Here is a 51,905-nt window from a genome sequence, read left to right on the forward strand (position 1 = left end):
CGTGCGCATGGCTTTCGCTGACGTGCAGCCATACGCCGATTGCCATGAGGAGACCGGCAATATCGAAGGCGAGATTGGGTGTTTCGCGCAGCAAGGCAAGAGATAGCGCGGCGCCCACAAATGGCGCTGTCGAGAAGTACGCGCCGGTTCTCGCGGTACCCAGATGTCGTAACGCGATCACGAACATCACGAGGCTGACACCATATCCGACGAGACCCAACGCCGCCGCGGCGGCAACGTGCGTCAAATCCGGCACGTGATAACCAAGACTGAGCGCGATGCCGGTGTTGATGGTGCCTGCGCAGGCCCCCTTGATGGCTGCGACCTGGACGGGATCGCCTCCTGAGACGGCGCGAGTCAGGTTGTTGTCGATCGCCCAGCACAGACAGGCGGCAGCAATTGCCAGTGCCGCCCAGGGGAACCGTGTCTGCGCATCCGATTGCACGGCGAGAACGATGCCCCCAGCGACAATCGCGAGCATTCCGAGAAACACGCGTCGGTCGACGTTCTCGCGAAAAACAACCCAGGCGATGAGTGCGGTCAACACGCTTTCGAGATTCAGCAACAACGAGGTTGTCGATGCCGGCGTCGCGGCGAGGCCGAGCATGAGCAGTGCCGGGCCGAGGATCCCGCCAAACGCGATTGCGCCGCCCAGCCACGGCAGGTCACGACGCCTTAGCGGTGCTTCGCTTGTGACATTCCGGACCAATCGCCGTAGCAGGAGCCAGAGCCCAAGGCCGATCCCGGAGCCCGCATAAAGCAGGCCCGCCAGAAGGACGGGATGGATGCTCCCAAGCAGCGTCTTCGCGAGCGGCGTGCTGGCGCCGAACAGTGTGGCGGCCAGCAGGGCTGCGCCAACGCCAGTGGGCAGTGGATTGGAAGCCATCTTCATCGCCATACGTTACGTCGTCCTGGTCCTGCGCGCCGCATGAGCCGCACGTGCGCCATGAAGCGCAGCACGTTACTGCCCGCAACAGGACTTTTGCTCTTGTATCGGCGGACACGGCACGTCGCCGTACGAGCAGAAGACGCAACAATCTCCCGCTTTTGGCTTCAAGAACGCACCGCACTGGGAACAGTCGAAGAAGAACAGGCAGGCGTCGGTGGGCATGGTTTCGACGGTCGCATGCCCACAGTGAGGACAGGTCAACGTGCTCGTCAGGATCAGCGTCATCGACATGTCACTTACCCGTCGGCGCTGATGGCAGGCTGTTCAAAAGTGTGCGTGCCTTTGCTGCAAACGCATCCTTGTCGAGAAACGGGCGGCCGGGTTGCCCGCTTAGGGTCGAAAGCTGGTGCATGAACAGCGCGGGTGTCGATACTGTGCCCGCTGGCCACGTCGCATCCGCAGCATAGACCATCCAGACGTCCCACGCGTACACCGGTTTGCCTTCATGCTCGAGGTGAAATGCGTCTTGCACCTGACGCCCGAAGCTGCCCGATGGATTCCAGTAGTGATGCACATTGGGGTTATGCATGAGTTCCATCGATGGCGGAATGTCCTTGGCCGTTGCACCGAGGACCGGCACATGGACGACAAACGTCTGCAGGCGTGCATCGGTGATGCTGGCCAGGAGCGCGTCATTCACGTCTGCCATACCGCGCAGACAGACCGCGCACAGCGGGTCGACGATTAACACGAGGCGGACCGATCCCCGCGCGCGATTGAAGTCCTCTCGCAACTGGCTTGCATCGTCGTTGAGCACCGTCACGCTTGAGAGGGGTGCCGGCGGCGTTGTCTGATCGGTAGCAGAACACGACATAGCGCCTGCGCAGAGGGCAATCAGGAGCAGCCAGGAAACAGTTCTCTGCACCGTGAGCATCCTTAGTTCGGCGTAAACAACGTCGGCATCAGCGCAGACACGGCGAGGACGGCTACGATCGCAGCGGCGATCCAAACGGTCCAGCGCAGTCGACGTTTGCTGGCGGTGACGCACGTGCCATCGGCACAAGCCCGCGCAGGCCGGTAGGCCCAGACAAAGGCCACAGCGAGCAGGATGCCGGCGGCAATCAGTGCGTACGGCTGCAGTACCGCCAAGCGGGCCAGCGCGACGGCACCGCTGACACCCAGCAGGCTCACCGCCCACGGCGCAATACAGCACGTCCCTAGGGCTGCGGCGAACGCACCTAAACCGAGAGCGCCGCTGGCGGCGCCAATGACGCGTTTGTTGTCGCTCATGCGTGAAATGCTCGATCGGAGGGAACTGAGCGTGTAGCTTAAGGTCCGTACTACGGTACGGAGTCAAGCCATGCCCACGCCCTTTACCATCGGCGGTCTCGCGAAAGCGGCGGCCGTCAACGTCGAAACCGTCCGCTACTACCAGCGCCGCGGACTGTTGCCGGAACCCACCCGCCCATTGGGCGCGATTCGCCGCTATGACGCTGCGGACGTCGACCGCTTGCGCTTCATCCGACGGGCTCAGGCGGTGGGCTTCACGCTGACCGAGATCACCACGCTGTTGAACCTGCGGTCTCGCGTCTGCTGCAGCAAGACCCGCGCGTTGGCAGCTGCTAAAGTGTCTTTGATTGACGAGCGTCTCAACGAATTGCAGCAGTTGCGATCGGAACTCGCGCATTGGATCGCCGATTGCGACGCGAACGCCACCGATGCCAGCTGCCCGGTGATCGAGCATTTGGATGCGCATGCTTGAGATCGCAGACATGATGATGATCGACGCTGATCTCCTCATACTGCGCCAGGTTGAGGCGTAGCTTGAGAAGCCCTGGCCGCCGCCAACCTGCGGCCACGTAGCAAGCGATACACGACCGGTATCACGAGCATCGACAAGAGCGGCGCTGTCACCATGCCGCCGACCATCGGTGCAGCAATGCGCTGCATGATTTCCGAACCGGTGCCGTGGCCGAGCATGATCGGCAACAGGCCGGCAAGGATCACGGCGACGGTCATCGCCTTCGGCCGTACGCGCTGCACTGCACCTTCGCGGATTGCAGCGACCAGCGTCGTTGCGTCTGCGCGTTCGCCGGCCGCGAGACGCCCCTCCCATGCGTGTTTCAAGTACAGCAGCATGATCACGCCGAATTCGGCCGAGACGCCTGCGAGCGCAATGAATCCGACCGCTGTGGCGACCGACATCGCGTGACCGAGCAGCAGCATGACCCAGAACCCGCCGATCAAAGCGAACGGCACGCTGGCAAGGATCAGCAACGCCTCATCAACGCGACCGAACGTCAGGTACAACAGCACGAAGATGATCACGAGCGTCGCCGGAATGACGATCTTCAACTTGGCGACCGCACGCTCCAGGTACTCGAACTGACCCGACCAGGTGACGGAGTAGCCCGCGGGTAGCGTGATCATGTGCGCGACACGCTCTCGCATGTCGTGCACAACGGACGCGAGATCGCGTCCACGTGCATCGACGTAGATCCAACCGGACAGCCGTCCGTTTTCGCTGCGGATCATCGGCGGGCCGTCGGCCAGTTCGATACGCGCCACGCTGCCGAGCGGCAGCTGCGCACCAGCCGGCGTCAGGATCGGCAGGTCACGCAGCTTCTGCACGCTGTCGCGCAGCTCGCGCGGATAGCGTACGCTGATCGGGAAGCGGCGGCGACCTTCGACCGTCTCGCCGATCGTTTCTCCACCGATTGCGGCCGACACGACGCTCTGTACGTCGGCGATGTTGAGTGCGTAACGCGCCGCGGCAGCGCGATCGATGTCGACGTCGATGTAGCGCCCACCGGTCAGTCGCTCGGCTAACGCGGAGGTGACACCGGGCACGTCCTTGACCGCGTGTTCAATCTCGGTAGCCACTCGGTCGATGACCGTCAGGTCGCTGCCGTTGACCTTGATGCCAATCGCGCTCTTGATGCCGGTGGCCAGCATGTCGAGTCGATTGCGGATCGGCGGCACCCACAGGTTGGTGAGGCCCGGCATGCGCACGCTGCGATCCAGGTCCTCGATCAATTTCTCCGGCGTCATGCCGGGTCGCCATTGCTCGCGCGGCTTCAGCCGCACTGTTGTTTCCTGCATCTCGATCGGAGCAGGATCGGTCGCAGTCTCGGCACGACCCGCCTTGCCGAACACGCTGGCGACTTCGGGTACGGTCCGGATCATCTTGTCGGTCTGCTGCAGAATCTGCGCGGCCTTGCCGGACGACAGACCGGGTAGCGCCGTCGGCATATAGAGCACGTCGCCTTCATCCAGCGGTGGCAGGAATTCTCCTCCGAGACGGCTAATTGGCCAGAGCGTAGCGAGCAGCAGAACCGCAGCGATTGTGAGGGTCGTCTTCGGCCAGCGCAGGACTGCGTCGAGGATTGGGCGGTACAACGCGATCAATGCCCGCGACAGCGGGTTCGCCTGTTCGTCGGGAATGCGACCGCGGATCCAGTAGCCCATCAGTACCGGGATGAGCGTGACCGACAGACCAGCCGCGGCAGCCATCGCGTAGGTCTTGGTGAATGCGAGTGGCGCGAACAGGCGCCCCTCCTGCGCTTCCAGCGTGAAGACAGGCACGAAGGACAACGTGATCACGAGCAGGCTGAAGAACAACGCCGGCCCGACCTCTGCTGCTGCGTCGCCAATCAGTCGCCAGCGCTCTTCAGTACCTAACAGCCGATCAGGATGCGCGTGCTGCCAGGCTTCCAGATGCTTGTGTGCGTTCTCGATCATGACGACGGCGGCGTCGACCATCGCACCGATCGCGATCGCGATCCCGCCCAGCGACATGATGTTCGCGTTAATACCCTGTGCGTGCATCACGATCAATGCCACCAACACACCCAGCGGCAACGCGACGATTGCGACGAGCGCGGAACGCAGGTGGAACAGGAATGCGACGCAGACCAGTGCGACGACGAGAAACTCCTCGAGCAGCTTGCCGCGCAGGTTGTCGATCGCGCGTCCGATCAGCTGCGAGCGGTCGTAGGTTCCGACGATCTCGACACCGGGTGGCAGGCTGGCTTTCAGCGTCGCCAGTTTCGCCTTGACTGCATCGATCGTCGCTTGGGCGTTCTTGCCAGAACGCATCACGATAACGCCGCCAACGACTTCGCCTTCGCCATCGAGTTCGGCGATGCCGCGACGCATCTCGGGGCCGAGTTGCAGACGTGCGACGTCGCCGAGCAACACAGGCACCCCGCCAGCACCGGTCTTCAACGGCACGACGCGGAGATCATCGAGTGATTTCAGATAACCGTTCGCACGCACGGCGTATTCGGCCTCGGCCAGTTCCAACACGGAGCCGCCGGCTTCGCCGTTCGCGTGTTGCACGGCCTCGACGACCTGGTTGTGCGTGATGCCGTACGCGCGCAGGCGGTCTGGGTCGAGCACGATCTGGTATTCGCGAACCATGCCGCCGACCGTCGCGACCTCAGCAACGTCGGGCACCGTCTTCAACTCGTATTTCAGGACCCAGTCCTGCAGGGCTCGCAGCTCAGACAGATCGTGCTGTCCGCTGCGATCCACCAGCGCATATTCGTAGATCCAGCCGACGCCGGTGGCATCGGGCCCCAGCGTTGCGCGCGCTCCGGCAGGTAATCGCGCCTGCACCTGATTCAGATACTCGAGTACACGCGAACGCGCCCAATACAGGTCCGTGCCATCGTCGAACAGCACGTACACGTAGGAGTCGCCGAAGAACGAATAGCCTCGCACAGTCTTCGCGCCGGGCACGGACAGCATCGTCGTGGTCAACGGATACGAGACCTGGTCCTCGATGATCCGAGGTGACTGCCCTGGCCAGCTCGTACGGATGATCACCTGCACATCGGAGAGATCGGGCAGCGCATCGACGGGCGTCTGTCGTAGCGCGTAGATGCCCCAGGCCGCGAGAAACAAGGCAGCGATCAGCACCAGGAAGCGCTGTGCGATCGACCAGCGAATCAGGCGCGCGATCATGGCGTGCCCCCATTGCGATTGAGCGCGATCTTCCTGATCTCGAACGCGCCATCGGCTCGGCGCACGAATGAGAAGCTCACCCGTTGACCCGGCTGGATGGAGACGGCCTCCAGCGACGCGGGCTTGATGAACGTCATCGTCATCGCGCCCATATCGAGCGACGCAATCGCGTCGGCCGCAATGGTCCAGTGATCACCCTCGATCCTCTCAACCATTCCGCTTGTCATGTGCAGCGGGCGGGCGTCATCGCTCGGCATGACCGCATCGTTCGCCCCGGTCGATTCATAGCTACCGCCACCGAGTCGCGCGAGCGTGCCGCTGAGGCTGGCTTCGGAGTCGATCAGGAATTGACCCGACAACACGACGGTTTCGCCGTCCTTGATGCCCTCGATCACGTTGGACTTCCCGTCGGCTTCGTCGCCGAGGCGGACTTCCTGCGGCCGAAAATGCCCATCGCCCTCGGCGACGATCACAACCGAACGCGTGCCGGTCGCAATCACCGCTTCGCTCGGCACCAGCACGCCGGCAGTCTTCTCGGCGGCACCCGCGAACGTGAGTCGAGAGAACATTCCCGGTGCGATCCGGTGACCGGGATTCTTGAGCACGATGCGCGCCGTCTGCGTACGCGTCGCCAAATCGATATCCGGCAGTAACGATTCCACCTGACCGCTGAAGCGTTCTCCGGGATAGGCAGGAAACTCGGCTTCGACCGAAGACGCGGGTGTCACGCGATGGATCTGTGCTTCCGGAATCGCCGCATTGACCCACACCGTGTCGAGGCCGTTGATGCGCAGCATCGGCGTACCGGCTGCCACGGTAGCGCCCTCGCGGACCGAGAGCTCCCCGATGACGCCATCGCGCGGCGCGACAATCGTGATCCGTGTTTGCGCCTGACCGCGTTGCTCGACGGCCCGGATCTGTCCTTCGCTCATGCCGAGCAGAAGCAGGCGCTCCCGCGCAGCGGTGCGCAGATCCTCGAGTCCTGGAGACCGGCTGCGCCGCAGCGACAGATACTCAGCCTGCGCTGCGGTCCAGTCCGGCGCGAGCACGGTGAGCAGCGGTTGGCCCTGCTTCACTGGGGTCAGCGGTGCGCGCACGTCGAGCCGTTCGACGATGCCGGCGGTTCGCGCTTGCACGACGGTCACGACGCGTTCGTCGAAAGCGACGGAGCCGCTCGCACGCACGCTCGAGACCAGCTGACCACGTTCCGCACGAGCCGTGCGCAGCCCGAGGGTTTGCACCTGGCGTGGATCGATACTGACGACATCGCCGCTACCGCCCGCATCTCCAGCGAATTTCGGCACGAGCTGCATGTCCATGAAGGGCGACTTGCCCGGATGGTCGAAGTGCTGGTCCGGAACCATCGGGTCGTACCAGTAGAGCGTCTTTTTTTCAGTCTGCGCCGACGCGGCCGACGTTGGGGTTGCGTCGTGTCCCCGGCGCATGCCAAACCAGGTGGACGTGATGCCGACCGCAAGGCCAGCGACGGCAACAACAATCAGCGGGATCGGGCGCATATCAACGCTCCTCCGGAAATGCGAAATGGAGCGTCGCCCAGGCTTGGCCGAGCGTGTTTTGTAGTTCGGTGTATGTGACACGTTGCTCGATGGCATCGTCGAGCGCAGTCAACGACGCCTGCAAATCGCCGCGTCCACCGCGGTAGGCCGCCAGTGCGGCATCGGCACGATCGTCGGCCAAGGGGATCAAATCATGTTCGTAGCGCTGCACGCGCTGGCCAGCATTACGCCAAGCGGTCAACGCCTTGCGCAACTCGGCAGTGTGCATGCGCAGCGCGTCGTCACGTTCCGCAGCGATCTGTTCGGCGGCCGCCACCTTGGATGCGATCAGCGGATCTTGGCGGTGCGTTCCGAAGATCGGTAGGTCAACTCGGAATTCCAGCGAGATCATGTTCGAATACCGCGGGCCGCGTTGCGCGTAGTCGAGCTCGACCGACCAGTCGGGATGCTTGTCCGCACGGGCCAATGCGATGTCAGCCTGCGCCGCCTGTTCGGACGCGGCGTAGGTCAGCAGCTCACGATGGCGCGTGATATGCGTGATCAACGCGTCTGGATCGATGCCGAGGTTCAACCAATCCGGCGCATCGCCCAAGGGACGTTCGGCCACACCGGGCAGCCAGCGAATGAAGTCGGCACGGGTATCGTCGACCTCGCGCTCGAGCTGATTGAGACGGTCGGCCAGCGCCGCCTGCGCCGCCTTGGCGGCGATCGCGTCGGCGGCTGAACTCCGGCCCGCACTCAGGGCAGCAGTGGCCGCAGCGAGTTGCGCATCGGCGCGTGGCTGCAGCGTTCGTACGAGCTCGAGCCGGCGCTGGGTCGTGGCACGTGCGATCCAGGCGCGGGCAACGCTCTCCCGTACGGAAAGGCGCTCGTTTGTCAGCAGCGCGCGTTCTCGGGCGACCATCGCCTGTGCTCGTTCGGTGCGCGAGCGGCGCTTCTCGCCTTGCGGGAAGGTCTGCATGACGCCGACCTTGCGCATCGTCATGAAGTCGCGGGTCAGACTGTAGGCATCGCCGGTCGTGACCGGAAGATTGTCGATGCCGGCGACCAGTTGGGGATCAGGCAACGCCCCCGCGGGTGCGACGGCGTCTTCAGCCGATGTGACGGCCGCTTTGCGTGCCTCGATGGCGGGTGAGTCCGCTTCGGCGAGACGCACGGCTTCGTCGAGCGACAAGGGGTGTGTATCGGTCTCGCCGGCAAACGCGAGCCGAGTGATACCCAGTGAAAGTGCGAGGACAGCAAGGCGCGCCCACGCGGGCGGCGCATGGCCAACGCCACGACGGAGCGTGCGCGCAATCGAATACGACAACATAGAACCTCCAACAGCAAACGCAGACGAGCCGCGCAAAGCGCGGCGCCACGAACTCGCGGTGGGGGCTCAAATCTGGAACGTGCAGTGCTGAATGGTCAGCGGAGGTGCGGTCGCCTTGGCAACAAGACGCGAAGCGCTCATGCCGTGCGTCTGCAGGAGACGATCGTCGGACACCGGCAGCCAGGTGGTCGCCGGCAGCATCGCCGGCACCGTCGGCATCGGCGGGTGATCAGGAGACGGCGGCTGGGGGAAGCAGTGCTGCTGGCAACGCGCCTTGTCCGTGGAACTACCACCGGTGTGACACGGCGTAACCTTGGCCAGGGTCATCACGGCCGTCGGGGTTCCGCTTTCCATCGGACAGACGTACGACGCCATGGCCAGCTGCTGGAACAGCAGGCCGAGTAGCGCTAGGAGCGCAATCCAGCGGCGATGGCGGCGTCGAAATGGCATCGGTTGATCAGGTACGCCAGCAATAGACCGTTCGGACGGGAATCAGCTTACACCGGTTCAGGTCGTCGCAAGTTGACCTGCCTCAACGGGCAACGTCAAGGCCCCACTATGCATTGCTGACAGTCTTGGAGTTTCGCCGCCGTCCAGAATATACGGCGGCTTGCCAACGGGCTACGTCCAATGCGCGTGCGAACGACCCACGGCGTCCTGAGATGTCGAACACCTCAACTTCCACTCGCTCCTGCGATAACGCCTTGCGGAAAGACGCCGGCGTCGCAAAGCCCAATTCCTTCCACAATGCCGACGGCGGAACGAATTCACCATAGCGATCGGTCAGACGCGACTCGAATTCTTCGACAAGCTCGGGCATCGCGGGGTCCGTCGGCTCTTCATCGATCACGCGAAGGGATCGGCGTGCGCACGGTAGACGCATCGACTTGCGGAGACAAGGCCAACGGGGCGTATGAGAGAACGCCGCCGCGAAGGTAGCAAGAAGCGCAAGCGTGAACTGGTCAGCTGGCAACCCGGCGCGTGAGCGCGGTCAACTCCCTGCGCACGCGGGCGATCAAGGCGTCGACCTCACTGGCACTCCCGCCCGTATACGACAGGGTCAATAGGGTAAGCGGATGTATGCCGAGAACATCGCAAATATCCGCGAGTTTGTTGAGTGTTGGGCTCTTCAGGCCGCGCTCGAGCGTGCTCATGTACGTGCGGCTGGACACATCGGCAAACGCCTCCTGGCTCAGGCCGCGCGATTTGCGGGCCATCTTGAGCGCTGCAGGAAGGGATCGCTTGCTCGGCATCCGTGAACTTCCGGGAATTCCCGGATGAAAGCCGATTGAGCCCTATGGGACTACAATCTATAGTGTTCATTTGAAGGAGCTGGCGCGGCAGGAACACCGAGATCGTCGATATGGCCGGATCGAGTGGCGGCAAACCTGCATGCCGAAATCACCTGTAGTCGAGCAAGGCTGTCCTTCCGACGTGGAGGAGCTCGGCGTCTTTGTCGCCATGGCCTTGCTCTCCACGCTCCAGGCCGGCGCCGACACTGGATTTCGCCGCGTATCGCCATACCCCGGGCTGGGTCCACGACTCGCGCCGCATCGGGCTCTCCGCCATCGATTGCTGCTGACGCTATTGCGTGCGGGCGTCTTGGAGCCGGTTCGATCTCGAGGCCGCTGCGACAACGCGGCCACCGACGCGACGTGGGCAGACGTGAGCTTCGAAGATGCCGACTGGTACATCGTGTGGGATGAGTTGACTCGGAGCAGCCTTCCGCTGCGGCTACGAGCCTACCTCGACACCTTCGCCTCGACACCGCGCACACGGGAAGTGCTCGGCGACACTTGGCAGGCTCTCGGTGTTGCCGAATGCCTTGCCTTTGGTGAGTACGCACTGTCTTCCCACAACCTCAATCCAAGCCTGGCGACCGCGGCGGCGGCGGTGCTCCCGCCCATCCTCGCGCAGCAGTCGATCGGACAAGGCTGCGCGCTGATGTGGAGCGCCGCCAAGAACGTCGCCGCTTGGTTCCTGCGTCATGGAGGGAGCGGCCAAGCGGCGGCAGAACGCGAGTTCGCTCGCTCGATGCACACGATGTGCGATCGCGCCGGCCTGGATCGGCCGATTGCGATGTTCAGTCGCCATGTGGCGATTCCGTTGAGCACGTTTGCGACCAATTTCGTCTGGACAAGTCGTTTGGGTGATGCCTATTGGACATCGCCTGTATCTGAGTCCGTGCTGGAGCACGCGCGACCGCATGCTGACTAGCCGATCGCGATGCCGGAGGAATCATGCTGAAGTGGAGCGAGTACTCGCAGGATGGCGTCTTGTTCGAGGCGTACCTGCCTGGCCATGAGTTGGAGGACCAGCAATGGCTGATTCGCGCCAGTCGAGACGGCGTGCTGCTCGCGGAGCGGCGGATCGAGTTGACATGGGTGCCGCGCTTTGGGCCGGATGCGGGTGACGTGGCTCAGATCGAGGCAGCACTCGACGCGATGCTCAAGGCGCTCTCTTCCGGTCGACTGGACGCTTCCCCCGACGGCCGTAGAGTTTCCTACGAGCCCGTTCATCCGCATCTGAAAGAAAACAATCCAGTCAACGCCGCTCTAGCGCATGGCGCGCTCGAGGACTACGGCAACGCGGCAAAGGTGTTGGATCTCGATGAGTCGATGTGCCGGGCCTTCGGCGGGCTACCCGCAGGTCTACCTATCGCCGGCACACTGCCCATGATGGTTACCAACGCGATGAGGGAGCGAATGGTGGCAGTTGGAAATGTATTCGACCAACTTCGGTCGCTGAAAGATCCATTTCGCAGAAGGCACTTCATATCGCAACTCGCTGCGGAGATGAGCGCGGGACGTCTCGACGGAGTCCGAGCGCTGAGCGACGAACTGACACGCGAGCACACCACGGGGGGCGAAGAGTCCAATGAGGAGCCCCGTTGATGCCAGGCCTGTCCGAACTCGAACACCTGCTAGAGCAGGCGACAAAAGAGCCCGGCTGGCGGCCGGCGTTCTATCGCCATTTGCTGGATGCGGAGATCTTGGCGCTCGTTTCAGCGCCTACCTTGCGCGGGAGCGGAACCCTTCCAGCAGGAACGCGTCTTGCTCTCGCCCATCTTCTTCGGGAGGACGGCACCTGGGTGGCGCCATTCTTCACGTCTCCGGCCAGGATCCAGCAAAGGGCACTGCAGGTAAGTCATTGCGTCGCAATGACGGGGCGTGAGTTCTTCGAGGCCACCCGAGGTTCGCCGTTGCACCTGAATCCCAATTGCGAGTTCGGACGGGAGTTCGTGCCTTGGGAGGTCGAAGCATTGCTCAAACACGGCTCGTTATGCGTGACGCCGGATCACGAGATTCTGTCGGTGATCCGTCTCGTTCAGTGGGAACCTCTCGACGATCTACCTCCGATGGCTAAGTCGCTTCGAATCCTGTACGCCACGCACCCGATCGTGAGCGCTGCATACCTGGTCAAGTATCAATGTTCTGACCAGCCAAGTCGCTCGAGTTGGTTGATTGGTGTGGTTGCCGCGTACGTTGACGAGATGATCTTTCGGGATACCGCCACGGTGTTGTATGACATCGATCCAGGAATAGTAATCGACGCAATCCCCCTCGATGTGGCGGACGGCGCGATCGGGCAGGCGATATCGGATAAGGTCCTCCCGTTCTACCGTCGCCTAGATGCTTTGCACTGACGCGGTGGTGCAATTTGACCCGACCACGAATGGCGCAGTTTGAGCGGCCATCAGGGACAGGTGCAGGCGACGCAGATGGGTCTCGTCTCGAAGTCGCAGCTCACCAGGGTCATCGACGCCGCGCTATGAGGTGGGCTGGCGCCTCTTCGAATGCGTCGAAGAAGATGGCGTCGGGCTGGAGCTCGAAGGCGCCGATGTCGGCTGTGCCTCCAACGACGCGCGGAGCACCGCGCTGGTCGTAGTGCAGATACTGCGTATTGTTTCCCGCATCAATCGCGGGGCTGCCCGGAAGAAGCGCGTGCGTCGGCGTCGTGCCGCCGTTGCCCGAGAGTGGTGCGAGCAAGGGATCCGCTTGCAGGGTGTCCGGCGGCAGCGGCTTGTTCGAAGCGACGACGAGATTGCCGAAACCGACGACCTGCGCCGTCCAGTCCGTCTCGCACAGATCCGCATCGACGCCGGCGATCGTATTGTTCGCGATGATCGAACTGCGGAGGCTGACGTATTCTTCGCCGCCGAATGCGAAGACACCACCGCAACTTGGCCCGAACTCTTCCGCTTCAGCGGTGTTGAACGCGATCGTACTGTTCCAGATCTTGAGCAGCGAATCCGTGCTGACGAGACCGCCCGCGCCCGTGTGCGCGGCATTATTGGAGATCGTGCTTTGCACGATTTCCGACTCGACGAATGGGCCATCGATGAAGCCGAGCACCGCACCACCTCCCATGTGGGCATAGTTGTCGCTGATCGTCGAGTTTCGAATATAGGCGGCATCCGCTACGAGGCCGCCGCCGAAGTTCACGCTCGCGTTGTTCTGCCTGCCGACCGTCGAGTTGGCGGACACCGAGCTGCCGGAAAGTACGAGGAAGCCGTTGACGTAAAGACCGCCGCCCACGGTGAAATCGCTCTCGGTTCCCGCAACGACCGCGTTGTCCTCGATGACCGCGCCATAAAGGGTCGCGTCGCCCACCACGTAGATGCCGCCGCCGAGGACGTTTGCCGGTAGAGGCGAAATGGATTCGGCGACGCAATTGCGCACGGTCATGCCAAAGCTCAAGAGATCGCCACGGGTATAGATGCATCCACCGACCGTGAAGTAATCGTCGGTTGCATGACGCCCATGCTCGATGATGACGCCATCCAGCTCCAGCGTGCCGCCGCCCATGTGACGGATGACGCTGCTGTTGCCCGCGCCCGATATCGTGACCCCCGCGCCGGAGAGCGTGACGTTGGCCTGGGCGCTCGACAATGCGCCCGTGGTCAGCGTAATCGTGCTGCAGGTCAGCTGACTCAGATCGATCCAGTCGTCGGCGGCCGCTACCGCGAGCGTATCGCGCAAACTCCCCGGACCATGATCGTCGCAATTGGTGACGGTGAGCCACGCCGGATGGCCTGCCGGAGGTGCGGCGCCGGCGAACGCGCCGTGGCACAACGCTGTGGCCACGCCGAGGGCAATCTGGCGCGCACGCAACCAAGCGATGCCGCCGGAGGCACGGCCCGACACTCGCGGACACGGTGTACCAGGGGCCCTGGAAATTTCGAAGCGATTCATGCAGCCCTCCGTGCCGGCCGTCAGTATAGTGAATTACATAAGCCCGCATTCTTCACCATCACCGACGCAACCTTCGCCAATGACGTCCAACAGTCGACAACGCCGGTGCTCGCGCAGCTCGCGGCGACTACGGCGGCCGCGTGAAGGTCGCCAAGCTCGAGATCGACCACAACCCGAAGACCGCGCTCGCCTACGGCGTGCGCTCGGCGCCGACGATGCTGCTGTTCAAGGGCGGCCAGGTGCAGGCGACGCAGATGGGCCTCGTCTCGAAGTCGCAGCTCGTCAAGGTCATCGACGCCGCATTGTGAGACGATCGTTCGCTATCGCATGAACACACCTTCCGAAAGCCGCGCCACTCAGGCGTTCAAGTACGCGCGCACGATCGTCGGGCTGCTCGTCTTCGTTGCCGTGGCGCGGGTTGTCGTCGACAACCAGCGCTACCTCAATCACAGCGTCCGCCTCACCGGATCGCGTGCCGGCGCGGAGATCGACGGCATCGTCGCGGCGCTCGATGGCGAAAAGATCGAGGAACCGCGCACCACCAAAGCCCAAGCGACAGTGGTCATCATCCGCGGTGCGTTCCGTCGACGGGCGGGGCCGATCACGGTCGTCGACATGGATCGCCGGCTCGCGGCGCAGGGCTGGACCCCCGGCAAGCGTGTGCGTGCGGACGAGCGTCTCTATAGCAAGGGCGATAACGTCGCCAGGATCACGGAAGGCAGTACGCCTGCAGACTATTCCGTTTCCATCGAATGGGGCAACGCGAACGTGATGTGCGAGCGCCGGCAGGAAACAAAGGGGACGGAGTCTGAGGTTTCCCCACAATTCCGACTTGCCAGAAAACGACGTGCAGGGTGGATAGTCGGAAAAACCTTGCATGACGAGGTGGTGGTCATCTATGCGCGTCGCATGCAGATCGAGCAGAGCTTCCGTGACCTGAAGCCGCATCGCCATGGCGTTGGCTTCGAGGACTCGCTGACCCGCACGCGCGAGCGACTGGCCCAGTTGCTGCTGATCTTGGCGCTCGCGACCTTCGTGGCATGGATGATTGCCCGTACTGCTCGTCGCGAAGTACTCGTTGCCGCCACTGCGACGCTGGTTCGATCAACTCGCGCGGGCGTACTGTCGTGGCATCGTATCGGTTGGCGGCTCTTGCGCGAGTGACGATGGCGCATCGACATTCGCTTCGGCGTCAAGGCGATCATCCACGACGGCGATGCGCTTGCGGGCGTGTGAAAAGTGGGGAATCCTCCGAACCCGACCCACCTTCTTCCAACCGGTGGCAGAAAAGCGGCCGGCGTGATCGCCGGCCGCTTCGTCAATGCATGCTGACGCGCACTAGTGGCTCGCGCTGACCGAAATCTCCCCGAGCAACTGCGTGGAATTTCCATGCGGGTAGAACCGGTAGCTGTAGGTCGTGCCTACGTCGAGGGGCGAACCCACGCTGCTCGATCCGAGGATCTCCAGCCCGAATTGCCATGGGCCGTTGTTGACCTTGCCCCAGAGATCGAGCGTCGCGTAGCCCGGCGCATTCCACGACAGCGTGAAGGAGCCGGTGGTTTGTCCCAGCGGGACGACGACGTGCGAAGGAGTGATGCGGAATGTCGGCTGCGCACCTTGCGTCGACGTCACCGAGAGCGATGTGAGAATGCCCGTGCTCGGGCAATTGGTCGCGGCCCCGTGCGCATAGAGGCGATAACCGTACGTCGTGTTCGGCGGCATCGGCACGCCGACGCTTCCGGAACCCGCGGTGACCAGGCCAGCGAACTGCCACGCGCCCGTGCCGACCTTGCCGCACCAGTCCACGCTCGAATAACCAGGAGCGTTCCAGCTGACGGTCGTCGAAGCGTTCGCGGCCCCGTAGGGAACCACCACGCTGCTCGGGCTCGCTGACATCGTGGGCTGCGGGCCACTCACCGCGCTGACGGTCAGGCTCGTCAAGAGATTCGTCGTCGTGCATGTTCCCGCCTGACCATGCGGATACAGGCGATACGCGTAGGTCGTTCCGGGTGTCATCGGCACGCCGACGTTGCCCGACTCGAGCGTCTGCAGGCCAGAGAACGCCCATGCGCCTCCATTGGTGCTGCCGCACCAGTCGAGTGTGCCGTATCCCGGCGCATTCCACGTGACGGTCGTCGCCGAAGAAGCCATGCCCCAGGGCACCGTCACCGTGGCGGGGCTCGCGTGCATGCTCGGTGCGGCACCGGCCGTTGTATGGACCACGACACTGGTGCTGTTGGATGTACTGTAGTGGTGCTGGAATGCATAGAACGTGTAGGTGGAGTTCGGCGACACGGCGAAGTTCGCCGAGCCGGCACCGACGTCATCCTTCCACACGATCAGGTTGCCTCCATCCTTCCGGTAAGCGATATCGGTGCGCCAGTTCGATGCCGTGCTGACGGCCGTCCAGCTCAGCGTGACATTCGCGCTCGCATGCTGGTACGGAACGACCACGTTCTGACTGCTCACCGTGATCTGCGGTGGCGGCGGCGTGTCCGACGGTGGATAGCAAGTAGTCGACGACTGGTTGACGCAACTGGTGTGCCGGATGGTGACGTAAGGTCCGGTGTTGACTCCGTACTGATACCCGCAAACATAGCCGTTCTGGGTGCTATCGATCACCCATCCCGGTGGAGCCGTGAGCGGCAGGCACGCATTGGCCTGGGCACCGACCGGCGAATCGCTGTAACGCCAGATCACGTCGACGTTCGGAGTGATCATGATGGGATTTCCACATGACGTCGGGTCCCAGGTTCTGTCGATCACGACATACCCGGATGGCACCGGCTGGCCATCGCAAATGTGGTCCATGGAACCCAACGCGCTCGCGCCGGACGAGAAAAGAAAAAGAGCGAGCAGAACAAGTCTGGCAATCATCATCGCTTCCTTGGATTGGTGGAAAACGGAACGGCAAGTACAAGCGGAAATTTCATTGCTTGGGCAGCGGAGCTCTCATGCAAGCGCGTCAAGCTCGATGACGCTGGGTGGGCTCGCGTGCCGGATGGGAGGACGCCTGGCGCGCACGACAAGCAGCGTGGCGCATTGCGCAAAAAGCACATGTGCCGTCCAGTTGACCCGGCAGTGCGGAAATTGCCATTCGAGAGCACGACGACCTATCGTCGGGCAGTGCGATCACTGGCGCGCGGGCCCGTAGCCATCGCTGATGGGAGTGCCCCGTGCGTCGTGGAGGTACGCCGAACCCGGTCTGCGTGCCCCGCCGGGAGCGGGGACGGTGAAATGCGCTATCCATTGCGCGGCAAGCCATGTCGATCCGGCATAGTGCGTTGGCGAATTGCCGCAGCGGCGATGCGCGCGCATGACCCAACCTCCGTCCATGTAAGTGCGCGGATCATGCCGCAACGGACGCGCGTGTCAATCTATTTTCTGCGGTGGTATCCACTTGTATCACAGCGGCGCTGGAGCGGAGCAAGATAAAAACCGGGCAGGTTCATCCATCTCCGTCAATGATGACCTTGGCTTCCTCGCGCGCGCTCAGCGTCGAGGATCGCGACTGGCGATAACGGGGAGGAAGTCCCGCAGGTTCCCGGTGTCCTCGTCTACGGGGCAACGTCGACCGAAGCGATGTCGCGCGCAGAAGTGCTGGCGCTGCGGGTTCTAGCCGAGCGCATCGAGAATGGCGAAGCCGCTCCCGTGCCCATTCATTGCGTCCTGCCCGCCGCGGCGTGAGTCACTGGCCGTCGGTTCGTGCCCGCGTGCTGCTGCAGGCGCTGATGCGACTTGGCTGGCAGGTCAGGCGGCGGACAGGGTCGCATCGCACAACAAAGGGGACGGAGTCGCCGACGATGATCCTGTTCAAGGGCGGCCAGGTGCAGGCGACACAGATGAGTCTCGTCTCGAAGTCACAGCTCACCGAAGTGCAGTAGGGCGGATCAAGGCGCGAAGCGCCGGATCCGCCGCTGGCGCGGCTTGATCCGGCCTACTTCGCGCGCTGTGAGCTGCGGCTCGCCGGCTCGCGCGCCCCTTTTTCTCCTCTTGGGACCAAGACGGCTCGACCGAGGACCGGTGCCGCTCCACCTCAAGAGCAGGCCTCCTCCTCGGAGGACCTGAGCTGCTCCTCGGAGGACGAACGCTGCTCCTCCGAGGAGCAACGTCCCTCCTCGGAGGACCCACCTTGCTCCTCCGAGGAGCAGCACTGCTCCAGGCGAGGAGCCGCTTCGCTCCGCCAAGGACCGGCTCTCCTCCACGGAGGATCGACACGCCTCCTCCGAGGACCGGCACAGCGCCTGGGGAGGCGCAGCGTTGCTCCTCGGAGGATCAGTGCTCCTCCTCGGAGGCGCAACGCGTCGGTGAGGGCGGCCGTGAAGGGCGAACACATTGACGCCCGCGCAGCGCGCGCTGGTCCGCGCGCACGACGGCGAATGACACCGGACTGACAGGTAGGGCATGGTTCGATCGTCGAACGCGGCCGCCGGCGTTCCGCGTTCGAGACGTCATCGCACGAAACTTTCCGCTCGATGCCGTGTCGTATCCCGCTCGAACGCGCCATGATGCGTGCGATCGTCGTTCCCGTGCGTCGTTGCATGCCATGGGCCCCGAGCTGGCGCTCGTCGCGGATTCAACGATCCCGGCCCCTCCCGTTCCCACCGGTTTCCCGACCCCGCTGCTGGACGAATCATGAAAGCCCGCCGCGTCCATCCCTCCACGGCGGCATGAACAGGACGTCGCGCCAGGCCACCCACGGGCCTCGAGACCGGACCGATCGCGTGCACCGCGGGATGGCAGCGCTGGTGTCGGTGCTGCTGCATGGGCTGCTCGTCATGGTCATGATGCGCGATCCCCCGATCACGATGGCCACGCAGCAGGCCGAATCGGGCGGCAGCGCAATGAGTGTGACGCTCATCGACCCGACGCTCCCGCCGTCGCCCGCCGAGCCCGTGCCACCGCCCCACACGCGCGCACGCCCCAAGAAGCCCAAGGCGCCGCGCCGACCGCCCACGCCCGTCGAGCAGGCCACCGTTCCCATGCCTGCCGAGATGGCGGACACCGCGGAGTCCACGAACGCATCGCCGGACACGGCGCCCGAGCCGACCGAATCGGCGCGCGAGACTGCGAAGGTCGCTCGTCCTCCGCACGTATGGGGACAACCGCCTGGCATGGATGCCAACGCCGTCGCGAGTGCCGCATTGGCCGCCAAGCTCGGCAGCACCCGTGGGCGGGGCAACACCAACGCGCCGCCGCCCGTCGGGCCCGACATGGCCGTGGATGGATTCCAGGTGTACTACGAGCTGGCCAACGAAACCCGTTTGCGCGCCTGGCGCGCGCAAGGCATGACGGAACTCTTCCTTCCGATGCCCGGCTCGCTGCGGCTGATGGTCTGCCCGCTCGAGGTCGCCCTGCGACGCGGCTCCAGCGCGTGTCGCATGGTCGAACCGGATTCACCGCAACTCAAGGTCATCGGCGACGCACGCGACGTCATCAGCATCCAGCGCGTCTACCAACTCGGCGACCTCGTCTGGAGCGGACCGGGTCCGTACCGGTAGGCAGAAATCGCACCGGTGTCATTATCAAAGGGGACGGAGTAGTTTTCCGTTCGAATTCGTGCCGTGTGAGCTCTGATCCGTGACCAGCCCGAACGTCTTCACCAGCACCGACTCCACCATCACCACCGACGTCCTGCAGTCGCCGACGCCCGTGCTCGTCGACTTCTGGGGCGAAGGGTCGGGCCGTGCAAGGCGCTCGCGCCGATGCCCGCGCAGCTCGCGGGCGACGACGGTCGTCGGGTGAAGGTCGCCAAGCTCGAGATCGAGGACAGCCCGAAGACCGCCTTCGCCTGGGGGCCTGCATCTCCGGATTGAAGACGGACGTCTGCAATCACGGGTACGCATCGATGGATGCGGTGGGACTCGCGGCGGTGCGGTTCGCAATCATCCACGGTGTTCGTGCCGCTGCGTCCCACCCTACGGTTCTCTCTCGATCGCGGGTACGCTCGAGGTTGCGGCGGGACTCGCGGTCGTGCGTCTCGCGATCATCCACGGTGCTCGTGCCGCTGCGTCCCACCCTACCGTTCTCTGTCGATCGCGGGTACGCATCGATGGATGCGGCGGGACTCGCGGTCGTGCTTCTCGCGATCATCCACGGTGCTCGTGCCGCTGCGTCCCACCCTGCGGTTCTCTGTCGATCGCGGGTACGCTCGAGGGGTGCGGCGGGACTTGCGGTCGTGCGTCTCGCGATCATCCACGGTGTTCGTGCCGCTGCGTCCCACCCTACGGTGCTCTGTCGATGGCGGGTACGTTCGAGGGGTGCGGTCGCGGCGGTGGCGGCATCCACACGCAGGAATCGCGCGGTGGGCAGTGGAGCGTGCGTCGCGACATCGCTCGGCGTGAACGTTCCCGGCTACCGGGCGCGTAACGCGGGGCGGTTCGTACGCCAGTGTGCGCCTGTGCTTCAGCGCGGCGGCACGGGTTGCGCATCGATCGTGCTCAAGTTCGCCAGGCTCTTCCTGCTGAAACCGACGAGCTTATGGTGCGCACTGAGCACGATCGGTACGCCCTGCTCACCGAGTGTGTCGTAGAGCCGCTTCGCTTCGGGCGAGATGTCGATCACGTAGTCGCGGTGGGCGATGCCGTGGTCCGCGAGGTACGCGCGCGTGCGTGCGCACCAGCGGCAGGTCGAGGTGGAGAACACGACGAGCGGCGTACCGCTGCCCGCGACGAGGCCCGCGAAGTCGCCGGCCTGCAGCGGGATCTCGTGGTCTGGTCGCAGCGCGTCGAGAAGACGGGGAGCGGCCGTGCCCGCCAGCAGGCCGCCCCCGAGGAACAGCAGGACGATGAGCACGCTTCCGAGGCGGTCGAGCGATGTCCGTATCATGGTTGTGCCTTCACATCGGATCGTCCCGTGTCGTTGCGAGGTTACAGACCGCAGCGGGTCAGGCAGACGTTCAACTGGTGCTGGCACTGCGATTGCGTGCCGCCGTTCGCGATGCACTGGTTCCACACCGCCGTGCAGTTGCACGGGTCACCCGCGAAGGCGACGGCCGCGAACGAAGCACCGAAGACGAACGCACAGAACGAGAGAAGTCGAAGTTTCATGGGTCACCTATTCGAAGGAAGCGTCAAGTGCCAGCCGTGCGCATATCGCCACCACGGCCTCCCGGGGAACGCGCGCACTCCCGGCGCGTGCGACACGCCGTAGCGCACGGCGTGCCGCGACGCCCGACGTCGCGCATCCTTCATCGCAACGCGCAAGAAGCGTCCGCGGCGGGCCATCTGCCCGCGCTTCGCTACATGGCCGCCCTTCGACGACGGCGCGGATGACGGGCTCGGCGCCACCTGCCGACGCACCAAGCGCATGAATCTGCGAATGAATCCAAGGTCGTGGGCACCATCGACACCACCTTCGCCACCGCCGTCCTGCAGTCGCCGACACCGTACGCGTCGGCGACTCGTCAGCGCACGAACGCTCCGCCCGCGGCCTCCGTGATCGGCGCGGGCGCACCACGCTGGGGTCATCGCCGCGCGCTTGCACGGCTGAATGCGTCGCGTCAGACTGGATTCGCGGGGTAGAGCAGTGGCAGCTCGCTAGCTTAACCCGCTGGAGGTCGGTGGTTCGATTCCACTCCCCGCTACCACGGGGTCCAATGCCTGGACCTCGCCCTGGACCTGGAGGTGTTGGGTTATAGCAGTGCCTGTTCCTCTTCCTGCATTGACGGATCTTGGCCTTGTCGGCATGGCGATCGTGGTCTGCTGGGTTGCCATTCGGCACCTGCGCAGCGCGTCGCGCTGAAGCGCCAACCGGGGAGGAAGGCGGCGCTCCACGGCGCCGCCTTCCACATGGACGCGCAGGAACACGGTGCGTGTCATTCGTGATGACGGCCGTAGCCGATGAACACCGCGCCACGTGCCCACACCACACGTCCCCACGCTCGAGACATCGGCACTCCTCGAGTACGCAGATGGCGCACGTTGCGCGCGGTTCTCCATCGAATGGCGGCGTCGCAGCCCGACCTTGCGCAATGTGATCCTGTGGGGCGACACCTTCGACCCGCGCGGCGATGGACCCGAAATCTACAGCAACGTTTCCTTCGGCGGCACCGCCGAGGTGGTGATGGACCACTGCATCGTCGAGGGGGAGATGCGGCGAGCGACCGTTCGGATGGCAGCACCAGCACCGCATTCGACACCGGCGCCGGCAACCTCGACGCCGATCCGTTGCTCGGCGCGCCCGGCGACAACGGCGGCGTCACGCCGACGATGCCGCCTGCCGCAGGCAGCGCCGCGATCGACGCAGGCAGCGACACCGACGGCCCCGCGACCGATCCATGGTTGCGCCCTCGCGCTACCGTCACGACGCGCGTAGGCGGCGCGCCTTGTACATCGACGCGACCGGGCAATGCCGTCCTCCTGACGATGGTCGTTCCCTTCGATGCGCGTTGCGCCGCGGTCCGCGTGACGGGACGAAGATGGACGTCGAGAGCGGCGTGCACCGCACTCGCTGTCGACCGCTGCGCGCACCCCCGCTTCCCATGGTCGCCGCCCGGGTGTAGCGTGCGGCGCTCCGGCCGTCGGCACAGGGGATGAACGATGCGATGCGGTCCTTTCGCTGCAAGCGTGGCCCTGTTCGCCGCACCTACGATCGCGAGCGCGCACTTCGATCTCGTCTCGCCGACGTCGCGTTACGAGACCACATTATTCGGACGGCCGTGCGGCCAGGACCCGGATACCGGTCGCGCGAACGTGACGACGTTGTCGGCAGGATCGACGATCACCGTGCGATGGACCAGCACGATCACCCATCCCGGGCACTATCGGATCAGCTTCGACGCCGACGGCCAGGACTTCTCGGTGCCCGGTGCACCGGACGACTTCTACTCCGATCCCAACGTCGTCGCGGACGACATCGCGAGCGTTGGCGAGACGGACAGGACGATTGCGCTCACGTTGCCGGATATCGAGTGCGACAACTGCACGATCCAGTTGCTGCAGGTCCTCACCGACCACCTGCCGTACACGACCGACGTCAACACCAACGACCTGCATTGGCAGTGTGCGGACGTCGTCCTCGTGCGAGACGGCATCTTCGCGCACGGCTTCGAAGCGGCAATGGCGACCATCGCGGGGCCCGACGCCATCGAGGGATGAGCGCTCGCGCCGTTCATGGCCACCGCGCGACCGCGCCTGTGGGTGCGACGTTCGTCGTCGTGGCAGGACGGTCGATGCGGCCCACGTCGGATCATGGGCTCGGCGGCAGCGGCGCATCCGCGCTCGCGAGGGCGCTCGGCGCGAAGCCGCGTTCGACCGCCTTGCCCCACACGACGGCCACCGCGCAGTCGGTCTCGGAAACGAACCGATGCGGGCCCGCGGCGAGCTCGCGCGGTCCCGTGAACGCGGTGCCGTCGAGGACGCCGCGCGCGGGCCCGCATGCGCTGACGAGGTCGTAGCGCGACGGCACGGCGATGACGAAGTCGCGTGGCACGCCGGCGCCGGTCGCGTCGAGCCGCTGCCCGAGCACGCGGATCAGCGGTGTCACGGCCAGATAGTTCCGCTCGATGAAGTCGTGCGCGACCTCGGCGAGCCGCTCGCCCGGCTCGAACACGACCGGGGTCCCATGCGCGGCCATGCGCGCCGCGACATCGTCGGGGAGCAGGCCGCGGCGCAGGCGCTCGCGCGTGATGGATTCGAGCGCGTAGTAATACGGGCGATGGCGGAAGATGCTCTGGCCTTTCGCGTCCATGACGTAGTCGTCGGCGTCGGTCAGCCGCAACAGCGCGCGCAACTCGGCGCGATAGTCGCCGACCGACCGACCGTCGGGCGGATAGGTCAGCACCAGCGCGATCACCTCGAGCGCGAGCACCGCCGGCATCACGATGCGGTGCGCGCCCGGCCGCAGGCAGGTCGCCGCGGCCGCACAGGCGAAGATCAGCGCGAGCGGAATGAACGGCAGCAGGTCCTGGTGCGTGTACAGCGGCCAGAAACCGGTGACCGCGATGCCGACGTACGCGCACGTCAGCAGCAGCGTGGCGCGGTGGAGTCCGTCGCGGGTGCGGAGCAGGCGGTGCGCGATCGCCCATGCCGGCAGCAGGAAGGCGGCGGCGATCCACATCCCGGCCGCGCCGTGCGACCAACGCCCCAATCCCGGCAGCACGTTGTGGCCGATGATTCCGTACACGAACGCATCCCACGCCCCCTGCGAGGCGAAGAAGACGCAGAACGCGGAGGGAACCAGCGCAAGGCCCGCCGCAGCGGCGAGCGCATGCGGCCACCAGCGACCCGGATGGACGCGCCGACCGGATGCGAGCCCGAAGCATCCCACCGTCGCGAGCGCACCCACGAGGCCGCCGAGCAACAGCACGCTCTTGAGCGACACCGCGAGCATCGCGCCGCCGAGCAGCGCGGCGAGCCCCGCACGGCGCGGCGTCAGCGGCGTCCCGAACGCCACGCACAGCATCGCCATCCACAGCGCCGCCCATGCGACGTCGGGCCGGAACTGGGTCGAGGTGACGAAGAAGACCGGCAGCACCGCGGTCAGCATCGTCGACCACGCCGCGACGCGACGATCGAACAACTGCGCGGCGAGCGTCCACGTGCACGCGAGCACGATCGCGTACCAGGGGATCATGGCCACGCGCATCCAGACGATCGCGCTGTCGTGTTCACCGACGAGCGCGAGCAGGGGCGCGGCGAGCAACTGGAACAGCGGTGCATGGTTGTCGAACACGTCGCGGTAGGGAAGCAGCCCGCGCGTCCACGCCCACACGACGTGCAGGTGCTGCGGTTCGTCGGAGTTCACGCGCAGCGTCGCCGCATAGAGCAGGCGCAGCGCGAGCAGCAGCAGAACCAGCGCGGCGGTGGTGCGGGCCGCGACACGCGCATTCACGGCATCGCGCGGGCGCCCTCGTTGAAGGTAGGTCATTGACGTCGATGGATATCCGTTGTGCGCAGGATCACGCGCCGCGGCGCGCGCGGGCTGATCTGCATCAAGTCGCTGCGGATCGGATCGATCGGTTGCGTGGCGCCCGGTCGTCCCGATGGCTGCAGCGTGGCCAGCATGTTCCGCACGTGCATCGTCATGGACCCGATTCGGGCGCCGGCGTTCCGTCGCCGATGCCGGCGTCGCGAAGCCGGGGTCCGACGGGTGAACGGCCCGTCACGACCGATGGCGTGTCCCTGCGCAGCACGATGGCTGCAGAGACGGGCAGTCGGGGGCGAACGTCGCACGCGGCAGGTCCGGAAGCGTCGTCATTCACGCGCCGGCGGGAATCGGCAGGCGTTCGCTGCCCGCATCGAGCATGCGCTGCTCCCGCGGGGCTGGCGGAACAGGCGCCGTCTCGGGCACGATCGACGCGCCCGACGTCGCGTCGCGCCGATCGCGTCGGTTCGCCCCCGCGACCGACGCCTCACGCCGTTGCTCATTGCCTGTTCGGGAGTGTCCTCATGCTCAATCGCGCCGCCCTCATCGTCCGCCCGCGCCAGCCGTTCCTCGACTGGGCCGCGGCACTCGAACAGGACGGGGTCAATCCCGACCCCGACGGCGAGCAGACCGTCTACCTCATTCCCGAGCCCGACGACAACGAGGAGGCCGAGCGCATCCTGCAGGAGGTCTATCCACACGTCTTCGAGAACGAGCTCGACTCGTGGTGGACCGACGAGTCCGCGTGGCCGCAGGAACGCTCGTTCGCCGTGTTCATGGCATGGTTCGCGGTCGAGATCCACACGGTCATCCACGACCTCGTCGACGACGTCCTCGAGGACGATCTCGACGAATGACCGCGAAGGACGCGGCGCCCGCACGGACGCGGGCCATGCGCGCGCGACGGTCGCGATCCGCGTCCGCATCGGCAACGTGCTGACATCGTCCTCGTGCGCACGAGCACCTTCGCGGACCGCGTTGCGCGGGCGATGCGAACCGGCGACGCGTTCGCGGGTATGACGGAGCGACCGCGCGTCAGCCCTTCGCCGGAATGAACGGGTCGAGGTGGAACACGTATTCGCCGCCCACGTCGGAGCCGACGCTGACGGTGATGCCGATGCCGTCGGCGACGATCGCGTAGATGCCGTCGAAGCCGAGGCGCACGCTGACGGCAGCCGTCGTGCCGAGCGGGATGTCGACGACCTTGAAATCCTTTTCCTGGCCATCGTCCCAGACCGCGACGCGCAGCTGGTCGAAGCCGTTGCCGCGATTCACGCTGCCGGTGTAGCGGCCGCGCACGAGCACGTCGACGCGCGAACGCCCGTCGACGCCGGTTGCGGTCTGGACGCCGGCGACGGTCCAGGTCGGTGCTGCGTTCGGCTCGTTCGGCATGATCGTAGGTCCGTGCAAGCGGGTCGTTCCGCGCGATCGGGCGACATCGCGACGGTATCGCCATCATCGTACGTTGGCAACGCATCCTGCCGATCGCAACGCCTCCGCATCGACGGGGCACGGAGATGCGCGGCGCGCGTGAGGGGCCGTCTTCGACCGTGCCGCGCGCGATCGTCGTGCGGCTGCGCGATCGCACGCGCATGTCCGGAATCGCGCCATTCTCCGATGCCTTCGATGCAGGGACGCGTGGATCGGCGATGCCGCTCCACCGGCACGATGCCTTCTCATGCGCGCAGCGTCCGCATCGATGCGAACGTCGTCCACGTCGGCGCGACCGGTCGCGACAACGGCCCCGGTCGGCTCGGCGACGATCTTCCAACCTGCGCGGATACTCGGCTGGGACTACCTCGCCGAAGTGTTCCCGGCGGCGCCGGCGACCGTCGGCGGACTCTGCGGCGCTTCGCTGTTCGTCGATCCCGACTACGCGCAGTCCATCCTCGGCCGCCCGAACAGCACGGGTACGGTCGCGCACGAAGGCACCGCGCGGGCGGACGTCGCGACGCGGTGTCGATGGTGGCGCCGTACGGCCTGCCCGCAAATCGCCACAACCGCGGCCGCGCGATGCCGCCTCGGATCGCGATGCTCGTCGGCCCGAATCATGGAGCCGACGATGATCCTGACGTTCATGCTCACCGCCGCGTGGTCGAGCGCGCCGCTCGCGACGAACCGCCCCGCAGACGAAGCGCCGATCCGGTGCCCGCGCTGCGACGACTGGAACGCGCGCGTCGAGCCGTATCGCCTCGCGGACAACACCTGGTATGTCGGCACGAAGGGACTCGCTTCGGTGCTCGTCGTCGACGCGGACGGCCTCGTGCTCATCGACGGCGGGTTGCCGCAATCGGCGACGATCATCCTCGACAACGTGCGCAAGGCGGGCTTCGATCCGGCGAAGATCCGCTGGATCCTCGATTCGCACGCGCACTACGACCACGCGGGCGGCATCGCCGCGATCGCGCGCATCACGGGCGCGCAGGTCGCCGCCGGGCGCAACGGCGTGATCGGGCTCACGCAGGGACGCAATCATCCGGACGATCCGCAGGCCGGCTTCGGCGACGCGGCACGCTTCCCGTCGGTGAGCCGGGTGCGTGCGGTCGATGACGGCGACACGATCACGGTCGGCCACACGACGATCACCGCGGTCGCTTCACCCGGGCACGCACCGGGCGGCATGAGCTGGCGCTGGACCTCGTGCCACGATGGGGTCTGTCGCGCTGTCGTCTACCTCGACAGCCTCAATCCCGTATCGACCGACGACTACCGCTTCACCGACCATCCGGATGTCGTGAACGCACTGCGCGCGACGATCGATCGCATCGCGGCGCTGCCGTGCGACGTCGCGATGGCCGCTCACCCCGACCAGCTGCCCGCAGCGACGGCGACGGCGACATCCTGCAAGGCGTACGCCGAAGCGGCGAGCGAGCGTCTACGCAAGCGCCTCGAGAGCGAACGCCATTAGCGGCGGGAGCCGCGCCGGCGGCGGCGCGCCATCGCGCGCGAGGGTTTCGCGCGCAACGCGCCCGCCGCCGTCCCACGATCATGCCTGCATGAAACCGAGATCACCCTGCGCGAACGCGTGCAGGTTCGGGAAGATCGTGTCGAGCGCGGTCGCGTCGCTCACGCCGAACCAGCGCGCAAGCGTCGCGCCGTACTGGTCGACCGCGATGCGCGGGAGCAGGTGGCCGTCCCAGGTGAAGTCGGCGCTCGCGGGCGCGAGGTCGGGCATCGATCCGAAGATGCGTCCGCCGCGTACGCCGCCGCCGAGCACGAACAGGTGGTTGCCCCAGCTGTGGTCGGAACCGTCGCCGTTGCTCGTCAGCGAACGGCCGAACTCGCTCGCGACGAACGTGGTCACCGAGGTGTCGACGCCGAGCTCGCGCGTCGCCGCGTCGAACGCGGCGAGCGCGCGCGACAGGCCGGCGAGCAGCTGCGGCTGGTCGGCCATCTGCGCGTCGTGCGTGTCGAAGCCGCCGAGCGTGCAGAAGAACACCTGGCGACGATGGTGCAGGCTCGTGCGCGCGGCGATGAGTTCGGCGGCGCGCCTGAGCTGGCTGCCGAGCGCGAACGCAAAACGGTCGGCGGCCGGTGCGCCTTCGACGGGCGCGGGCGGGAACGGTGTCGCGAGCGGCGCGATGCCGCCGAGCGCGTCGGCGAGCGTCGCATAGTCGCCGATCGCGCGCAGCGTCGTGCGCCGGTACTCGTCGGCGAGCGCGTTCGCCTGCGGTGTCGCGAGGAAGGCCTCGAACGCGGCCGCGGCGTCGGGGTCGCGGCAGCGGATCGCGCGGATCTCGCCGCTGTCGACGCCGATCGACTGCACGTCGTGTCCGGTCTGGAACGCGTTGGTGCCCGCGAGCGACAGGTTCATCGACAGGGTCGCGCCCGCGTTGTAGTCCGCGTGCACGAGGTCGGCAAGGCGTCCGCCCCAGCCCGAAGCCGGCGTCGGGTCCGCGCTCGAGCGCACGGCGAGGTTCTGCCAGAAATCCTGCTGGTCGTTGTGCGAGAACAGTTGCGGCGGCAGTGGCACGCTGCCGTTCTGGTGCTCCTCGCGCGTGACCGGCTGCAGCAGCGCGCCGACGCTGCCGAGGATCGCGAGCCGGCCCTCGCCGAACAGGTTCGCCATCTCGGGCATCGCCGGGTGCAGGCCGACCGCGTAGCCGTTCCAGCCCTGCGGCGACAGCGGCAGCAGCGACGCCTGCGGCAGGGTGAGGCCGCGCCGGCGCTGCGCATACAGCGCGTACTCGCTGCCGCGCGGCACGACGAGGTTGTGGCCGTCGTTGCCGCCGAGCAGGAACACGCAGACGAGCGCCTTGTAGTCGTCGCCCGCGGGCGCGGCCCAGGCGCGGTTGAGCAGCGCGAGGCTCGCGGGCGCGCCGAAGAATCCGTAGCCGCCCGCGAGCGCGGCGAGGCTGTTGCGCAGGAAGCGGCGGCGTGCGCCGCGACGGGGATCGTGGGGCATGACGGGCTCCTTAGCGCTGCGTCGCGTAGTCGGGGGAGGTGGCGATGAGGTAGACCGCGTTCTGCACGCGCGCGAGCGTGTCGGCCGCGGGAATCGCGGCGAGGCGAGCCGCGACGAGCTGGCGCAGCGCGGGCGACATGCCGCCGCCGAGTAGCAGCTCGTCGAGTCGCGCGACCAGCGCAGCGGTGCCGGCCGTCGCGAGCCACGTGCGCCAACGCTCGAGGTGCAGCACGCGCACACCGGGGTCCAGTTCCTCCAGTTCGCCGCCGGCGTAGCCGTAGAACACGCGGCCGTCGACGTCGTTGGCGAGGCGGATCGCGTAGTTGGCGGGGACGATCTGCAGCTCCGGCGCGACGAGGCCTGCGCCCGCGAGCGCGCCCGGCGGCGAATGGCGCGGCGAGAAGAAGTTGAACACCGACAGCGAGTACAGCGGCGACTGGTTGAACGACTCGTGGATCTCGCGGTCGTCGGGGAACAGGACGTCGCTCCGCCACGTTGCGTCGAACGCGCGCCACAATGCGGTCAGGCGCAGCAGCGGTTCGCGCACCTTGCCGAACGTCGCCGGCGCGAGCCGGTGGCCGATGCGCGCTTCCGGGTCGAGCAGGATCGCGCGCACGACCGCGCCGAGGTTGCCGCGCACGCCATGGCCGTCGTCGGCGAATACCGCGGCGACGCGCGCGACGTACGCGGGCGACGGGTTGCTCGTGACGAGGCGCTGGATGAGCTGGCGGCCGAGGAACGGGCCGACGTTCGGATGCTGCGCGAGCGCATCGAGCGCGGCGGCGAGATCGCTGCGCGCGTCGTGGCCGGCGCCGAGCACGATGCCGTCGAACAGGCGCTTCTCGTCGCGGTCGTGGTACGCCTCGTACGGCACCATCGCGTGCTCGGTGCTGCAGGTGAACGGCTCGACCACGAACGGATCCGTGCTGCAGTCCTGGCCCGCCGCGCAGTGGCAGGCCCAGCCGGTGAACACGCGGGCGAGCGCACGCACGACGCTGCCGTCGTAGGTCGGCACGGTCGTGCCCCCGGCCAGCACCGGCGTGCCGTCGGGCTGTAGCTTGACGAGCCCGATCGAGAACAGTTGCATCACTTCGCGCGCATAGTTCTCGTCGGCCTGGATGTTGTTGGCCGGGTCGGGCTTGCGGTTGCGGTACATGCTGAGGTAGCGGCCCATCGCCGGCGAGAGCGTGACGTCCTCGAGCAGCTGCCGATAGGTCGCGAACGCATCGCGCACGAGGATGTCGTGGTACGCGCCGAGCGCGAGGCCGTCGTCGCCGAGTGCATTGCCGCGTTCGGACACGACGAGGATCTCGCTCAGCGCGAACGCGACGCGCTGGCGCAACTGATCCGGCGCCGACGCCGCGGCGACGAACCAGGCCTGCCGGTAGCGATGGAACGGCAGGTGCGCGAGCGGGTCGGTGACGCCTTCGGCGCTGCGCATGTACGCCACCGCCGTGGTCGCCGGCAGCGCGACCTGCGCGTCGATCCAGCGGCCGTAGTCGCTCGCGACGAGGTCGTCGATCGCGGCCTCGGTCGGCCCGAACGTCGCCTGGGTGAGGAACCGCGCGGCTTCGCCGCGACTCGCCGGTTGCAGCGAGCCGGCGTCGAAGCCGTCGCGGCGGATGAGGTCGTAGTCGATCGCGGTGCCCGCGCTGGCGAGCGTCGAGAATGCGAACAGCGCGGCGAGCGCGCCCGATCGTGCAATACGCATGCAGCCCCCTGTGCGTGGATGCGGCCGCACGAGGGCGAGGTCGTCGCGCTCGCGTGCCGTCGGGAACGCATACGCGCGGCGACGCGCGATCCCATCGCGTGCGTCGACGAAGCGAACGCGACGTGCGCCGGGCCGTTGCCCGTGGTTCGCGGGATCGCGCCGGTCAGCCCGGTGCGAGGTCGAAGCCGTCCGCGAACACGACGTCGTCGAACAGCGAGACCGCGACGGTCGTCGTCGTCGTGTCGTCGCCGGCGATCTCGAGCACGGTCGCCGCTTCGGCGACGGTGCCGCCGACGACGAGCGTGCAGCTCGCGCCCGGCGCGAGCGGTGCCGCGCAGGTGCCGAGGTCGACGACGATGGAACTCGCCGGCGGTACGGCGACGGCGAGATTCCGCGCCGGCACCGGCGAGTCGGCCGCGTTGGCGATCGCGATCGCAGCCGTGCTGCCGGTTGCGATCGTGACCGCGGCCGGCGTCGCCTCGATCGTCGCGACCTGCGCGGGCAGCAACGTCACGTGCAGCTGGTCGGCGGCCGCCGGTTGCCAGCATTGCAGCGGGCTGCCGTCGATGCACACCAGCGGGCCGCCGTCGATGTTCCCGGGCATCGCGCTGCCGACGACGTGCAGCGACAGCGCGCACGCTTCATGCGACGCGAGCACGAAGGGATCGGCGCAATGACCGCCCGAGGTGTCGATGTCGATGCCCGGGATCGGCGTCATCGCGAACGTGCGCGTCGCAGCGGACGCATTCGTGACCTGGTAGGCGACGACCGCATCGCCGTTCGCGGTCAGCGCGAGCGTCGTCGGCGTCAGCGGCACGAACGTGACGACCGGTTGCGCGCTCGCCGAGCCGCACGCGAGCACGGTGGCGGCCATGGCGACCCGTGCGCATCGCGACGTCATCGGCTCTTCCCCAGGCCGGCGAAGCCGGCGTTCCACGCGACATTCTTGCATGAGCCACGAATGAACGCGCGTGCGCGCATTCGGCGTCCATTGCACGAAGGCCACCTACCGTGCGCGTCACCTGCCACGAGGGGTCGAACCCATGCGCACGCGCCATCTGTCCGTCGCCGCCGTCGCCGTCCTGTCCGCTGCGTCGATCGCGAGCGCCGCCAACGTCGTCACCGTGCAGCAAGGCGGCGTCGGCCGCTGGACCGGGCTCGCCGCGAAGGAATGCGGCATCTACGGCAAGCGCTACGCCGCGGTCGACGCGGCGTGCTACTACCCGGTCGACATCCGCGCCAAGCGCGGCGCGCACGCGATCGCGCTGTGGGACCAGGACGGTCGCAAGCACGACGGCACGCTGCGCGTGGAGAAAAGCGATTTCCCGGAAGTGCAGATGACCTTGCCCGACTCGCTCGATCGCTTCCTGCACATCGGCGCCGACGACCTCGCGCGCGCGAAGCGCGAGCATGCCGCGGTCGCGAAGGTCCTCGGCGGCACGCTCGATGCACCGTCGTTCTCGCTGCCGCTCGCGGCGCCGACCGCGAGCCTGCCGAAGAGCGAAGACGATTTCGGCAGCGTGCGCGTGTTCGACGCCGACCACCGCAGCCTGCACAGCGGGCGCGACTATCCGGTGCCGGAAGGCAATACGGTCAAGGCGGTCGCGGACGGCAAGGTCGTGCTGGCGGGCGAGCAGTTCTTCTCCGGCAATTCGGTGTTCGTCGACCACGGCGACGGCCTCGTGAGCATGAACTTCCATCTCTCGTCGATCGCGGTGAAGGACGGCGACGTCGTCAAGCGCGGCGAAGCGCTCGGCCGGATCGGCGCGACCGGGCGTGCGACGGGCCCGCACCTGCACCTCGGCGTGCGCTGGCTCGGCAAGCGCATCGATCCCGCGCTGCTGCTCGCGTCGCCGGACGCATTGCCGTCGGTCGCGGACTCGCCGGCCGAAGCTCAGCACAAGATCGACCAGGCCGAATCGCGCGAGCCGCCCGAGCAGGACGACCTCGACGACGAAGGCTGACGTTCGGCGAGGTCGCCGGTCAGCGATGGCGCAAGGTCGACCAGCGTCGCGCCGCCACCGCCTGGTCGTCCGGCGCGCGCCACGCCTCGATGCTCCCCTGCGCGAGCCGGACCAGGCTCTTCAGCGGCTGGTGCAGGCGGCGCATCGAGCACAGCAGGTAGGCGCGCGCCGCGCGCGGATGATGGCGCTCCTGCAGGCAGCGCCCGAGCCAGTAGTCGGCGGCCGCCTGCGCGCGCGCGAGAGTGCGTGGCGAAGGGCGCGCACCTTCGAACCCGCGCACGCCCTGCAGCACCTGATGGTGCATCGTCGCGAGCCGCCACGGCGAGGCGAGTCGGCTCAGCTGGTCGCCGCGCGAGAGCTGCCGCAGGAAGCCCGGCGCATCGACGTAACCGCCGGGCCCGAGCAGGCACAGGCGGGCGGCGAATTCCCAGTCCTCGAGATAGCGGAAGCGCGGGTTGAACGGCGCCGCCGCGCACGCGGCCGGGCGACGGATCGCCAGTCCCGACAGGTAGAACAGGTCGCCGAACAGGATCGCGGGCGAGCAGTCGCCGATCCGCAACGTGTGCGCCACGCCGTTCGCGCGCGCACGGATCGCGAGCGCTTCGAAGCGATCGGCCTCGAAGCCGCCGCGGTTCCAACCCGGATTGTTGCGCACGACGTGGTGGCGCACGTCGTCGGGCCGGTCGATCGGACAGGCATCGCCCTCGAGCGTCACGAACTGCAGGTCGGGCGCGGCGCCGAACGCCGCATACGCGAGCCGCAATGCGTCGGGCAGCAGCACGTCGTCGGAGTCGAGGAACACCACGTAGTCGCCGCGTGCGGCTGCGAGCCCCGCGTTGCGCGCCCCGGATGGGCCTTCGTTGCGCTCGAGTCGCACGACGCGCACGCGCGGTTCGTCGCGGTAGCGTGCATCGAGCGTCTCCACGGTGCCGTCGGTCGACGCGTCGTCGACGACGATGACGTCGAGGGGTTCGCCCGTGTCGGCGGCGAGCACGCTGTCGACCGCGCGCACGACGATCGACGAGCGGTCGTGGGTCGGGATGATCACGGAGAAACTCATGGTCGACTCCTTGCGCCGCGCGCACTGCAGACGAAGGGGATGGACGATCAGTGCTCGACGCCGAGCCAGCGGATTTCGGCCGCCTTGCGCGGCACCGCGGGCGTCGATCCGGCCGGATGGCCGACGATGATCGGTGCGACCGGCTGGATCGTGAGCGGGACGCGCAGGAAGGCCTTGCCTTCCGTGCTGCGCAGCCAGGACTGCGCGAAGCCGATCCAGCACGTGCCGAGGCCCGCCGCGTGCGCGGCGAGCATGAGGTTCCCGGCGGCGAGCGCGCAGTTCTCGACCGCCCAGGCGTTGTCCGTCGTGCTGCAGATCAGCACGAGCGCGGGCGCACCGTAGAAGATGTCGAACGTGGGATCGTGCAGCGTCAGGTCGAGGTGGTGCGAGAGCAAGCCGGCCGGCGTGTTGGCGAGCATGTGCTCCTTCGCGCGCCGCGAGATGTCCGCGAGCATCGTCGCGTCGCGCACGACGCAGAACACCCACGGCTGCGCGTTCATCGCGCTCGGCGCCTGGATCGCCGCATCGATGAGGTCGCGCAGCGCCGATTCGCCGACCGCCTCGCGCGTGTACGCGCGCACGGCCCGACGGTTGTAGATCGCGTCCTTGAGGTCCATCGCGCCGCGCCCTCGAGGGAGACGGGGCGAGCCTCCGCCGCGCTAGCCCGGCGCGTATTGACCCAGATCAACGAAAGCCTACGGGCAAGGCCGCGGCGCCCGCGGCGACGACGCGGGACGAACGCGCGGCCGGGCCGACTACGTGTTCGAGGCTGCGGCCGGCGCGGCCGCCGGCCGTGCGCGCACGCCGTCGCGCGATCGCTCAGCGATGCACGGGCGAGACGAACAGTGGCGACGGATCGCTCGTGACTTTCGTGTAGATGCTGCCGGTGCCACCCGCGGCGGCGTTGGTGCCGATGTTGCCGCTGTTGCCGCCCGCGCCGCCGGAACCGCCGCCACCGCCGCCGAACGCGGTGTTCGCGTTGGAGTTCGTGCCGCTGCCGGCCGCACCGCCGCTCACGTTGATCGCGCCGTTCGTGATCGTCGGCGCGAGCAAGTTGACCACGCCGCCACCGCCGCCGCCCGAAGGCGCCGAGCCGGTCGCGCCCGCGAGCGCATCGGCGCCCTTGCCGCCGACGGCGCTGATCGTGCCACCGTTGGTGATGCCGGTCTTCGACGCGAGGATGATGACGCCGCCGCCGCCACCGCCGCCGCCGATGCTCGTCGACGGCACCGCCGCGTTGCCGTTCGCGCCGTCCGCGCGGATCGTGCCGGTCGCGCCGATCGTGATCGAGCCGAGCGCGATGATGACGACCGTGCCGCCGCCGCCGGCCGGATTGGGAACGTTGCTGTTCGTGTAGGGGCCGATGCCGCCGCCGGCCGAGCCCGGACTCACGCCGAGGCGCGCGAACAACGGACTGACCGCGGCACCACCGAGGCCGACCGAGTTGTTGCCGAGCGTCGCCGCGCTGCTGCCGATGCCCGCGCCCGCGTTCGTGTTCGGCGCGACGACGAGCTGCCCGGTGATCGAGACGTTGCCGGTCGCACGGATCACGAGCCCGCTCGGCACGGTCAGCATGCCGCTGACCGTGAGGTTCGTGAACTGCAGCGTGCTCGCGGGCGGCGACAGCGTCCAGTCGACCGTGCCGAACGAGCCGATGCCGTCGGAGCCGTCGCCGTAGAGGTTGGCGACGCCTGCGGGGCCCTGCGCTCCGACGGGACCCGTCGCGCCGGTCGCACCCGTTGCACCCGTCGGTCCCTGCACGCCCTGCGGACCCTGGGCGCCCGTCGCGCCTTGCGCGCCGGTCGCACCTTGTGGGCCAATCGGTCCGATCGGGCCCGTCGCGCCCTGCGGACCGGTTGCGCCGATCGGTCCGGCCGGACCTTGCGGGCCGGTCGCGCCGGTCGCGCCTGTCGCACCCTGCGGACCCGCGGGACCGATCGGACCCGCGTCGCCTTGTGGTCCAGCCGGACCCGTGGCTCCGGTCGCGCCCTGCGGACCGGCCGGCCCGATCGCGCCCGTGTCGCCCTGCGCGCCGGCGGGACCGATCGGTCCGGTCGGACCTTCGGGACCCGCCGGACCTGGGGGCCCCGCCGGACCCTCGGGACCCGCGGGCCCCGGGTTCAGCGAATACTGCGCGACCGGCACCGCCGACACCGCCTGGCGCCCTGCGAGCGTTTCCTGGTTCGCGAGCGTGGTGCCGACCTTGATCTCGAGCCAATACTGCGTGCCGTTGAAGACGGGACCGAAATCGAGATCGGTCGTGAACAGCCCGTCGACGACGACGATCGACTGCTGGATCGGCGTCGTGCCGACGACCTGCGCGCCGCCGCTCGCGGCGTCGAACAGCGTGAAGGTGAACAGGTAGCTGCCGTTCGCGAGCGTGCCGCCCGCGTTGAGCTGGCCTTGGTAGGTGAATGCACTCGACTGCGGCGCGAGCGGCGCGGCGACCGCTACGTGCAGGACGCACGCGAGCACGAACGCGAACAGCACAGGCAGGCAACGTGTCATCGTCAGCACCCCTCGAATCCGCTGAAGAACATCTGGTCCGGCGGATTGCCCGCGGCGGACCAGAAACCGGAGATCACTTCGATCGTCGCGCCGCTCGAATAGCCGGGCGCCGCCTCGCCGACGCTGCCTGCCAGGCGGTAGCACGCGCCGCGCAGGCGCGCGCCGCCCGAACCGATGCGGTGAAAGTCGATCGAATACGTCGGCGTGCCGGCGCGACTGTCCGCGACCGGTGACATGGAAAAGGCAGCGAGCGCGACGACGGCGAGGCCGCACGCGAGCAGCCGCGCGCGCCTGCGCGGGCGCGTAGTGGACATGAGCATCGATTCCCCCTGTGGACTCGACTGGCGAGCCGAGTATACGCAGTCCGCGGCATTGCCGTCGTCGCGATCTCGACGCGTGGCCGAGCCCTCGATCGTGAACCGGGAGCGCGGCGCACGTCCCGGATAAGGCGGGATTCACCACGGGTGCGGTAATCGTGTCGCATGCATGCGACCGAACGCCGCCGCCGCGCCGTCACCTTCGTTCCCGGCGTCGCGCGCTCGGCCCGGCTCGAGGTCGTGGCCCCACCCGATCCTGCGGAGGGCGCGCTCGTCGTCGCGATCGACGCGATCGGCGTGTGCGGCACCGACCGCGAGCTGCTCGCGGGTGCGTACGGCACAGCGCCGGCCGGGCGCGAGCGCCTGATCATCGGCCACGAATCGCTCGGGCACGTGCTCGAAGCGCCCGCCGACAGCGGGTTCGCGCCGGGCGATGCGGTCGCGGGCATCGTGCGACGCCCGGACCCGGTGCCATGCGCGCACTGCGCGATCGGCGAGTGGGACCTGTGCGAGAACGGCGCCTACACCGAGCGCGGCATCAAGGGGCGCGACGGCTATGCGGCACAGATCGTACGCATCGAGCCGGATTTCGCCGTGCGCGTCGATGCGGCGCTCGGCGTCGCAGGCGTGCTGACCGAGCCGGCGAGCGTCGTCGCGAAGGCGTGGGCGGAGATCGAGCGGCTCGCCGCGCGTTCGGCCGCGAGCACGATCCGCGATGTCTGGGTCACGGGCGCGGGGCCGATCGGATTGCTCGCCGCGCTGATGGGCGTGCAGCGCGGCTGCGACGTCGCCGTGTACGACCGCGCGGAAGGCGGTCCGAAGCCCGCGCTCGCGCGCGACCTCGGCGCGCGCTACGCCACGCCTGCGTCACCGCCCGCCGCCGACGCGGCATTCGACGTCGTGATCGAATGCACGGGCGCGGCGTCGGTCATCGTCGAGGCGATCAAGCGCCTGCGCCCGAACGGCATCCTCTGCCTCACGGGCGTGTCGCGCACGGGCACGAAGATCGGCGTCGACGCGGGCGCGATCAACCGCGAGATGGTGCTCGAGAACGCCGTCGTGTTCGGATCGGTGAATGCGCGCCGCACGCATTACGCCGCAGGCGCGAGCGCGCTCGCCGCCGCGGACCGGCACTGGCTGCATCGCCTCGTCACGCGCCGCGTCGGGCTCGACGCGTGGCGCGACGCGTTCGAACCGCAACCCGACGACGTCAAGGTCGTACTCGACTTCGTCGACGCGCGCCATGGCGCGCATTGAGGATTACGGCCTCATCGGCGACTGCGAGACGGCCGCGCTCGTCGGTCGCGACGGATCGATCGACTGGCTCTGCTGGCCGCGCTTCGACAGCGACGCCTGCTTCGCCGCGCTGCTCGGCGGTGCGGACAACGGCCGCTGGCGCATCCATCCGCGCGGTGCGGTCAAGACGCGCACGCGCGCGTATCGCGGTGCGACCCTCGTGCTCGAGACGAGCTGCGAGACGCGCACGGGTCGCGTGACGCTCGTCGATTTCATGCCGCCGCGCGGCGCGTGCGCGGACATCGTGCGCATCGTGCGCGGCGACCGCGGCCACGTGCCGATGGCGATGGACCTCGTCGCGCGCTTCGGCTACGGGGCGCAGGTGCCGTGGGTCGTGCGCCTCGACGACGGCGCCGTGCGCGCGATCGCCGGACCCGACAGCATGACCTTGCGCACGCCGGTCGGCGTGCGCGGCGACGGCGAACGCCTCACGGCCGCGTTCACGGTCGAAGCGGGCGACGCGGTGCCGTTCGTGCTCACCTACGCGCGTTCGCACGAGCCGCCGCCGCGGCCGATCGATCCGCACGTCGCGCTCGAGCAGACCGAAGCGTTCTGGACGCGATGGATCGCGCGCTTCGAAGGCAAGGGTCCGTGGGGAAAGGACATCCGGCGCTCGCTGATCACGCTCAAGGCGCTCACGTACGCGCCGACCGGCGGCATCGTCGCCGCAGCGACGACGTCGTTGCCGGAGCAGCTCGGCGGCACGCGCAACTGGGACTATCGCTACTGCTGGGTGCGCGACGCGACGCTGTCGCTGCTCGCGATGATGAACGCGGGGTTCTTCGAGGAGGCCGCGGCCTGGCGCGACTGGCTGCTGCGCGCGGTCGCGGGCAATCCACGCCAGATGCAGATCATGTACGGGATCGCGGGCGAGCGTCGGCTCACCGAATGGTCGGTGCCGTGGCTCGCGGGGTACGAGGGCGCGTCGCCGGTACGCATCGGCAACGCCGCGCACGCGCAGCTGCAGCTCGACGTCTACGGCGAGCTCATGGACACGCTCCACCACGCGCGCCGCGGTTCGCTCACGGGCGACGCGTCGAGCTGGGAACTGCAACGCGCGCTGCTCGCGCACCTCGAGACGATCTGGCGCGAACCCGATGCGGGCATCTGGGAAGGGCGCGGCGATCCCGCCGCGTTCACCTATTCGCGCGTGATGGCCTGGGTCGCGTTCGACCGTGCGGTCAAGAGCGTCGAGCGTCTCGGCCTCGAAGGGCCGGTCTCGCGTTGGCGGCGGCTGCGTGCGCGCATCCATCGCGAAGTCTGCAGCAAGGGCTACGATCGCCGTCGCGGCACCTTCGTGCGCGCCTACGGCAGCCGCGACCTCGATGCGAGCCTGCTGCTGATGCCGCAGCTCGGTTTCCTGCCGCCCGACGACCCGCGCATCGCCGGCACGGTTGCTGCGATCGAACGCGACCTCGTGCGCCGCGGGTTCGTGCTGCGCTACGACAGCGCCGCGGCGGACGACGGCTTGCCCGTGGGCGAGGGCGCGTTCCTCGCCTGCAGCTTCTGGCTCGCCGATGCCTACACGATGCTCGGCCGGCATCGCGACGCGAAGCGGCTGTTCGAGCGCCTGCTCGCGATCCGCAACGATCTTGGTCTGTTGTCCGAAGAGTACGACGTCGACGCAGGGCGGCTCGTCGGCAACTTCCCGCAGGCGTTCTCGCACATCGCGCTCGTCAATACCGCGCTCAACCTCCGGCGCATCGCGCCGCCGGCCGAGCAGCGCGCGGACCGCTCGGGCGAACGCGTCGACGACGGCGCGCGGCGCTCGTCGCCGGCGCACTGAGGGTCGGGGCGAGAAGGCATCCCGCTTCTGCGCGGATAGGCTTCGCGGTCGCGGGAAAGCCATGCGGCCACGGCGTCATGGCGTGTGGGCGTCGGCGCAGGCCGGTGCGGCGAGAGCGCGCCGATCGCGACGCGGACGCATCGCGAATGCTCCGCGCGCGCAGAGGTGTCACTCCGTCCGGCCGCCGGTCCGGCGGCTCGCGATGCCTCGCAACGCGGCGCCGCATCGTTCATCTCGCTGCGCGGGCACGAGCGCTGGGTCCGATGGGGGCGGCACGCGCGTCGTCGCGGCCTGCGACCGAACAACGCAGGTGCGGCGTCGGCCTCGAACGCGAAGGGTTTCGCAAGGGCCAGCTCGCGGTTGCGATCGGCATGCTCTACGTCGATCCCGTGGATCCCGAGGTCACGTCCAGCTGGGGCGGCATCTATGTCACGGCGCCGACCGACATCATCTTCCGCGATGACTTCGAACTCCCGGTCGTGGGCGCGGCCGGCGAGTCCATGCACTGATCGATCCGTTCCGCCACCCACGCATGGGAGTCCGATATGAAGACGCTCTCGATCCTGCTCGCCGGTGCCGCCGTTCTTGCGGCAGGCTCCACATCGGCGCAACCGGCCGCGACGCCCAAGGGCCCTCCGGGCGCGGGCCAGGGCCACGGACGGATGTACGGCTGGTCCTTGATGACGCCGCAGGAGCGCACCGAGCATCAGCAGAAGATGCGCTCGTTCGACGATTACGACGCGTGCACCGCCTACGTCGCCGCGCACCACGCGCTCATGCAGGCGCGCGCGAAGGAGAAGGGCGTCGCGCTGCCGGCCGCGTCGCGCGACGACCGCTGCGCGCATCTCAAGCACTGACGCTTCGCCGGAAGGAGAGGGACGCACGTCGATTCCGGTCGTTCGGCCGGAACCGACATGCCACTGCTTCAAGTCGATGCGGTTACTCTTCCGAGAACTCGATCGGCGTGTCGACGTCCTCGCAGAAGTCCTGCTTGCTCGGCGCGCTCGTGCTGCCGTCGCTGAACTTCGCGCGGATCCACTGCTCGCAGTTCTCGTCGTCGGTGCTGCTGTCCCAGACGAGCGTCTCGGTCTTGCCGGGCGCGATGCCGCGGCCGATGTCGAAATCGCCCCAGTTCTTCTTGTCTTCGGACACCTGCAGCTTCGTGATGCGCGATTCCGTCGCGTTCGTGACCTTGAAATGCCACTGGTCGGCGGCCGCCGCCTGCAATGCGGGCAGCGCGATGGCTGCACACAGCAGCCCGGCCTGGATCGTGTTCCTGGTCGACATGGAGTCCCCTTCTCATGATGAATGCGCTCGCCGGACCGGCGACCGCGCGTGCGCACCCGATCGCGGACGGTCGTCCTTCGGGCACGTGAGGGGAACTCGAGCAAGAAGGGTGCCATGCGGCGTGAAGCCCGCGGGCGAGGGAACGATGTCGTTTCGCGACCCCGTGTGTCGATCCCTGACCGTATCGGCTGCGCGCGACGGGCCGCGTGCGACACGCCGGCCTCCCGCGCGGACAGCATGTGCCTCGCGCAGGCGCGGACGGGCGATGGGCGCGCCGCGGAACGGCCGCGCCGGCGCCACGGGCCTCAGGGGTCGAAACCGTCCACGAAGATCACGTCGCGCACGAGGCGCGTGACGACGTGATCCGAGTCGGGGATCGGGAAGTTGAAGTCCCACAGCCGGAAACCCGCGACGAGCACGCGATCGGCTTCGTCGACGAGCATCGTCGTCGGCCAACCCTGCGGCGTCACGAGCGAGGGGTACTCGATCGACACGGTCGCGGTAGGCCCGTTGCCGGCGGCGTCGAACTGCACGATCGACTGCAGCGTGTCGGGGTTGTACGGATCGGGCGTGATGCCGTTCGACGGCGTCGACACGACGAGATCCCCGTTCGAACGCACGACGAGGTCGGTCGTCTGCAGGTTGATGCCGATGTCCGCGTGGGATACGCCGTCGACGCCGAAGCCGGGCGTGCGCGTGCCGTCCGGCTGCAGCGACACGAGCAGCACGCCGGTGATCGTGTTGGAGAATTCGTCGTCGTGGTTCGCATTGCCGGCGGCGATGATGCGGCCGTCGCCGAGCACCTGCAGCGCGCGCACGCCGAGTTCGTCGCGGGTGACGCCGGCCTGCAGCGCGACGTAGGCGTAGCCGCCGTCGCCGAACGCGCTGTCGATCGCGCCCGTCGCGGGGTCGAGCGCGAGCACGTATGCCTGCGTACCGCGCTCGTCCTGCGCCGAGCCGGCGACGAGCAGGTCGCCGCTTGCGGCGAATGCGGCCGCGTACGCGAAGTCGTAGCCGTCGGTGACGAGATCGGGGTTGAGGACGACCGATCCCGCGAGCGGGCCGCCGCCGTCGCCGAAGCCCGCGTCGAGCGCGCCGGTTGCGGCATCGAGCTTGGCGACGACGATCGCGCTCGAATGCCCGTCGGCGCCGCCGGGATCGGTGTTGCCGACCACGTACAGCGCGCCGTCGCGGTGCAGGATGCGCGCGGCGTCGCTGTTGAAGCCGGGCGCATTGAGCGGCAGCTCGACCGAACCGGAATCGCCGAAGCCTGCGCACGGCGTGCCGTCCGGCATCACGCAGGCGACCGCGACGTCGCCGAAGCCTCCGTCGAGGTAGTGGATGCCGGTGAGGTAGAAGCGACCGTCGACGAGGATCGCGTCGTGGACGAGGTTGATCGCGGTATCGGCGAGCTGCCTGCCGCCGGTGCCGTAGCTCGCGTCGAGCGAGCCGTTCGCGTCGAGCCTGGAAATCGCGACGCGATCGCCGGTCGCATCGGTACGGTGGAAGCCGACCATCCAGGTCGCGCCGCCGTCGGCGGGAATGAGGCGCACTGCCTCGTCCCAGGTGCCCGCGTCGTCGTTGTAGTTGACGACCGTGTAGCCGTTGCTGCCGTAGCCGGCGTCGACCAGCAGATCGCTGCCGATCGAGGTGCCGACGACGTCCGCGCGTGCGGGCGTCGACGTGAACGCGGCCGCGGCGGCGACGATCGCGAGTGGAATGATTGCATCGATGGATTTGCGCATGACGACCTCGTGGTGCCGTGGCGCGCGATCCCCGCCGCGCCGAGGCTCGGGGAGGTGGCGCCGTAAGCCCTCGATCGTTCGACAGTGCGCGAGCGCGTGTCAAACGGATCGCGCGGCGGATTTATGCCATGACACAAATCTGCCCGACCCGCACCCCTGCGGCGCGTCGCTTCCCTCCCGCGCGTGGAAGCGGGCATCGGCTCCGGCGACCGAGGCGCGCGATGTCCGTGTCGTCGGCCTTCGATCCGACGCTCGTCGCGCGGCCTGTGGAAGGTGACCGTCAGCCGTCGAGGCCGTCGGCGAAGATCGCGTCGCCGGCCCACTCGTACGCGCCGACGTCGATCGCACCGACGCTGGCGCGATTCGCGCCCGCGGTCGGGTGCACATAGACGCTCGTCGGTTGCAGCGCTTCGCCGCCGCCGCTGCCGGGGGAAGCCCCCTGGTCGATCACGCTGCCCGCATCGCCGCGCAACCGGTAGTCGTAGTGCGCCGCGTCGACGAAGAGATCGGTGCTGCCCGTGAAATTGTGGTCGAGCGCGCTGCCTGCCTGCGAACTGACCGTGCCGCCGCCGTAGAAGATGTTGTTGCGCACGAGCGCCGCGGTGGTGCCGGCGACCTGCAGGAACGTGCCGTTGCCGCGGTCGTTGACGAACGTGTTGTTGACGACGAAGAGGCGGAAGTCCGTGTTCGCGCCGACGCCCTCGCTGAGGTAGTCGAGCATCGCGCCGTTCTGGGTCGTCGGCGGCTGCTGGACGAGGTTGCCGATCACGTAGGACAGGCCGCCGTTGGGCAGGTTGATCTCGTAGCTCTCGCTGCCCGCTTCGCCGGTGAGGCGGTTGTAGAGGATGTCGTTACGGGCGGCGCGCGACTTCAGCAGGTGGCCGACGACGGCGTCATGCGACCAGTTCCAACGGAACACGAGCCGCGCGACCGCACCGATGTACAGGTTGTGCGACAGGCCGTCGCCGGCGCCGTTGCGCGCGAACTCGCTGTGTTCGATCGTGATCGTGCTCGTGGGGCTCGCACCGGCGAGGATGCCGTTCTCGTTGTCGTGGAAATACGCCTGCCGCACGGTCAGGTTCGCGCCTTCCTGGCGTATGCCGGCGCCGTTCATGCTCGGCACGTGGCAGCCGGACATTTCGACGTTATCGATCGTCGTGTCGTCGCCGGTGATGACCCAGATCGCCTTGCCCTGCGCGCTGGCGCCGTTCGCATCGATGTGCGGCCGTCCGTTCACGCCGCGCAGCGTGAGGCCATCCGTCGCCCATGCACAGACGTCGCCGGCGTAGCTGCCGGCCGCGTCGATGAGGATCGAGTCGCCGGCCGCGGCCACCGCGATCGCCGCGCACGGTGTCGCGTACGCATGGCCGGGTCCGACTTCGAGCGTCGCGGCGCGTGACGCGAGCGGGACGAGGGCGAGGGCGAGGGCCGTCGAGACGGCGAAGGACAGGTGCATGGTCGGCTCCGGTTGATCGCCGATGATCGCATACGCTCGCCCCCGAAGCGCCGAAGCGCCACAGTCGCTCGATCCGCAACGGCTGCAACACGCCGGTCGCGGCGACGGGACGCACTGTCCCGTCTGCCGCACGCGCGTCCGCGCGCACGCGCGCGCCGGCTCGGCTAGCATGGACGACCCCGTCGCCCGCGCGAGCGCGTCCATGTCGCCGATCATTTCCGTGCGCCACCTCGACAAGGTCTACGCATCGGGCTTCAACGCCTTGCGCGACGTCAGCCTCGACATCCGTCGCGGCGAGATCTTCGCGCTGCTCGGCCCGAACGGCGCCGGCAAGACCACGTTGATCAGCATCATCTGCGGCATCGTCAAGGCGTCCTCGGGCAGCGTGAGCGTCGATGGCCACGACATCGTGCGCGACTACCGCGCCGCGCGCTCGGCGATCGGCCTCGTGCCGCAGGAGCTGTCGACCGACACGTTCGAGAAGGTGTTCGCGACCCTGCGCTTCAGCCGCGGCCTGTTCGGCAAGGCGCCCGATCCCGCCCACCTCGAGAAGGTGTTGCGCGAGCTTTCGCTGTGGGACAAGCGCGACAGCAAGATCATGACGCTCTCGGGCGGCATGAAGCGACGCGTGCTGATCGCGAAGGCGCTCGCGCACGAGCCGTCGATCCTGTTCCTCGACGAACCCACCGCGGGCGTCGACGTCGAGTTGCGCCACGACATGTGGCGCATGGTGCGCCGCCTGCGCGACGAGGGCGCGACGATCATCCTGACGACCCACTACATCGAGGAAGCCGAGGAAATGGCCGACCGCATCGGCGTCATCAACCGGGGCGAACTCGTCGTGGTCGAGGACAAGGCGACGCTCATGCGCAAGCTCGGCAGGAAGCAGCTGACCCTGAGCCTGCGCGAGCCGCTCGCGAAAGTGCCCGACGCGCTCGCCGACCAGCCGCTCGAACTCGCGCAGGATGGCCACGCGCTCGTCTACACGTTCGACACGCAGACCGAGGAGACCGGGATCGCCGCGCTGCTCAAGCGCCTCGCCGAACAGGGCATCGACTTCAAGGACCTGCATTCGAGCGAGAGCTCGCTCGAGGAGATCTTCGTCGGCCTCGTGCACGGCAAGCCGCAGCAGGCCGCCGCATGAACCTGCACGCGGTCAGGGCGATCTACCGCTTCGAGATGGCGCGCACGTTCCGCACCATCACGCAGTCGATCGCATCGCCGGTGCTGTCCACCTCGCTCTACTTCGTCGTGTTCGGCTCGGCGATCGGCTCGCGCATGGGCGAGGTCGGCGGCGTCGACTACGGCGCATTCATCATCCCCGGCCTCATCATGCTGTCGCTGCTCAACGAGAGCATCTCGAACGCATCGTTCGGCATCTACATGCCGAAGTGGGCCGGCACGATCTTCGAACTGCTGTCGGCGCCGGTGTCGTTCGTCGAGGTCGTACTCGGCTACGTCGGCGCGGCCGCGACGAAGTCGGTGATGCTCGGCCTGCTCATCCTCGTCACCGCGCGCTTCTTCGTGCCGTACCAGATCGAGCATCCGGTCTGGATGGTGTGTTTCCTCGTCCTCACCGCGGTCACGTTCAGCCTGTTCGGCTTCATCATCGGGCTGTGGGCCGACGACTTCCAGAAGCTGCAGGTGATCCCGCTCATGGTTGTCACGCCGCTCACGTTCCTCGGCGGCGCGTTCTACTCCATCGACATGCTGCCGCCGTTCTGGCAACGCGTGACCCTGTTCAATCCGGTCGTCTACCTCATCAGCGGCTTCCGCTGGAGCTTCTACGGCGTCGCCGACGTCGACGTCGCGATCAGCGCGCTCGCGACCCTCGGCTTCCTCGCGCTTTGCCTCGCCGCCGTGTGGTGGATCTTCCGCACCGGCTACAAGCTGCGCAGTTGAGCGTGCGGGCGTCTCGCGAGGCGCGCTGCGCGCTGCGTCGAACGCGAGCGAAACGAACCAGCGGATGCGTTGCGACCCGCATCCGCACCGCGCTCGACGCGAGCCACGCCCGATGCCGGTCGCCCTGCGCGCAGGGCCGTAGCCGAACGGGCGCCGCCGCGACGGGCACGACGATGCGTTCGTGCGCCCGTCGCGCACGCCTCGACGGCGTCAGCGCGAAGCCGTTGGCGTGGCCTCGGCAAGCAGCACGACCACGTCGTCCGGAAAGGTGCCGTCGGCGAAGCGCGGCAGCGCCGTGAGGGCGCGCGCGCACGATGCAAGCTCGCCGCCGACGGCGGTCCGCGCGATGGCGCGCAGGTCCACGTAATCGAACAATCCGTCGCTCGCGAGCAGGAGCCTTCCGCGCAACGCCACCGGGCCGAATGGCACCGGCAGCCCGCCGTCGCCGAGCAATGGCCGGCGACGCTGCGAGCGCGTGAGTTCAATGAGATTCCCGCCGATCAACCACGCCCGCGAGTCTCCCGTGCTCGCGCCGCGCAGGACGCCCTCGCGCAGCTCGACGAGGATCGCGGTCGACTGGCCGCCGCTGCGGGACAGTGCGGCATCGACCGCATCCAACGCCTCGAGCGGCGACCGATGCAGGCCGCGGTGGAGCGCGCGCGCTTCGCGCAGCACGCGCATGGCCGCGCCCGCGCCGCCGCTGGTCCCTCCGGCACCGTCGGCGAGCGCGAACACGCCATGCCTCGAGTCGCCCCACCAGGCGGCCCGGTCCTGGTCGAGCCCGCCACTGCGGCGCTCGATGGCCACCGCGAGCGCCATGTCAGGCCTGCTCGCGTGGCATGCAGTGGCGCAGCACACGCTCGAGTTCCACCGCTTCCTCGTCGCGGCCGAGCACGCGGTAGAGGAGCGCGAGACTCCTCATGTCGCTGGCGACGAGCGCGTGGTCGGGTCCGTACGCACGGCGGTCGATCTCGATCGCACGGAGGTAGAGCGCTTCGGCGTCCTCGAGGGGTCCCCATCGCGCGCAGGCGCGCGCGAGGTTGTAGCTGTAGATGCCGACATCCGGGTGCAATGGCCCGACCGCGGCCTCGGCGGTGCGCAGCGCGAGCGCGAAATGGGCGCGCGCGCGCTCCGGATCATCGCGCTGCGTCCACAGCTGACCGAGGTTGTTGAGCGACGTCGCGACCGAGGAGTGGTTCGGGCCGAGCGTCGCACGCTTGATCGTCAGCGCGCGCTCGTGCAGGGCGATCGCCTCGGTCGGGCGGCCGAGATGTTCGAACGCCGTGGCGAGGTTGTTGAGGGACTGGGCCACGAGCGGATGGCGCGGGCCGAGGACGCGCTCGCGGATGTCGAGCGCGCGCTGGTACAGCGGCAATGCCTCGCGGCTACGATGCTGCGAGGCAAGGCAGTAGGCGAGATTGTTCAAGGCGCAGGCGAGCGCCGCGGTCTCCCCGAGCGTTTCCTCGATCGCCTGCGCCCGCCGAAAGAGCGGCTCGGCGAGCGCGTGACGGCCGAGCGCGCACAAGGTCGTCGCGAGCTTGTTGCAGCCGAGGCCGAGCTCCGGGTGTTGCGGCGGGAGGCATGCTTCGCGGATTCCGTGCGCGCGCTCGAGTCGCGCGAGACCCTCGGCCGGCCGGCCCATGAGGCGATAGAGGTTGCCGAGATTGGCCAGGCTGGTCGCGACGACGCGATGGTCCGGGCCGAGACGCTCCTCGCGAATGCGCAACGCGCGCAGGTGGAACGCTTCGGCGCGATGGAATTCCTCGCCTTGCTCGTGCAGCAGGCCGAGCGCGTTCAGCGCGATCGCGAGGAGCAGTTCGTCGCGTGGCTGCGCGGATTCGAGCGCCGCGAGCGCGCGCTTGCCGACCTCGAGCGCCTCCGCGCGGCGACCGAGCTCCGAGAGCGTCAAGGCGAGGCACGCCATGCAGTACCCGACGCGGCCATGGGTCGTGCCGAGCCTGCGCTCGAAGATGGCCAAGGCGCGCCGCAACAGGCGCTCGCTTTCGTCGTGGCGACCGAGCAGGCGTTCGACGTCGCCGAGATCGAACAGGCATTCGGCGCACGCGAGCGCGTCGCGCCCGCCCTCCCGCTCGGCCTCGTGCAGGGCCGAGCGCGTCGCGGCGGCCGTCGCCGCGTAGGCGCCGGCGGCCTTGAGCTGCCGCGCCGTTCGCAACCTCCCGAGCCAGGTGTCCCCGGCCATCGCACTGTCCATCGTCGCACCCGGCGCCATCCACCCGCGGAAGGCCGCACCGTCGCGCGCCGTCGTCTCGCGTCGCGAGACGGCGGGAAATCGCCGCAACGCGGCGCGCGCCAGCGGGCGCCGGCGCGGTGCCGAGGACTCGAGCACCGCGCGACCGCGCCACGTGCGGCCGGCGCTACACTGCCGCGATGTCGAGCATCGATGCCGCAGAACCCATCCTTCCCCTACTGCACGACTACTGGTCGCGGCGCCTGCGCGCGATGCGCGGCGAGTCGGCCGCACCGGATCGCCGCCAACAGCACCTCGACCGGATGCTCAGCGACAGCCTCGGCGTCGGCCTCGAACAGATCGCGCGCTTCCTCGCGACGATGCCGAGCTTCGAGGCGCTGCGGCAGTTCGTGCTCGATTGCCACGGCGGCGCGATCGCGCCGTCGCGCCTCGCCTGGGCGAAGGCGTTGCAGGACGGCAGCGCGTATCCGCAGGACATCGCGGAACGCCACGCATGCGTGCGCGCGCTCGCCCCCGTGCTCGATGCGCAGGCGCTCGCGCACTGGGACGAGCACGGGTACGTCGTGCTCCGCGAGGCGATCACGCGGGACGAATGCGCGGCCGTGCGCACCGCCGTGCACGACTTCATCGGGGCCGACCCCGACGATCCGCACAGCTGGTACGTGCCGGGCAAGCGCCAGGGGATCATGGTGCAACTGTTCCAGCATCGGGCACTGGAGGCCGCGCGCGCATCGTTGCGCATCCACAAGGCGTTCGCGCAGTTGTGGGGCACCGAGGATCTCGTCATGACCGCGGACCGCTGCGGCTTCAATCCCCCGGAGAACGGCTGTTTCCGCTTTCCGGGACCGCACCTGCACTGGGACGCCGAGCTCGTCCCGCCGCTCGGGCCTGGCATCCAGGGCATCCTCTACCTCGGCGACACGGCCGCCGACCAGGGCGCGTTCACCTGCGTTCCGGGCTTCCACCGCGACATCGACGACTGGCTGCGTGCGCTGCCCGCGGGCGTCGATCCGTACGAGCGCATCCCAGCCGCCGCCGCGCGACCGATCGCCGGCGCCGAGGGCGACCTCATCCTGTGGCATCACGCGCTGCCGCACGGGAGCAGCCCCAATCGCAGCCGGCGACCGCGCGTGGTGCAGTACCTCACGATGTATCCGGCGCGACCGCTTCGAGAGTGATCGCTGGACGCGAGCAGGGAACCGCTCACGGCCGTCAGCGCGCAGCCACGCACGATGTGGACAAGTGCTACTGTGGGCTCGCTCACAGGGGACAATCCATGAATGCCACTCCGCTTCGCGCGGCGCTTGCCGCCGTCTTCGCTTCCGCCGTCGTCACGCCGTGCGCGCTCGCCCAGGTCCACACGCCTGCCGCCTCGCCTTGGCGCGTCGATCCGTCGCGCTCCGTCCCGGCACCCGGGCCGATCGTCACCGGCGCGTTCCCGACCGAGGGATGGACCTCGCGCACGGTGATGCCGAGCGCTCGCTGGGGTCACGCGATGGCCTCGTACATGAGCGGTACCTGGCCGGACAACGACGCCTACGTCTACGTGATTTCGGGCGGCGATGCGTCCTTCGCGAACACGAGCCTGATGTCGCGCTACGACGTCACCTTCGACAGCTGGGCCGATCTGGCGCCGATGACGCCCGCACGGCTGCAGATCGGCGCGGCGCGCGTCGGCACGAAGATCTACGTGCCCGGCGGTTACGCGGGCAGTTTCGCGCCGACGTCGATCCTGAGCGTCTACGACATCGTGACCGGGCTGTGGCAGCCCGGACCGTCGTTGCTGCAGGCGACCGGCGACTACGCGATCGGCAGCTACGCCGACCGCTATGTCTACGTGATCGGTGGCTACTCCGGTTCGGCCGACCTCAACACCGTGCAGGTGTTCGACACGGCGATGAACGCGTGGTCGAGTGCCACGCCGAAGATCGGCAGTGCAGTCGCCGGCTTGCGCGGCGCGATCGTCGGCAACCACATCATCGTCGTCGGCGGCTACAGCCAGGCCCTCGCGGCGTCGCTCGCCGATGCGTACGTCGGCACCATCGACAGCGGCGATCCGAACGTGATCACGTGGGCGCCGATCGCATCGTATCCGGGCGGCACCGTCGGCAGGCTCGGCGTGGGCGTGCCGGTTGCCGCGGGTCCCGCGCTGGGTGCTTCCGGCCTCGACATCGTGATCTTCACCGGCGGCGATCCGGATGGCGGCGGCATCTCGGTGAAGCACGACAGCTGGATCTACGACTTCAACGACGGCGCATGGAAGAGCGGTCCGGACAAGCCGACCGGCGTCAGCAACATCGGCACGATCGCCGGCGTCGCGAGCGGCGGCAAGCTGCATCTCGTGTCGACGGGCGGCTACGACGGCGTCGCCGTGGTCAACGTGAACGAGTGGCTCACGCTCGGCGACGAAGCGCCGCCCGATCTCGCGCTCGCGGGGTCCGCCAACGGTGCCACGGTCGATCCCGGCGGCACGCTCGTGTACACCCTCGACTACAGCGTCGGCGTACCGGGCAGCGCCGCGGACGTGACGATCACCGAGAGCGTGCCCACCGGTACGACGTTCAATGCCACCGCCAGCAGCGCGGGCTGGACCTGCGTGCCGGACGGCAGTGCCGGCAGCGACTGCGTGTACTCGCTCGGCACGCTCGCCGGGGGCGCGAGCGGCTCCGTGCAGTTCGCGGTCGACACGATCTACCCGGTGCCTGCCGGCCTCGTGCAGATCGACAACGACGCGGCGATCGCGACGGTCGCGCCGTTCGGTCCCGAACAGGATCTCGCCAACAACAGCGTCGCCATCGCCACGCCGTTCACCGGCGGCGCCGTGCAGGTCGCGCCGCTCAGCGGCCTCGTCACCACCGAGAGCGGCGGCACGGCGCAGTTCGACGTCGTGCTCCAGTTGCCGCCCAGCGCCGACGTGACGATCGATTTCGCATCGAACGATCCGAGCGAAGGCCTCCCCTCGCCAACCCGGCTCGTGTTCACGCCGGCCGACTGGAACGTTCCGCAGACGATCGTCGTGACCGGTGTCGGCGACTTCCTCGCGGATGGCGACGTCGCGTACTCCATCATCGGCGCGGTCGTCGCGGGTTCGGGCAACTACGACGGCGTTGCCCTGCCGACGGTGTCGCTCGTCAATGTCGACGAGGTGCTCGATCGCATTTTCGCCGACGGCTTCGATCCGTGAGGCGCAGGCGTTCCCGGCGACGGCGCGCGGAACGTGGAACCCGCCGCGCCGGACGGCGATCGGGAGGACGCGCGCGGGCGCCAGGCGCAGCCTCCGTCAACGGATCGAGGCGTGCCGCGTTGAACGTGCATGCGCCGGTTGCGGCGCGATTCGATCCAGGAGAACGAGCATGACGACCATCGCCCACCGCATCCTGTGCGCCCTCGCGCCGACTCTGCTGCTTGCGGGCTTCGCGACCGCGCACGCGGTCGAGCCGGTACCGGGCCACCCGCGCGTGAACGAGGTGAACCAGCGCCTCGACCGCCAGCAGCATCGCATCGACGCCGGC

47 protein-coding genes, 1 tRNA gene and 2 pseudogenes are annotated in these 51,905 nt (G+C 68.0%); 21 read left to right on the forward strand and 29 right to left on the reverse strand.

What is annotated here, in order from left to right; all coding sequences use genetic code 11:
- From VI238_RS01305 to VI238_RS01320, 4 genes are all read right to left on the reverse strand, one after another.
- Nucleotides 1-898, reverse strand: an 898-nt coding sequence (locus tag VI238_RS01305) for a DMT family transporter (protein ID WP_331647625.1), incomplete at its 3' end; no start/stop codon positions are given.
- 63 nt (nucleotides 899-961) lie between these two features.
- Nucleotides 962-1,174 carry a GDCCVxC domain-containing (seleno)protein gene (locus VI238_RS01310; protein ID WP_331647723.1) on the reverse strand — a complete coding sequence of 71 codons (213 nt, stop codon included), beginning with the start codon at nucleotides 1,172-1,174 and terminating at the stop codon, nucleotides 962-964.
- A gap of 7 nt (nucleotides 1,175-1,181) precedes the next feature.
- Complete coding sequence (locus VI238_RS01315; RefSeq protein ID WP_331647627.1) at nucleotides 1,182-1,823, reverse strand: hypothetical protein; 642 nt, start codon at nucleotides 1,821-1,823, stop codon at nucleotides 1,182-1,184.
- 2 nt (nucleotides 1,824-1,825) lie between these two features.
- Nucleotides 1,826-2,179, reverse strand: coding sequence for a mercuric transporter MerT family protein (locus VI238_RS01320; protein ID WP_331647629.1), 354 nt, complete (start codon nucleotides 2,177-2,179; stop codon nucleotides 1,826-1,828).
- Between the two features lie 70 nt (nucleotides 2,180-2,249).
- Here VI238_RS01320 and VI238_RS01325 point away from each other — a divergent pair, with 70 nt between their 5' ends.
- Nucleotides 2,250-2,651 carry a MerR family transcriptional regulator gene (locus VI238_RS01325; protein WP_331647631.1) on the forward strand — a complete coding sequence of 134 codons (402 nt, stop codon included), beginning with the start codon at nucleotides 2,250-2,252 and terminating at the stop codon, nucleotides 2,649-2,651.
- Nucleotides 2,652-2,686: 35 nt separating this feature from the next.
- Here the strand turns inward: VI238_RS01325 and VI238_RS01330 are convergent, their stop codons facing one another.
- The 6 genes from VI238_RS01330 to VI238_RS01355 form a co-directional block, all read right to left on the reverse strand.
- Entirely contained in the window at nucleotides 2,687-5,857 is a 3,171-nt protein-coding gene (locus tag VI238_RS01330; RefSeq protein WP_331647633.1) for an efflux RND transporter permease subunit, read from the reverse strand.
- Nucleotides 5,854-7,374, reverse strand: a complete 1,521-nt coding sequence (locus VI238_RS01335; RefSeq protein ID WP_331647635.1) for an efflux RND transporter periplasmic adaptor subunit — start codon at nucleotides 7,372-7,374, stop codon at nucleotides 5,854-5,856. The genes VI238_RS01330 and VI238_RS01335 overlap by 4 nt, the downstream gene beginning before the upstream one ends.
- A 1-nt stretch (nucleotide 7,375) precedes the next feature.
- The gene (locus VI238_RS01340) at nucleotides 7,376-8,686 is read right to left on the reverse strand and encodes a TolC family protein (RefSeq protein ID WP_331647637.1); all 1,311 of its coding nucleotides are present in this window, start codon (nucleotides 8,684-8,686) and stop codon (nucleotides 7,376-7,378) included.
- A 66-nt stretch (nucleotides 8,687-8,752) separates the two neighbouring features.
- Nucleotides 8,753-9,136: a hypothetical protein gene (locus tag VI238_RS01345; protein WP_331647639.1), complete on the reverse strand. Its 384-nt coding sequence runs from the start codon at nucleotides 9,134-9,136 to the stop codon at nucleotides 8,753-8,755.
- Nucleotides 9,137-9,242: 106 nt separating this feature from the next.
- Nucleotides 9,243-9,536 (reverse strand): hypothetical protein, encoded by a 294-nt coding sequence (locus tag VI238_RS01350; RefSeq protein ID WP_331647641.1) that lies wholly within the window; start codon nucleotides 9,534-9,536, stop codon nucleotides 9,243-9,245.
- A gap of 112 nt (nucleotides 9,537-9,648) precedes the next feature.
- The gene (locus tag VI238_RS01355; RefSeq protein ID WP_331647643.1) at nucleotides 9,649-9,939 is read right to left on the reverse strand and encodes a helix-turn-helix transcriptional regulator; all 291 of its coding nucleotides are present in this window, start codon (nucleotides 9,937-9,939) and stop codon (nucleotides 9,649-9,651) included.
- A gap of 412 nt (nucleotides 9,940-10,351) precedes the next feature.
- On the opposite strand from VI238_RS01355, the gene VI238_RS01360 reads away from it, so the two are divergent.
- From VI238_RS01360 to VI238_RS01370, 3 genes are read left to right on the forward strand one after another with little or no spacing between them, the layout of a single operon-like run.
- A complete protein-coding gene (locus tag VI238_RS01360) occupies nucleotides 10,352-10,903 on the forward strand; it encodes a hypothetical protein (protein WP_331647645.1) in 552 nt (183 codons plus the stop codon).
- Between the two features lie 23 nt (nucleotides 10,904-10,926).
- The gene (locus VI238_RS01365) at nucleotides 10,927-11,580 is read left to right on the forward strand and encodes a hypothetical protein (RefSeq protein WP_331647647.1); all 654 of its coding nucleotides are present in this window, start codon (nucleotides 10,927-10,929) and stop codon (nucleotides 11,578-11,580) included.
- Nucleotides 11,580-12,332, forward strand: coding sequence for an enhanced serine sensitivity protein SseB C-terminal domain-containing protein (locus VI238_RS01370; protein ID WP_331647649.1), 753 nt, complete (start codon nucleotides 11,580-11,582; stop codon nucleotides 12,330-12,332). Before VI238_RS01365 ends, VI238_RS01370 begins: the two co-directional genes overlap by 1 nt.
- Nucleotides 12,333-12,441: 109 nt before the next feature.
- On the opposite strand, the gene VI238_RS01375 is transcribed toward VI238_RS01370, so the two are convergent.
- Nucleotides 12,442-13,881, reverse strand: a complete 1,440-nt coding sequence (locus tag VI238_RS01375; RefSeq protein WP_331647651.1) for a choice-of-anchor Q domain-containing protein — start codon at nucleotides 13,879-13,881, stop codon at nucleotides 12,442-12,444.
- A 137-nt stretch (nucleotides 13,882-14,018) separates the two neighbouring features.
- Between VI238_RS01375 and VI238_RS01380 the strand changes: the two are divergent.
- Together VI238_RS01380 and VI238_RS01385 are read left to right on the forward strand one after the other, a co-directional pair.
- Nucleotides 14,019-14,189 (forward strand): annotated as a pseudogene (locus tag VI238_RS01380) (thioredoxin family protein); the annotation flags it as partial.
- Nucleotides 14,190-14,652: 463 nt separating this feature from the next.
- Nucleotides 14,653-14,928, forward strand: a pseudogene (locus VI238_RS01385) (transposase); the annotation flags it as partial.
- Between the two features lie 291 nt (nucleotides 14,929-15,219).
- Here the strand turns inward: VI238_RS01385 and VI238_RS01390 are convergent.
- Nucleotides 15,220-16,761 carry a hypothetical protein gene (locus VI238_RS01390; protein WP_331647655.1) on the reverse strand — a complete coding sequence of 514 codons (1,542 nt, stop codon included), beginning with the start codon at nucleotides 16,759-16,761 and terminating at the stop codon, nucleotides 15,220-15,222.
- A 1,868-nt stretch (nucleotides 16,762-18,629) separates the two neighbouring features.
- Here VI238_RS01390 and VI238_RS01395 point away from each other — a divergent pair.
- Nucleotides 18,630-19,382: a type II toxin-antitoxin system RelE/ParE family toxin gene (locus tag VI238_RS01395; RefSeq protein ID WP_331647657.1), complete on the forward strand. Its 753-nt coding sequence runs from the start codon at nucleotides 18,630-18,632 to the stop codon at nucleotides 19,380-19,382.
- A 904-nt stretch (nucleotides 19,383-20,286) separates the two neighbouring features.
- Here VI238_RS01395 and VI238_RS01400 read toward each other — a convergent pair.
- Together VI238_RS01400 and VI238_RS01405 are read right to left on the reverse strand one after the other, a co-directional pair.
- Nucleotides 20,287-20,709, reverse strand: coding sequence for a glutaredoxin family protein (locus VI238_RS01400; protein WP_331647659.1), 423 nt, complete (start codon nucleotides 20,707-20,709; stop codon nucleotides 20,287-20,289).
- Between the two features lie 41 nt (nucleotides 20,710-20,750).
- The gene (locus tag VI238_RS01405) at nucleotides 20,751-20,930 is read right to left on the reverse strand and encodes a hypothetical protein (protein ID WP_331647661.1); all 180 of its coding nucleotides are present in this window, start codon (nucleotides 20,928-20,930) and stop codon (nucleotides 20,751-20,753) included.
- A gap of 464 nt (nucleotides 20,931-21,394) precedes the next feature.
- Here VI238_RS01405 and VI238_RS01410 point away from each other — a divergent pair.
- From VI238_RS01410 to VI238_RS01420, 3 genes are all read left to right on the forward strand, one after another.
- A tRNA-Val gene (locus tag VI238_RS01410) sits at nucleotides 21,395-21,469 on the forward strand.
- A gap of 355 nt (nucleotides 21,470-21,824) precedes the next feature.
- The gene (locus VI238_RS01415) at nucleotides 21,825-22,418 is read left to right on the forward strand and encodes a choice-of-anchor Q domain-containing protein (protein ID WP_331647663.1); all 594 of its coding nucleotides are present in this window, start codon (nucleotides 21,825-21,827) and stop codon (nucleotides 22,416-22,418) included.
- A gap of 30 nt (nucleotides 22,419-22,448) precedes the next feature.
- On the forward strand, nucleotides 22,449-22,979 hold the full coding sequence (locus VI238_RS01420) for an SCE4755 family polysaccharide monooxygenase-like protein (RefSeq protein ID WP_331647665.1): 531 nt from the start codon (nucleotides 22,449-22,451) through the stop codon (nucleotides 22,977-22,979).
- Nucleotides 22,980-23,070: 91 nt separating this feature from the next.
- Here VI238_RS01420 and VI238_RS01425 read toward each other — a convergent pair whose 3' ends face one another.
- Both VI238_RS01425 and VI238_RS01430 read right to left on the reverse strand, forming a co-directional pair.
- Entirely contained in the window at nucleotides 23,071-24,714 is a 1,644-nt protein-coding gene (locus tag VI238_RS01425) for a glycosyltransferase family 39 protein (protein WP_331647667.1), read from the reverse strand.
- Between the two features lie 32 nt (nucleotides 24,715-24,746).
- The gene (locus tag VI238_RS01430) at nucleotides 24,747-24,908 is read right to left on the reverse strand and encodes a hypothetical protein (RefSeq protein ID WP_331647669.1); all 162 of its coding nucleotides are present in this window, start codon (nucleotides 24,906-24,908) and stop codon (nucleotides 24,747-24,749) included.
- A gap of 363 nt (nucleotides 24,909-25,271) precedes the next feature.
- Here VI238_RS01430 and VI238_RS01435 point away from each other — a divergent pair, with 363 nt between their 5' ends.
- Complete coding sequence (locus tag VI238_RS01435) at nucleotides 25,272-25,604, forward strand: hypothetical protein (RefSeq protein WP_331647671.1); 333 nt, start codon at nucleotides 25,272-25,274, stop codon at nucleotides 25,602-25,604.
- A 178-nt stretch (nucleotides 25,605-25,782) separates the two neighbouring features.
- On the opposite strand, the gene VI238_RS01440 is transcribed toward VI238_RS01435, so the two are convergent.
- Entirely contained in the window at nucleotides 25,783-26,139 is a 357-nt protein-coding gene (locus VI238_RS01440; protein ID WP_331647673.1) for a hypothetical protein, read from the reverse strand.
- Between the two features lie 670 nt (nucleotides 26,140-26,809).
- Here VI238_RS01440 and bla point away from each other — a divergent pair.
- Entirely contained in the window at nucleotides 26,810-27,655 is an 846-nt protein-coding gene (gene bla / locus VI238_RS01445; RefSeq protein WP_331647675.1) for a subclass B3 metallo-beta-lactamase, read from the forward strand.
- 78 nt (nucleotides 27,656-27,733) lie between these two features.
- Here bla and VI238_RS01450 read toward each other — a convergent pair whose 3' ends face one another.
- From VI238_RS01450 to VI238_RS01460, 3 genes are all read right to left on the reverse strand, one after another.
- On the reverse strand, nucleotides 27,734-29,152 hold the full coding sequence (locus VI238_RS01450) for a DUF1501 domain-containing protein (protein WP_331647677.1): 1,419 nt from the start codon (nucleotides 29,150-29,152) through the stop codon (nucleotides 27,734-27,736).
- Between the two features lie 10 nt (nucleotides 29,153-29,162).
- Nucleotides 29,163-30,863, reverse strand: a complete 1,701-nt coding sequence (locus VI238_RS01455; RefSeq protein ID WP_331647680.1) for a DUF1800 domain-containing protein — start codon at nucleotides 30,861-30,863, stop codon at nucleotides 29,163-29,165.
- A gap of 163 nt (nucleotides 30,864-31,026) precedes the next feature.
- Nucleotides 31,027-31,737, reverse strand: coding sequence for a hypothetical protein (locus VI238_RS01460; RefSeq protein ID WP_331647682.1), 711 nt, complete (start codon nucleotides 31,735-31,737; stop codon nucleotides 31,027-31,029).
- Nucleotides 31,738-31,906: 169 nt separating this feature from the next.
- Between VI238_RS01460 and VI238_RS01465 the strand changes: the two genes are divergently transcribed.
- Nucleotides 31,907-32,827 carry a M23 family metallopeptidase gene (locus VI238_RS01465; protein WP_331647684.1) on the forward strand — a complete coding sequence of 307 codons (921 nt, stop codon included), beginning with the start codon at nucleotides 31,907-31,909 and terminating at the stop codon, nucleotides 32,825-32,827.
- Nucleotides 32,828-32,846: 19 nt separating this feature from the next.
- Here VI238_RS01465 and VI238_RS01470 read toward each other — a convergent pair whose 3' ends face one another.
- The 4 genes from VI238_RS01470 to VI238_RS01485 all read right to left on the reverse strand — a co-directional run bounded on the left by VI238_RS01470 (nucleotide 32,847) and on the right by VI238_RS01485 (nucleotide 36,709).
- On the reverse strand, nucleotides 32,847-33,887 hold the full coding sequence (locus VI238_RS01470) for a glycosyltransferase family 2 protein (RefSeq protein ID WP_331647686.1): 1,041 nt from the start codon (nucleotides 33,885-33,887) through the stop codon (nucleotides 32,847-32,849).
- A gap of 47 nt (nucleotides 33,888-33,934) precedes the next feature.
- On the reverse strand, nucleotides 33,935-34,504 hold the full coding sequence (locus VI238_RS01475) for a nitroreductase (protein ID WP_331647688.1): 570 nt from the start codon (nucleotides 34,502-34,504) through the stop codon (nucleotides 33,935-33,937).
- 202 nt (nucleotides 34,505-34,706) lie between these two features.
- The gene (locus VI238_RS01480; RefSeq protein ID WP_331647690.1) at nucleotides 34,707-36,395 is read right to left on the reverse strand and encodes a hypothetical protein; all 1,689 of its coding nucleotides are present in this window, start codon (nucleotides 36,393-36,395) and stop codon (nucleotides 34,707-34,709) included.
- A gap of 2 nt (nucleotides 36,396-36,397) precedes the next feature.
- Nucleotides 36,398-36,709 carry a hypothetical protein gene (locus tag VI238_RS01485; RefSeq protein ID WP_331647694.1) on the reverse strand — a complete coding sequence of 104 codons (312 nt, stop codon included), beginning with the start codon at nucleotides 36,707-36,709 and terminating at the stop codon, nucleotides 36,398-36,400.
- Nucleotides 36,710-36,877: 168 nt separating this feature from the next.
- Here VI238_RS01485 and VI238_RS01490 point away from each other — a divergent pair, with 168 nt between their 5' ends.
- From VI238_RS01490 to VI238_RS01505, 4 genes are all read left to right on the forward strand, one after another.
- The gene (locus VI238_RS01490; RefSeq protein WP_331647696.1) at nucleotides 36,878-37,969 is read left to right on the forward strand and encodes an alcohol dehydrogenase catalytic domain-containing protein; all 1,092 of its coding nucleotides are present in this window, start codon (nucleotides 36,878-36,880) and stop codon (nucleotides 37,967-37,969) included.
- Nucleotides 37,956-39,794 (forward strand): glycoside hydrolase family 15 protein, encoded by a 1,839-nt coding sequence (locus VI238_RS01495; protein ID WP_331647698.1) that lies wholly within the window; start codon nucleotides 37,956-37,958, stop codon nucleotides 39,792-39,794. The genes VI238_RS01490 and VI238_RS01495 overlap by 14 nt, the downstream gene beginning before the upstream one ends.
- Nucleotides 39,795-40,057: 263 nt before the next feature.
- On the forward strand, nucleotides 40,058-40,303 hold the full coding sequence (locus VI238_RS01500; protein ID WP_331647700.1) for a hypothetical protein: 246 nt from the start codon (nucleotides 40,058-40,060) through the stop codon (nucleotides 40,301-40,303).
- A 36-nt stretch (nucleotides 40,304-40,339) separates the two neighbouring features.
- Entirely contained in the window at nucleotides 40,340-40,651 is a 312-nt protein-coding gene (locus tag VI238_RS01505; RefSeq protein WP_331647702.1) for a hypothetical protein, read from the forward strand.
- Nucleotides 40,652-40,733: 82 nt separating this feature from the next.
- On the opposite strand, the gene VI238_RS01510 is transcribed toward VI238_RS01505, so the two are convergent.
- The 3 genes from VI238_RS01510 to VI238_RS01520 form a co-directional block, all read right to left on the reverse strand.
- A complete protein-coding gene (locus VI238_RS01510; protein ID WP_331647704.1) occupies nucleotides 40,734-41,081 on the reverse strand; it encodes a hypothetical protein in 348 nt (115 codons plus the stop codon).
- A gap of 305 nt (nucleotides 41,082-41,386) precedes the next feature.
- Nucleotides 41,387-42,826, reverse strand: a complete 1,440-nt coding sequence (locus VI238_RS01515; RefSeq protein WP_331647707.1) for a hypothetical protein — start codon at nucleotides 42,824-42,826, stop codon at nucleotides 41,387-41,389.
- Between the two features lie 280 nt (nucleotides 42,827-43,106).
- Nucleotides 43,107-44,282 carry a right-handed parallel beta-helix repeat-containing protein gene (locus VI238_RS01520; protein WP_331647709.1) on the reverse strand — a complete coding sequence of 392 codons (1,176 nt, stop codon included), beginning with the start codon at nucleotides 44,280-44,282 and terminating at the stop codon, nucleotides 43,107-43,109.
- 202 nt (nucleotides 44,283-44,484) lie between these two features.
- Here VI238_RS01520 and VI238_RS01525 point away from each other — a divergent pair, with 202 nt between their 5' ends.
- Entirely contained in the window at nucleotides 44,485-45,426 is a 942-nt protein-coding gene (locus tag VI238_RS01525) for an ABC transporter ATP-binding protein (RefSeq protein ID WP_331647711.1), read from the forward strand.
- Complete coding sequence (locus tag VI238_RS01530; RefSeq protein WP_331647713.1) at nucleotides 45,423-46,184, forward strand: ABC transporter permease; 762 nt, start codon at nucleotides 45,423-45,425, stop codon at nucleotides 46,182-46,184. Before VI238_RS01525 ends, VI238_RS01530 begins: the two co-directional genes overlap by 4 nt.
- Nucleotides 46,185-46,394: 210 nt before the next feature.
- On the opposite strand, the gene VI238_RS01535 is transcribed toward VI238_RS01530, so the two are convergent.
- Complete coding sequence (locus tag VI238_RS01535; protein ID WP_331647715.1) at nucleotides 46,395-47,003, reverse strand: hypothetical protein; 609 nt, start codon at nucleotides 47,001-47,003, stop codon at nucleotides 46,395-46,397.
- A gap of 1 nt (nucleotide 47,004) precedes the next feature.
- The gene (locus tag VI238_RS01540; protein WP_331647717.1) at nucleotides 47,005-48,396 is read right to left on the reverse strand and encodes a tetratricopeptide repeat protein; all 1,392 of its coding nucleotides are present in this window, start codon (nucleotides 48,394-48,396) and stop codon (nucleotides 47,005-47,007) included.
- Nucleotides 48,397-48,572: 176 nt separating this feature from the next.
- Between VI238_RS01540 and VI238_RS01545 the strand changes: the two genes are divergently transcribed.
- Nucleotides 48,573-49,571 (forward strand): phytanoyl-CoA dioxygenase family protein, encoded by a 999-nt coding sequence (locus tag VI238_RS01545; RefSeq protein ID WP_331647719.1) that lies wholly within the window; start codon nucleotides 48,573-48,575, stop codon nucleotides 49,569-49,571.
- A 98-nt stretch (nucleotides 49,572-49,669) separates the two neighbouring features.
- Nucleotides 49,670-51,577, forward strand: coding sequence for a hypothetical protein (locus tag VI238_RS01550; RefSeq protein ID WP_331647721.1), 1,908 nt, complete (start codon nucleotides 49,670-49,672; stop codon nucleotides 51,575-51,577).
- The last annotated feature ends 328 nt before the right edge of the window (nucleotides 51,578-51,905 follow it).

The organism is Dokdonella sp. (assembly GCF_036518555.1).
GTDB lineage: Bacteria > Pseudomonadota > Gammaproteobacteria > Xanthomonadales > Rhodanobacteraceae > Dokdonella_A.

Bases quoted from the DNA above. Each gene is read 5' to 3' on its own strand.
- VI238_RS01310 (WP_331647723.1), bottom strand. From the start codon at position 1,174: ATGACGCTGATCCTGACGAGCACGTTGACCTGTCCTCACTGTGGGCAT.
- VI238_RS01315 (WP_331647627.1), bottom strand. From the start codon at position 1,823: ATGCTCACGGTGCAGAGAACTGTTTCCTGGCTGCTCCTGATTGCCCTC.
- VI238_RS01320 (WP_331647629.1), bottom strand. From the start codon at position 2,179: ATGAGCGACAACAAACGCGTCATTGGCGCCGCCAGCGGCGCTCTCGGT.
- VI238_RS01325 (WP_331647631.1), top strand. From the start codon at position 2,250: ATGCCCACGCCCTTTACCATCGGCGGTCTCGCGAAAGCGGCGGCCGTC.
- VI238_RS01330 (WP_331647633.1), bottom strand. From the start codon at position 5,857: ATGATCGCGCGCCTGATTCGCTGGTCGATCGCACAGCGCTTCCTGGTG.
- VI238_RS01335 (WP_331647635.1), bottom strand. From the start codon at position 7,374: ATGCGCCCGATCCCGCTGATTGTTGTTGCCGTCGCTGGCCTTGCGGTC.
- VI238_RS01340 (WP_331647637.1), bottom strand. From the start codon at position 8,686: ATGTTGTCGTATTCGATTGCGCGCACGCTCCGTCGTGGCGTTGGCCAT.
- VI238_RS01345 (WP_331647639.1), bottom strand. From the start codon at position 9,136: ATGCCATTTCGACGCCGCCATCGCCGCTGGATTGCGCTCCTAGCGCTA.
- VI238_RS01355 (WP_331647643.1), bottom strand. From the start codon at position 9,939: ATGCCGAGCAAGCGATCCCTTCCTGCAGCGCTCAAGATGGCCCGCAAA.
- VI238_RS01365 (WP_331647647.1), top strand. From the start codon at position 10,927: ATGCTGAAGTGGAGCGAGTACTCGCAGGATGGCGTCTTGTTCGAGGCG.
- VI238_RS01370 (WP_331647649.1), top strand. From the start codon at position 11,580: ATGCCAGGCCTGTCCGAACTCGAACACCTGCTAGAGCAGGCGACAAAA.
- VI238_RS01375 (WP_331647651.1), bottom strand. From the start codon at position 13,881: ATGAATCGCTTCGAAATTTCCAGGGCCCCTGGTACACCGTGTCCGCGA.
- VI238_RS01390 (WP_331647655.1), bottom strand. From the start codon at position 16,761: ATGATGATTGCCAGACTTGTTCTGCTCGCTCTTTTTCTTTTCTCGTCC.
- VI238_RS01400 (WP_331647659.1), bottom strand. From the start codon at position 20,709: ATGATACGGACATCGCTCGACCGCCTCGGAAGCGTGCTCATCGTCCTG.
- VI238_RS01405 (WP_331647661.1), bottom strand. From the start codon at position 20,930: ATGAAACTTCGACTTCTCTCGTTCTGTGCGTTCGTCTTCGGTGCTTCG.
- VI238_RS01415 (WP_331647663.1), top strand. From the start codon at position 21,825: ATGGCGGCGTCGCAGCCCGACCTTGCGCAATGTGATCCTGTGGGGCGA.
- VI238_RS01430 (WP_331647669.1), bottom strand. From the start codon at position 24,908: ATGACGATGCACGTGCGGAACATGCTGGCCACGCTGCAGCCATCGGGA.
- VI238_RS01435 (WP_331647671.1), top strand. From the start codon at position 25,272: ATGCTCAATCGCGCCGCCCTCATCGTCCGCCCGCGCCAGCCGTTCCTC.
- VI238_RS01440 (WP_331647673.1), bottom strand. From the start codon at position 26,139: ATGCCGAACGAGCCGAACGCAGCACCGACCTGGACCGTCGCCGGCGTC.
- bla (WP_331647675.1), top strand. From the start codon at position 26,810: ATGATCCTGACGTTCATGCTCACCGCCGCGTGGTCGAGCGCGCCGCTC.
- VI238_RS01450 (WP_331647677.1), bottom strand. From the start codon at position 29,152: ATGCCCCACGATCCCCGTCGCGGCGCACGCCGCCGCTTCCTGCGCAAC.
- VI238_RS01455 (WP_331647680.1), bottom strand. From the start codon at position 30,863: ATGCGTATTGCACGATCGGGCGCGCTCGCCGCGCTGTTCGCATTCTCG.
- VI238_RS01460 (WP_331647682.1), bottom strand. From the start codon at position 31,737: ATGGCCGCCACCGTGCTCGCGTGCGGCTCGGCGAGCGCGCAACCGGTC.
- VI238_RS01465 (WP_331647684.1), top strand. From the start codon at position 31,907: ATGCGCACGCGCCATCTGTCCGTCGCCGCCGTCGCCGTCCTGTCCGCT.
- VI238_RS01470 (WP_331647686.1), bottom strand. From the start codon at position 33,887: ATGAGTTTCTCCGTGATCATCCCGACCCACGACCGCTCGTCGATCGTC.
- VI238_RS01475 (WP_331647688.1), bottom strand. From the start codon at position 34,504: ATGGACCTCAAGGACGCGATCTACAACCGTCGGGCCGTGCGCGCGTAC.
- VI238_RS01480 (WP_331647690.1), bottom strand. From the start codon at position 36,395: ATGACACGTTGCCTGCCTGTGCTGTTCGCGTTCGTGCTCGCGTGCGTC.
- VI238_RS01485 (WP_331647694.1), bottom strand. From the start codon at position 36,709: ATGTCCACTACGCGCCCGCGCAGGCGCGCGCGGCTGCTCGCGTGCGGC.
- VI238_RS01490 (WP_331647696.1), top strand. From the start codon at position 36,878: ATGCATGCGACCGAACGCCGCCGCCGCGCCGTCACCTTCGTTCCCGGC.
- VI238_RS01495 (WP_331647698.1), top strand. From the start codon at position 37,956: ATGGCGCGCATTGAGGATTACGGCCTCATCGGCGACTGCGAGACGGCC.
- VI238_RS01500 (WP_331647700.1), top strand. From the start codon at position 40,058: ATGGGGGCGGCACGCGCGTCGTCGCGGCCTGCGACCGAACAACGCAGG.
- VI238_RS01505 (WP_331647702.1), top strand. From the start codon at position 40,340: ATGAAGACGCTCTCGATCCTGCTCGCCGGTGCCGCCGTTCTTGCGGCA.
- VI238_RS01510 (WP_331647704.1), bottom strand. From the start codon at position 41,081: ATGTCGACCAGGAACACGATCCAGGCCGGGCTGCTGTGTGCAGCCATC.
- VI238_RS01515 (WP_331647707.1), bottom strand. From the start codon at position 42,826: ATGCGCAAATCCATCGATGCAATCATTCCACTCGCGATCGTCGCCGCC.
- VI238_RS01520 (WP_331647709.1), bottom strand. From the start codon at position 44,282: ATGCACCTGTCCTTCGCCGTCTCGACGGCCCTCGCCCTCGCCCTCGTC.
- VI238_RS01525 (WP_331647711.1), top strand. From the start codon at position 44,485: ATGTCGCCGATCATTTCCGTGCGCCACCTCGACAAGGTCTACGCATCG.
- VI238_RS01530 (WP_331647713.1), top strand. From the start codon at position 45,423: ATGAACCTGCACGCGGTCAGGGCGATCTACCGCTTCGAGATGGCGCGC.
- VI238_RS01535 (WP_331647715.1), bottom strand. From the start codon at position 47,003: ATGGCGCTCGCGGTGGCCATCGAGCGCCGCAGTGGCGGGCTCGACCAG.
- VI238_RS01540 (WP_331647717.1), bottom strand. From the start codon at position 48,396: ATGGACAGTGCGATGGCCGGGGACACCTGGCTCGGGAGGTTGCGAACG.
- VI238_RS01545 (WP_331647719.1), top strand. From the start codon at position 48,573: ATGTCGAGCATCGATGCCGCAGAACCCATCCTTCCCCTACTGCACGAC.
- VI238_RS01550 (WP_331647721.1), top strand. From the start codon at position 49,670: ATGAATGCCACTCCGCTTCGCGCGGCGCTTGCCGCCGTCTTCGCTTCC.